General features: G+C 69.1%; 51 protein-coding genes and 1 pseudogene (1 of these 52 running past the window's edge). 28 read left to right on the top strand and 24 right to left on the bottom strand.

Annotated elements, in window-relative coordinates:
- The 7 genes from ABD978_RS07465 to ABD978_RS07435 form a co-directional block, all read right to left on the bottom strand.
- Nucleotides 1–1,181 carry the 5' portion of a hypothetical protein gene (locus tag ABD978_RS07465; protein ID WP_345350504.1) on the bottom strand. 1,105 nt of this gene lie to the left of the window's left edge, so only the first 1,181 of its 2,286 coding nucleotides appear in the window; the start codon lies at nucleotides 1,179–1,181; its stop codon lies off the left edge, out of view.
- A gap of 9 nt (nucleotides 1,182–1,190) precedes the next feature.
- Nucleotides 1,191–2,351 carry a dTDP-4-amino-4,6-dideoxygalactose transaminase gene (rffA, locus tag ABD978_RS07460; protein WP_345350501.1) on the bottom strand — a complete coding sequence of 387 codons (1,161 nt, stop codon included), beginning with the start codon at nucleotides 2,349–2,351 and terminating at the stop codon, nucleotides 1,191–1,193.
- 24 nt (nucleotides 2,352–2,375) lie between these two features.
- Nucleotides 2,376–3,731, bottom strand: coding sequence for an oligosaccharide repeat unit polymerase (locus ABD978_RS07455; RefSeq protein ID WP_345350498.1), 1,356 nt, complete (start codon nucleotides 3,729–3,731; stop codon nucleotides 2,376–2,378).
- Nucleotides 3,731–5,164: a tyrosine-protein kinase domain-containing protein gene (locus ABD978_RS07450; protein ID WP_345350495.1), complete on the bottom strand. Its 1,434-nt coding sequence runs from the start codon at nucleotides 5,162–5,164 to the stop codon at nucleotides 3,731–3,733. Before ABD978_RS07450 ends, ABD978_RS07455 begins: the two co-directional genes overlap by 1 nt.
- A gap of 88 nt (nucleotides 5,165–5,252) precedes the next feature.
- The gene (locus tag ABD978_RS07445; RefSeq protein ID WP_345350492.1) at nucleotides 5,253–6,347 is read right to left on the bottom strand and encodes a glycosyltransferase family 4 protein; all 1,095 of its coding nucleotides are present in this window, start codon (nucleotides 6,345–6,347) and stop codon (nucleotides 5,253–5,255) included.
- Complete coding sequence (locus ABD978_RS07440; protein WP_345350489.1) at nucleotides 6,344–7,552, bottom strand: glycosyltransferase; 1,209 nt, start codon at nucleotides 7,550–7,552, stop codon at nucleotides 6,344–6,346. Before ABD978_RS07440 ends, ABD978_RS07445 begins: the two co-directional genes overlap by 4 nt.
- 4 nt (nucleotides 7,553–7,556) lie before the next feature.
- On the bottom strand, nucleotides 7,557–8,294 hold the full coding sequence (locus ABD978_RS07435; protein ID WP_345350486.1) for a sugar transferase: 738 nt from the start codon (nucleotides 8,292–8,294) through the stop codon (nucleotides 7,557–7,559).
- Nucleotides 8,295–8,576: 282 nt separating this feature from the next.
- Here ABD978_RS07435 and asnB point away from each other — a divergent pair, with 282 nt between their 5' ends.
- Together asnB and ABD978_RS07425 are read left to right on the top strand one after the other, a co-directional pair.
- Entirely contained in the window at nucleotides 8,577–10,484 is a 1,908-nt protein-coding gene (gene asnB, locus ABD978_RS07430; protein ID WP_345350483.1) for an asparagine synthase (glutamine-hydrolyzing), read from the top strand.
- Between the two features lie 127 nt (nucleotides 10,485–10,611).
- A complete protein-coding gene (locus ABD978_RS07425; RefSeq protein ID WP_345350480.1) occupies nucleotides 10,612–11,907 on the top strand; it encodes a lipopolysaccharide biosynthesis protein in 1,296 nt (431 codons plus the stop codon).
- A gap of 70 nt (nucleotides 11,908–11,977) precedes the next feature.
- Here ABD978_RS07425 and ABD978_RS07420 read toward each other — a convergent pair whose 3' ends face one another.
- The 4 genes from ABD978_RS07420 to aceA all read right to left on the bottom strand — a co-directional run bounded on the left by ABD978_RS07420 (nucleotide 11,978) and on the right by aceA (nucleotide 17,309).
- Nucleotides 11,978–12,982, bottom strand: a complete 1,005-nt coding sequence (locus tag ABD978_RS07420) for an NAD-dependent epimerase/dehydratase family protein (RefSeq protein WP_345350477.1) — start codon at nucleotides 12,980–12,982, stop codon at nucleotides 11,978–11,980.
- Nucleotides 12,983–13,150: 168 nt separating this feature from the next.
- Complete coding sequence (locus ABD978_RS07415; protein WP_345350474.1) at nucleotides 13,151–14,245, bottom strand: hypothetical protein; 1,095 nt, start codon at nucleotides 14,243–14,245, stop codon at nucleotides 13,151–13,153.
- Between the two features lie 120 nt (nucleotides 14,246–14,365).
- Nucleotides 14,366–15,811, bottom strand: coding sequence for a M1 family metallopeptidase (locus tag ABD978_RS07410; protein ID WP_345350471.1), 1,446 nt, complete (start codon nucleotides 15,809–15,811; stop codon nucleotides 14,366–14,368).
- Between the two features lie 202 nt (nucleotides 15,812–16,013).
- Nucleotides 16,014–17,309 (bottom strand): isocitrate lyase, encoded by a 1,296-nt coding sequence (aceA, locus tag ABD978_RS07405; protein WP_345350468.1) that lies wholly within the window; start codon nucleotides 17,307–17,309, stop codon nucleotides 16,014–16,016.
- 151 nt (nucleotides 17,310–17,460) lie between these two features.
- Between aceA and ABD978_RS07400 the strand changes: the two genes are divergently transcribed.
- Nucleotides 17,461–18,897: a helix-turn-helix domain-containing protein gene (locus ABD978_RS07400; protein ID WP_345350465.1), complete on the top strand. Its 1,437-nt coding sequence runs from the start codon at nucleotides 17,461–17,463 to the stop codon at nucleotides 18,895–18,897.
- A gap of 111 nt (nucleotides 18,898–19,008) precedes the next feature.
- On the top strand, nucleotides 19,009–19,974 hold the full coding sequence (locus ABD978_RS07395; protein WP_345350462.1) for a glucosyl-3-phosphoglycerate synthase: 966 nt from the start codon (nucleotides 19,009–19,011) through the stop codon (nucleotides 19,972–19,974).
- Between the two features lie 172 nt (nucleotides 19,975–20,146).
- Here ABD978_RS07395 and lanKC read toward each other — a convergent pair whose 3' ends face one another.
- The gene (gene lanKC / locus ABD978_RS07390; RefSeq protein WP_345350459.1) at nucleotides 20,147–22,810 is read right to left on the bottom strand and encodes a class III lanthionine synthetase LanKC; all 2,664 of its coding nucleotides are present in this window, start codon (nucleotides 22,808–22,810) and stop codon (nucleotides 20,147–20,149) included.
- A 244-nt stretch (nucleotides 22,811–23,054) separates the two neighbouring features.
- Nucleotides 23,055–24,335, bottom strand: coding sequence for an MCE family protein (locus ABD978_RS07385; RefSeq protein WP_345350456.1), 1,281 nt, complete (start codon nucleotides 24,333–24,335; stop codon nucleotides 23,055–23,057).
- Between the two features lie 252 nt (nucleotides 24,336–24,587).
- Here ABD978_RS07385 and ABD978_RS07380 point away from each other — a divergent pair, with 252 nt between their 5' ends.
- From ABD978_RS07380 to ABD978_RS07325, 12 genes are all read left to right on the top strand, one after another.
- The gene (locus ABD978_RS07380; protein WP_345350454.1) at nucleotides 24,588–25,817 is read left to right on the top strand and encodes an acyl-CoA dehydrogenase family protein; all 1,230 of its coding nucleotides are present in this window, start codon (nucleotides 24,588–24,590) and stop codon (nucleotides 25,815–25,817) included.
- Nucleotides 25,818–26,209: 392 nt separating this feature from the next.
- Nucleotides 26,210–27,095, top strand: a protein-coding gene (locus ABD978_RS07375) for an IS5 family transposase (RefSeq protein ID WP_425550684.1) whose coding sequence is annotated in 2 segments (ribosomal slippage) — nucleotides 26,210–26,548 and nucleotides 26,550–27,095 — 885 coding nt in all. Because the reading frame shifts where the segments join, the coding sequence is not laid out codon by codon here.
- A gap of 252 nt (nucleotides 27,096–27,347) precedes the next feature.
- Nucleotides 27,348–29,495, top strand: a complete 2,148-nt coding sequence (locus ABD978_RS07370; RefSeq protein ID WP_345350452.1) for an MMPL family transporter — start codon at nucleotides 27,348–27,350, stop codon at nucleotides 29,493–29,495.
- A gap of 3 nt (nucleotides 29,496–29,498) precedes the next feature.
- Nucleotides 29,499–30,179 (top strand): response regulator transcription factor, encoded by a 681-nt coding sequence (locus ABD978_RS07365; protein WP_345350449.1) that lies wholly within the window; start codon nucleotides 29,499–29,501, stop codon nucleotides 30,177–30,179.
- Entirely contained in the window at nucleotides 30,169–31,575 is a 1,407-nt protein-coding gene (locus ABD978_RS07360; RefSeq protein ID WP_345350446.1) for a sensor histidine kinase, read from the top strand. The genes ABD978_RS07365 and ABD978_RS07360 overlap by 11 nt, the downstream gene beginning before the upstream one ends.
- Nucleotides 31,576–31,661: 86 nt before the next feature.
- Entirely contained in the window at nucleotides 31,662–32,372 is a 711-nt protein-coding gene (locus tag ABD978_RS07355; RefSeq protein ID WP_345350443.1) for a GntR family transcriptional regulator, read from the top strand.
- 88 nt (nucleotides 32,373–32,460) lie between these two features.
- Nucleotides 32,461–33,591, top strand: a complete 1,131-nt coding sequence (locus tag ABD978_RS07350) for an ABC transporter substrate-binding protein (protein WP_345350440.1) — start codon at nucleotides 32,461–32,463, stop codon at nucleotides 33,589–33,591.
- Between the two features lie 29 nt (nucleotides 33,592–33,620).
- Complete coding sequence (locus ABD978_RS07345; protein WP_345350437.1) at nucleotides 33,621–35,351, top strand: ABC transporter permease; 1,731 nt, start codon at nucleotides 33,621–33,623, stop codon at nucleotides 35,349–35,351.
- The gene (locus ABD978_RS07340) at nucleotides 35,344–36,405 is read left to right on the top strand and encodes an ABC transporter ATP-binding protein (RefSeq protein ID WP_345350434.1); all 1,062 of its coding nucleotides are present in this window, start codon (nucleotides 35,344–35,346) and stop codon (nucleotides 36,403–36,405) included. The genes ABD978_RS07345 and ABD978_RS07340 overlap by 8 nt, the downstream gene beginning before the upstream one ends.
- A 31-nt stretch (nucleotides 36,406–36,436) precedes the next feature.
- The gene (locus ABD978_RS07335; protein WP_345350431.1) at nucleotides 36,437–37,858 is read left to right on the top strand and encodes an acyclic terpene utilization AtuA family protein; all 1,422 of its coding nucleotides are present in this window, start codon (nucleotides 36,437–36,439) and stop codon (nucleotides 37,856–37,858) included.
- Entirely contained in the window at nucleotides 37,851–38,204 is a 354-nt protein-coding gene (locus ABD978_RS07330) for a DUF4387 domain-containing protein (protein WP_345350428.1), read from the top strand. The genes ABD978_RS07335 and ABD978_RS07330 overlap by 8 nt, the downstream gene beginning before the upstream one ends.
- A gap of 218 nt (nucleotides 38,205–38,422) precedes the next feature.
- Nucleotides 38,423–38,809: a hypothetical protein gene (locus ABD978_RS07325; protein WP_345350424.1), complete on the top strand. Its 387-nt coding sequence runs from the start codon at nucleotides 38,423–38,425 to the stop codon at nucleotides 38,807–38,809.
- A 243-nt stretch (nucleotides 38,810–39,052) separates the two neighbouring features.
- Here ABD978_RS07325 and ABD978_RS07320 read toward each other — a convergent pair whose 3' ends face one another.
- Both ABD978_RS07320 and ABD978_RS07315 read right to left on the bottom strand, forming a co-directional pair.
- Complete coding sequence (locus tag ABD978_RS07320; RefSeq protein ID WP_345350421.1) at nucleotides 39,053–39,253, bottom strand: hypothetical protein; 201 nt, start codon at nucleotides 39,251–39,253, stop codon at nucleotides 39,053–39,055.
- A gap of 91 nt (nucleotides 39,254–39,344) precedes the next feature.
- The gene (locus tag ABD978_RS07315; RefSeq protein ID WP_345350418.1) at nucleotides 39,345–39,989 is read right to left on the bottom strand and encodes a phosphatase PAP2 family protein; all 645 of its coding nucleotides are present in this window, start codon (nucleotides 39,987–39,989) and stop codon (nucleotides 39,345–39,347) included.
- Nucleotides 39,990–40,223: 234 nt separating this feature from the next.
- On the opposite strand from ABD978_RS07315, the gene ABD978_RS07310 reads away from it, so the two are divergent.
- Nucleotides 40,224–40,607, top strand: coding sequence for a BlaI/MecI/CopY family transcriptional regulator (locus ABD978_RS07310; RefSeq protein ID WP_345350415.1), 384 nt, complete (start codon nucleotides 40,224–40,226; stop codon nucleotides 40,605–40,607).
- Between the two features lie 119 nt (nucleotides 40,608–40,726).
- Here the strand turns inward: ABD978_RS07310 and ABD978_RS07305 are convergent, their stop codons facing one another.
- Complete coding sequence (locus ABD978_RS07305) at nucleotides 40,727–41,827, bottom strand: M56 family metallopeptidase (protein ID WP_345350412.1); 1,101 nt, start codon at nucleotides 41,825–41,827, stop codon at nucleotides 40,727–40,729.
- A gap of 85 nt (nucleotides 41,828–41,912) precedes the next feature.
- On the opposite strand from ABD978_RS07305, the gene ABD978_RS07300 reads away from it, so the two are divergent.
- The 6 genes and pseudogenes from ABD978_RS07300 (at nucleotide 41,913) to ABD978_RS07275 (ending at nucleotide 46,197) form a co-directional block, all read left to right on the top strand.
- Nucleotides 41,913–42,302 (top strand): BlaI/MecI/CopY family transcriptional regulator, encoded by a 390-nt coding sequence (locus ABD978_RS07300; RefSeq protein WP_345350409.1) that lies wholly within the window; start codon nucleotides 41,913–41,915, stop codon nucleotides 42,300–42,302.
- 112 nt (nucleotides 42,303–42,414) lie between these two features.
- A complete protein-coding gene (locus ABD978_RS07295) occupies nucleotides 42,415–43,251 on the top strand; it encodes a ZIP family metal transporter (RefSeq protein ID WP_345350406.1) in 837 nt (278 codons plus the stop codon).
- Nucleotides 43,252–43,296: 45 nt separating this feature from the next.
- A pseudogene (locus tag ABD978_RS07290) lies at nucleotides 43,297–43,653 on the top strand (alkaline phosphatase family protein); the annotation flags it as partial.
- A 1,007-nt stretch (nucleotides 43,654–44,660) separates the two neighbouring features.
- Entirely contained in the window at nucleotides 44,661–44,978 is a 318-nt protein-coding gene (locus tag ABD978_RS07285) for a hypothetical protein (protein ID WP_345350403.1), read from the top strand.
- Nucleotides 44,979–45,133: 155 nt separating this feature from the next.
- Entirely contained in the window at nucleotides 45,134–45,781 is a 648-nt protein-coding gene (locus tag ABD978_RS07280; protein ID WP_345350400.1) for a PDDEXK family nuclease, read from the top strand.
- A gap of 20 nt (nucleotides 45,782–45,801) precedes the next feature.
- On the top strand, nucleotides 45,802–46,197 hold the full coding sequence (locus ABD978_RS07275) for a hypothetical protein (RefSeq protein ID WP_345350397.1): 396 nt from the start codon (nucleotides 45,802–45,804) through the stop codon (nucleotides 46,195–46,197).
- A gap of 326 nt (nucleotides 46,198–46,523) precedes the next feature.
- Here the strand turns inward: ABD978_RS07275 and ABD978_RS07270 are convergent, their stop codons facing one another.
- The gene (locus ABD978_RS07270) at nucleotides 46,524–46,976 is read right to left on the bottom strand and encodes a VOC family protein (RefSeq protein WP_345350394.1); all 453 of its coding nucleotides are present in this window, start codon (nucleotides 46,974–46,976) and stop codon (nucleotides 46,524–46,526) included.
- A gap of 435 nt (nucleotides 46,977–47,411) precedes the next feature.
- On the opposite strand from ABD978_RS07270, the gene ABD978_RS07265 reads away from it, so the two are divergent.
- Entirely contained in the window at nucleotides 47,412–48,557 is a 1,146-nt protein-coding gene (locus tag ABD978_RS07265; protein WP_345350391.1) for an acyl-CoA dehydrogenase family protein, read from the top strand.
- Nucleotides 48,558–48,585: 28 nt separating this feature from the next.
- Nucleotides 48,586–49,350, top strand: coding sequence for an SDR family NAD(P)-dependent oxidoreductase (locus ABD978_RS07260; protein ID WP_345350388.1), 765 nt, complete (start codon nucleotides 48,586–48,588; stop codon nucleotides 49,348–49,350).
- 33 nt (nucleotides 49,351–49,383) lie between these two features.
- On the opposite strand, the gene ABD978_RS07255 is transcribed toward ABD978_RS07260, so the two are convergent.
- From ABD978_RS07255 to ABD978_RS07240, 5 genes are all read right to left on the bottom strand, one after another.
- Nucleotides 49,384–49,638 carry a SpoIIE family protein phosphatase gene (locus ABD978_RS07255; RefSeq protein WP_345350385.1) on the bottom strand — a complete coding sequence of 85 codons (255 nt, stop codon included), beginning with the start codon at nucleotides 49,636–49,638 and terminating at the stop codon, nucleotides 49,384–49,386.
- Nucleotides 49,639–49,663: 25 nt separating this feature from the next.
- Entirely contained in the window at nucleotides 49,664–50,263 is a 600-nt protein-coding gene (locus ABD978_RS07250; RefSeq protein ID WP_345350382.1) for a PP2C family protein-serine/threonine phosphatase, read from the bottom strand.
- Between the two features lie 136 nt (nucleotides 50,264–50,399).
- Nucleotides 50,400–50,813 (bottom strand): Imm1 family immunity protein, encoded by a 414-nt coding sequence (locus ABD978_RS07245; protein WP_345350379.1) that lies wholly within the window; start codon nucleotides 50,811–50,813, stop codon nucleotides 50,400–50,402.
- Nucleotides 50,813–50,986, bottom strand: a complete 174-nt coding sequence (locus ABD978_RS43790) for a DddA-like double-stranded DNA deaminase toxin (protein ID WP_425550683.1) — start codon at nucleotides 50,984–50,986, stop codon at nucleotides 50,813–50,815. The genes ABD978_RS07245 and ABD978_RS43790 overlap by 1 nt, the downstream gene beginning before the upstream one ends.
- Entirely contained in the window at nucleotides 50,917–51,579 is a 663-nt protein-coding gene (locus tag ABD978_RS07240; RefSeq protein ID WP_345350376.1) for a hypothetical protein, read from the bottom strand. Before ABD978_RS07240 ends, ABD978_RS43790 begins: the two co-directional genes overlap by 70 nt.
- Before the next feature lie 495 nt (nucleotides 51,580–52,074).
- Here ABD978_RS07240 and ABD978_RS07235 point away from each other — a divergent pair, with 495 nt between their 5' ends.
- The 3 genes from ABD978_RS07235 (at nucleotide 52,075) to ABD978_RS07225 (ending at nucleotide 55,369) form a co-directional block, all read left to right on the top strand.
- Nucleotides 52,075–52,623, top strand: coding sequence for an RNA polymerase sigma factor (locus ABD978_RS07235; RefSeq protein WP_345350373.1), 549 nt, complete (start codon nucleotides 52,075–52,077; stop codon nucleotides 52,621–52,623).
- Entirely contained in the window at nucleotides 52,620–53,588 is a 969-nt protein-coding gene (locus tag ABD978_RS07230) for a CU044_5270 family protein (RefSeq protein ID WP_345350370.1), read from the top strand. The genes ABD978_RS07235 and ABD978_RS07230 overlap by 4 nt, the downstream gene beginning before the upstream one ends.
- A 134-nt stretch (nucleotides 53,589–53,722) precedes the next feature.
- Nucleotides 53,723–55,369: a hypothetical protein gene (locus ABD978_RS07225; RefSeq protein WP_345350367.1), complete on the top strand. Its 1,647-nt coding sequence runs from the start codon at nucleotides 53,723–53,725 to the stop codon at nucleotides 55,367–55,369.
- A gap of 975 nt (nucleotides 55,370–56,344) precedes the next feature.
- Here the strand turns inward: ABD978_RS07225 and ABD978_RS07220 are convergent.
- Nucleotides 56,345–57,394 (bottom strand): CU044_5270 family protein, encoded by a 1,050-nt coding sequence (locus ABD978_RS07220; RefSeq protein WP_345350364.1) that lies wholly within the window; start codon nucleotides 57,392–57,394, stop codon nucleotides 56,345–56,347.
- Between the two features lie 11 nt (nucleotides 57,395–57,405).
- Nucleotides 57,406–57,671, bottom strand: a 266-nt coding sequence (locus ABD978_RS07215; RefSeq protein WP_345350361.1) for an RNA polymerase sigma factor, incomplete at its 5' end; no start/stop codon positions are given.

Raw genomic sequence — 57,671 nt, 5'->3', positions numbered from 1 at the left:
CCGTAGATCACGATCTGCGCGAAGACCAGGGCCGCCGTGACCATGAGGACGGCGATGACGGCGGGCCGGTGCACCCGCCGCCGTGCGAGCAGGGTCACGGCCGACACGACGATCAGGCCGGCGAAGAGCATCGGCAGGAAGATCGACTTCGCCCCCGAGGTCGCCGTGATCAGAATGGCGAACATCGTCCAAGGACCCTTCCCGGACCTCGGCTGCCGCAGGATCGTGACGAGGAGGAGGACCACGGAGGCGAACAGCATCACGCCGAAGGTCTGGGTGGGGCTGCACCAGGGGACGCTGTACCGCAGCACGAAGTCGGCCCCCAGACCCGGTGCCCACGCGCACGGGTTCGGGCACAGCGCGAACAGCGCGAGTCCAGGGGCCACGAGCGCCGGCCACCACCGGTCGGTGAGCCGGCGTGCGATCGCCGCGAACAGCAGGACCGTGGCCGCCAGGACCGGGAGCAGGAAGAGGCGGTACAACAGGGTCTCGGGCTCGATCCCCGTCACCCAACTCGTCGCCGCCATGTCGGCGTACACGAACCAGTGGTAGTGGAGCGGTTCGCCGAGCACGAACGGTGAGGTCGGCGGGACGTGGTGCTTGAGCTCGCCCACCACGCTGAGGTGGAAGAGCATGTCGACGTACGGTGTGGCGTGCCCGGACCAGGCCAGCCGGTGCGCCCGGAAGAAGGACGTGGCGCTCGCGACCACGGTCAGTGCGACGAATGTGGCGAGACCCCACGAGAACGCGATCGGGGCCCGGCCGGCACGGTCCGCCCCTCTCCAGTACGGACGAAGCGCCGGAACCATGACGAAGGCGACGATCGTCGCGACCGGCCAGGCGAGCACCAGCAGTGGCAGTCCGGCCCACCGGGCGGGGACGTAGGCGAGAACGGTCATCCCGTGCCCGAGGGCGGTGCCGAGCGCCACGTCCTCCCCGAGACCGGCCGAGTGACCGCGGAGGGCGCGGGCGAGGAGAGTCCCCGGCACTGCCACCCCGAGAACGACGGACATGCCGAACACGACCGTCTGCCGAGCCGCGACGCCATAGTGGTGCGACACCGCGACGGCGAGTGCGAGCGTGAGCGCGGCCGGGATCCAGCCTGATCGGAGAACCTCGCGAGGCTTCGAGGTCTCCTTCCCGGCCCGCCTCGACATCTGGACCGTTGTCACCGGTGCCACTGCCACTCCTTAAGCGGTCGGTCCGCTGAACGACGTGATGCTCTCGACGACCAGGTCCAGTTCGGCGTCGCTCATCTCCGCGAACAGGGGGAGCCGGATGATCCGGTCGGCGACGTCCTCGGTGACCGGGCAGCCTCCGGGGGCGACTCGCCCGTAACGGAGTCCACCTGGCGCGGTGTGCAGGGGCTGGTAGTGGAAGGCCGCGCGCACGCCTCGTTCCGCCAGGTGCCGGAGGAGGGACTGGCGGCTCGGCAGACCGGGCAGGAGCAGGTAGTACAGGTGCGCGGGGTGGGCGCAGCCGTCGGGGACGGTGGGCCGCCCGACGCCTCTGTCTCCGGCCCAGTCCGCGAGCCGTTCGTCGTAGGCGTCCCAGACGCGATGGCGTCGACGCTGGATGTCGTCGATCGCCTCCAACTGCGCGACCAGGAAGGCGGCCAGGATGTCCGAGGGCAGATAGCTGGAGCCGTTCTCCACCCACCGGTACTTGTCCGTCATGCCGCGGAAGAACTGACTCCGGTTCGTCCCCTTCTCGCGGATGATCTCGGCGCGTTCGATGAGTGCCGCGTCGTTGACGACCAGCGCTCCGCCCTCACCGCACTGGACGTTCTTCGTCGCGTGGAAACTCTGTGCGGCCAGGGTGCCGAACGACCCGAGGGGGCGGCCCTTGTAACGGCCGCCGAGCCCGTGGGCGTTGTCCTCGACCACCGCGAGGCCGTATCGGCCGGCGATCGCCGTGACGGCGTCCATCTCGCACGCCACGCCCGCGTAGTGCACGACGACGATCGCCCGGGTCCGCGGCGTGACCGCCGCCTCGACCCGGCGCTCGTCCAGGTTCAGGGTGTCCGGCCGGCAGTCGACGAAGACCGGGACCGCGCCGCGCAGGGCGATCGCCGTGGCCGTCGACACGAAGGTGAACGACGGCACGATGACCTCGTCGCCTGGAACGAGGTCGAGCAGCAACGCGCTCATCTCCAGGGCGTGGGTGCAGGAGGTCGTCAGCAACGCGGCGGGTGCCCCGATGATCTCGGCGACCAGGGCGTTGGCCCGCCTCGTGAACGGCCCGTCACCTTCCAGGAGCCCGTTCATGATGGCCGTCGTCATGTACTGCTGTTCCACGCCCGTGATGTAGGCGCGGTTGAAAGGGACGATCGGCGCTTCGGTCAGCGGCATGAGGATCCTCTCTCCATCGGCCGATCAGGTTCCCTCGCCCGCCGCACGCGGCCCCGCGCGACGCAGGAGGACCGCGAGGAGGATGCCGCCGGCGATGACCGGGAAGGCGCGACCGAGCCCCCAGTAGAAGATGCGCCCCATCTCGAGGAGCCCCACGTAGAGGACCGCGTACAGCACGAGGCCGTGTAGTTCGCCCGCCCGCAGAGCGCGGTAACAGACGCCCAGCAGCAGCCCGATGACGGCCCACCACACCAGCGCACCGACCGGGCCGTAGTCCGCGACCGCCGGCAGGATGGCCCCCTGGTTGTTGAACTCCGGATTCCCGTATTGCGCCAGCACCAGCATCCAGTGGTGCGGGCCCGCGTCGAGGGCGCCGTGGACGTTGAACAGCGACTTGAGTATCGGGAAGTTCCAGATCACCGGGATGGTGAAGCACGGCAGCTTCGCGTACGGCGCCAGGTGCGTGAGGAGCACCGCCGAGTTATTGGAGGCGGTCGCGTAGTACCCGCCGAGCCGGAGCATGACGAACTCGCCGACTCCGATGTGTTCGTGCTGGTAGCGGTCGCTCCAACTGCGCGTGTACTCGAAGAGCCCGAAGACGACCGCCAGGAGCAGCGGGGCGACCATCGGCAGCAGGGCCCACCAGAGCCGGTGCCGGGGCCGGGCGGAGCGCCCGGACCGCAGGGCCGCGGCCACCACGATGACGGGGACGACCGCCTCGAAGAGCGCCAGGCGTTCGGCGTTGATCAAAACCCTGGCCAGGACGAGGGCCGCGAGGAGCGCCAGGGCCCACCGATGGTGGTGGCCGCTGATGCGGCGGTCGAGCAGCAGGCACACGATGGCGAGGGGGCCGAACTGCGTCAGCGTCGTCACCCCGGGAGCCGTCGAGAAGTACTCCTCCTTCGCCCCGATCAGGGTGTCCCGGTTGAGAAGAAGCGCGCTGCCCAACTGGTCGCCGCCATAGCCGCGCGAAATGGCGAGGAGGGCCCAGACGGCGTATCCGATCAGGGTCAGTACGACGAAGACCCGACCGGCCTGCGCGAGGATCCGCTGCTGGTCCGCCGTGGGAGTCACCCGCGAACCCCGGACGATGCTGCGCCTGCGGGCCAGCGAGGGCGCGATGGCGCCGACGACGAAGGCACCGAGCAGGAGCAGCGTGGTCAGGCAGGCCGCCGAGTCGAAGTACTTCGGTGTGCGCCACCAGAGACGGTAGTCCTGGTCGGGGATGTACCAGGTGACGGCGAGACATGGGAGGGCGACGAGAACGCCCGTCCAGGCGGGGTGCAGCCACCAGGTGCCGTGGCGGATCCACAGGGACTTCCCGGTGGGGCCGTCCCGGCCGGGCGCGGCCGGGCGGCTCACCGTGCCGAGGGTTCTCATCACCGGGCGCTCGCGCTCGGCACCGGGTCCTCCTCGTCGCGGCGCCGAGGCGACGACGACGCCTCGGCGCCGCCGCTCGCCGAGGTTCTTCCCGAGTAGACGTAGTAGCGATCGTTGGCGGTGGACTTCGTCATGTTGACGACCACGCCCAGAGTCTCGGCGTTGACGGCGGCGAGGCTCTCGGCGGCTGAGCGCAACTCGTCCTGCTTGGTCCTTCCGGCCCGCGCCACGAGGATGACCCCGTCACAGCCTGGGGCGATCACCGCGGCGTCGGCGACGGGCAGGAGCGGCGGCGAGTCGATGATCACGTAGTCCGCGTTCTCGCTGAGCTCCTCCAGGATCTGCTGCATCCTCCGGGTGCCGAGCAGTTCGCTCGGGTTCGGCGGAACGGGACCGCTGGCGATCACGTCGATCGTCGATCGTCTCTTCGCCTGCTGCAGCACGTCGGCGATCGTGGCCTGGCCGGCCAGCACGCTCGTGAGACCGGCTCCCTCGACCAGGCCCAAGGCGGAGGCGATGGACGATCGCCGCAGGTCCGCGTCGACGAGGACAACCCGAGCGCCGTCGTCGGCGAGCGAGAAGGCCACGTTCATCGCGGTGCTCGACTTGCCGTCGCCGCGGTGCGGGCTCGACACGACGATCGTCCGGGGCGGCTGGTCGACGCCGATGAAGCGCAGATTGGTGCGGAGCTTGCGGTAGGCCTCCGCGCGCTGGCCGAACCGGTCGGTGTCGTCGACGAGGACGTGCTTGCGGGCGGCCGCATCATGCGGGACCTCGCCGAGCACCGGGAGACCACTGATCCGGGTCACGTCCGCGGCCCGGCCGATCCGGGTGTCGAGGGCGTCCTTGAGCGCCCCCGCCCCGATGCCGGCGATCGTTCCCAGGACGAGACCGATGGCGACGTTCAGCAGCGGTCGCGGGCTGCTCGGCTTGAGCGGGACGGTGCCCGGACGGACGACGTGGATCTGGATGGGCAAGGGCCGGCCCGCCTGCGGCGGCTCCAGATCGGAGACCGCTCGGGACAGATTGCGCGTCACGCTGTTGACGATCCCCGCGGCCATCCTCGGGTCGGAGTAGCGCACGCTGATGTTCAACAGGGTCGTGTCGAGGGGAACCTCGACGGTCAACCGCTTGGCGAGCGTCTCCGGTCGTATGCGCAGACCCAACTCACTGATGACGGGCTGGGTGACCTTCGGGGTGGTCACGATGTCGGCATAGGAGCGCACCTTCTGCTGGCTGAACAGAGTCCCCTGGTACGCCTGGTCCAGCTTGTCCGTCGTCTGGGAGAGCGAGAAGAAGACCGATGCCTTTGACTCGTAGGACCGGGGCTGCAGCATGGTGATGAGCTGAGCGACGGCGGCCCCCAGCAGCGGCGCGAGCGCCAGCAGCACCAAATGCCGGCGAAGCCCCCGTACGAATTCACTGATCGTCACGCGATCTCCTACTCTTTGTCTCCGTTGCTGATCAGGCTGCTGTTTCGAGGAGGCGCCGACGTGGTCCGGCGGGAACCTCCGCGGCCGATCAAGTCGCCGCTCCCGAGACGAGACCGGTGAAGATCTCCAGGTGCCGCCTGGCGCATTCCGCCCAGGTGAACCGCTGGGCGTTGGCCTGCCCCCGGGTACGCAGCCGCGTGGCCCGTCCGTCGTCGGTCAGGACGTCGCGCAACGCCGCGGCGATCGAGGCCGGACCGAGATCGGTGATGACGTGCGCCGCGTCGCCGGTCACCTCGGGCAGCGCGCCTCGGTCGGACGTGACGACCGGCGTGCCGCAGGCCATCGCCTCGACGACCGGCAGCCCGAATCCCTCATGGCTCGACGGCAGCGCGAAGACGCTCGCGGCTCGCAACAAGGGGGCGACGAGATCTCCCGGGACCTGGCCGAGGTACCGCACGTGCGGGACGGTTGCCAGCAGCCGCTCGATGGGCTCCGAACCCCGGAAGGAACCGCCGGCGACGACCAGGCGTACTCCCAGCCGGCTGATCTCCGGCCGGCCGACGGCCTCGACGAGCGCCGGAACGTTCTTGCGGGGATCGAGGTTGCCGAGGTACAGAACGAACCGCTCCGGCAGCCGAAGCGGCGCGAGCAGCGGGCCGTCCGCGGAACGGTCGGGATGGAAGCGCGCGGTGTCGATGCCGTGCGGGATGACGTGCAGGCGGTCCGCCGGCACGCCGAACGTGCGCTCGATCTCGCGCGCGGAGTTCGCCGAGACGGTGATGACGGCGGCCGCGACCTCGGTGAGGCGGGCCACGCGCAGCCGCCACGTTCGCTCCCAGACGGCGCGCCGGAGACCCGGGACACGGACCGACGGGACGCCGTGGACGGTCGCCACGATCGGCACGCGGGCGGGGAGCAGCGCGCCGGTGTCCCCGGGATAGTGCAGGAGATCGGCGTGCCGGTCGTCCACCGTACGCGGCCAGACGAGGCCCTCCGCGGCGGCGTAGGCCAGGGCGCGCGTGACGCCCGAACGCCCGTCCCCCGCCGGCAGGAGCACGTCGGCGGTCACCCCCAGGTCGGCCAAGTGGTGATAGAGCCGCTCCGTGTAGGTCGTGTTGCCGCCGACGTTGCGACTCAGGACCTTGCCGGTCAACGCGACGCGGAAGGGCCGTGAACCTCTCATGTCGTCGGAACCTCCGCCGACCTCCGGCGCAGCGCGGTGACGAAGGCCGTGATCTTCTCGATGAAGACCGCTTCGTCGAAGCGCGCGGCATGGTGCCGGAGGGCCTCCGGCTCGAATCGCATCCCGTCGAAGCGGCGCAGCGCGTCCTTGAGGGAGTCGACGGTCTGCCGGTCGAAGAACGTCCCCGTGCGTCCCTCGACCACGGTCTCCTGCAGGCCACCGCCGTTGAAGGCGATCACCGGCCGCCCGCTCGCCATGCTCTCGAGCGGTATCAGCCCGAAGTCCTCTTCGGCGCAGTGGATCAGCGCCCTGGCGCGGCGGTAGTAACCGGCCAGCTGCTCGTCGCTGACCCGGCCGGTGAACCGTGTCCTCGGACCGGCCATCGCCCGTAGCCGGGGCAGTTCGCTTCCCGTTCCCGCGACGACGAGCGGCAGATCCAGCTCCCGGCAGGCTCGGACGGCGAGGTCCACGTGCTTGTAGGGGACCAGTCGCCCGGCTATGAGGAAGAAATCGTCCGGTCCGTCCTCTTTGATGGAGAACTGATTCGTCTGTATGGGCGGATGGATCACCACGGCGTCCCGCCGGTAGTACTTCTCCACCCGCTGCGCGACGAATGCCGAATTGGCGATGAAGGCGTCGACTCGGGCCGTCGCCGCCAGGTCCCACATTCTCATGTGCCGGATGAAAGCGGGCATGGCCAATCGGATGACAGGGTTCAAGGGGCCGAAACCTGGATTCTTTGCATAGCGGTAGTGGTCGCTCCAATAGTAGCGAGTGGGCGTGTGCAGATAGCAGATGTGCGGCGTCTCAGGGCGTGTCACGATCCCTTTCGCCTCGGCGGAACAACTCGAGATGACGACGTCGTACGAGCTGAAATCAAATGATTCGAAGGCGAAAGTCCGGAGAACCGGATAAAGCTGGTGACGGGTGGCGGCGAAGGGCCACCTCTGCAGAAACGACGTCCGTACCTGGGCGCGCGCGAACTGCGGCAGCGCCCGCGGTGCGAAGACCGACGTATAGATCGGCGCCTCCGGGAACGCCTTGTGCAGGCTCCACAGGACACGCTCGGCCCCACCCTGGTTCGTGAGCCAGTCGTGGACGAGCGCGACCTTGAGGCCGCCGCCCTCGTTCGTCGGGCGGGGAACGGGGATGGCCCCGATGCCCGGCCGCCCGTCCGATGGGGCTTCCACTTCCACTCGTGTCATCGGTTCACCCCGCTCCGCGGCCGCCCAGCACCGCGCTGACGGTGCGAGCCAGGATCCGGACGTCGAGCAGGAGCGACCAGTTGTCCACGTAGTGGAGATCGAGGTGGATCGCCTCCTTCCAGGACAGCCGCGACCTGCCGCTGACCTGCCAGAGGCCGGTGATGCCCGGTCGCACGCTGAGCCTGCCGTAGTCGTTGGGGGTGTAGAGGAGCACTTCGGCGTCGATCTGCGGACGCGGGCCGACCAGCGACATCTCACCGATTGCCACGTTCCACAACTGGGGCAGTTCGTCGAGGGACCAGCGGCGCAACCACTTGCCGAGTCGTGTGATGCGCGGATCGTCGGGGATCTTGAACAGCGGCTCATCGCCCCGATTGTGAACGCGCAGCAGATCTGTGAGCTGTTCTGCGGCATTCGCTTTCATGGAACGGAACTTCCACATTCGGAATGGCTTGCCGTTGGCGCCGATACGCTCATGCCCGAAGAACACCGGGCCCGGACTGCTCAATAGGACGGCAATGGTGATGGTCAGCAGCAGCGGGGCAAGGACGAGGAGCAGTAGAACGGCCAGCACCCGGTCGGCGGCATGCTTGACGCGGCGTGCCCCGTGCCCGCCCATCAGGCGTTTTCCAGGTGGATGGCGAGTCGGAGGCGAAGGCGCGTCGAAATCCGCAACGTGATGGTTGAGCTGGTCTGTCGACGTGACCTGACCCGACTGTGTGCCCGGTGCAAAAATGGACATTATTGTTCCCCGGCGTCGAGTTGAAGAGATCCCCACTCCCTGGCCTCAGGTATATCACCGCCTTGTGAATGACCACCCCATCTTCAAGATCAACAGTTGGTCAGTCGCACGGAAATTATTCATCGAGGCGGCTTCGGCGACTTGCCGCCGTGGAGGTCGGACGGTGAAATGCTGGAAACCCGGCATCTCGCGGCGGACGGGTCTCGGTTGGCGGGGGAGTGTTAATGTGCTGCAGCACGCGTCGTGATTTAAAATCAGCCTTTTTAAAGGATGGGGGCGTATATGTGCGGCATAGCGGGCGTGGTGACGACGGGTCGTCCCGATCCGTCCCTCGTCCGCCGTATGTGCGATGTGCTCGCCCACCGGGGGCCGGACGGCGAGGGCTTCCACGATGACGCGCACGCCGCACTCGGCATGCGGCGGCTCGCCATCGTCGACGTGCCGGGTGGCGGTCAGCCGGTCTACAACGAGGACCGGACCGTGGTGGCGATCTTCAACGGGGAGATCTACAACTTCCCCGCGCTACGGCGCGAACTCCGCGACCGGGGCCACCGTCTCGCCACGAACGGCGACACGGAGTGCCTGGTCCACCTGTACGAGGACTTCGGGGACGATCTGGTCCACCGGCTCCGTGGCATGTTCGCGTTCGCGATCTGGGACGGCAGAAGGCGCCGGCTCCTCCTCGCCCGGGACCGGGTGGGCAAGAAGCCGCTGTACTGGCGGTCCGACGGCGGGACACTGTGGTTCGCCTCCGAGCTCAAGGCGCTCACGCGGGATCCCACGATCCGTCGCGAGGTCGACCTGGTGGCGCTGCACCACTACCTGACCTATCAGTACGTGCCGGCCCCCTGGTCGATCCTCCGGGGCGTGCACAAACTGGCGCCCGGCCACCTGCTCTCCTGGCAGGACGGCATCGCCGTGACACGACGCTACTGGCGCGTCGACTGCACCCCGCGCGCGGTCACGTCCGAGGAGGAGGCCGCCGAAGAGCTCCGCGGCCGGCTGCTCGACGCGACGCGCGTCCGCATGGTCGGTGAGCGGCCGCTCGGCGCCCTGCTGTCCGGCGGGATCGACTCCTCCGCGGTCGTCGCCGCGATGACCCGATACTCGACCGGCCCCGTCAAGACGTTCAGCATCGGCTTCGACGAAGAGAGCCTGGACGAACGTCGCTACGCGCGGATGCTGGCCCGGCACTACGCGACCGACCATCACGAGATGGTCGTCACCTCCTCGGCCCTCGAGGTGCTGCCCGCGCTGACCTGGCACTACAACGAGCCGTTCGCGGACTCATCGTCGATCCCCACCTTCTACGTCGCGCGGATGAGCGGTGCGCAGGTGACGGTCGTCCTCAACGGGGACGGCGGCGACGAACTGTTCGGCGGCTACCTGCGCTATCTGCTCATGGCGCGCGCCGGCCGGATCCCCGCCTTCCCGTTCCTGCGGGGGCCGCTCGACCGGGTCGGCTCGGCGCTCGCCGCGCGCGGCGCCCCGCGCTCGGGGCTGCAGCGGGCGGGGCGGGTGCTCGGTCTCCTGGGGCACCCGGCGTCGCGCCGCCACGCGCGGCTGATGTCGTACTTCACGTCCGCGGAGAAGACGGCGCTGTACTCCGACCCGCTGCGCGCGCGCCTGGCCGAGGTCGACAGCCACGATCTGCTCGACGACGCGTTCGCCGCCTCCCGCGCCGACTCCGTCCTGGGCCGCGTCATGGACGTCGACATCAACACGTACCTCCCCGGCGACCTCCTGGTGAAGATGGACACCGCCACGATGGCCAACTCGCTGGAGGCGCGTTCCCCCTTCCTGGACCATCACCTCATGGAGTGGGCCGCCGGACTCCCGCCGGAGCTGAAGATCCGCGGGGGAACGACGAAGTACCTGCTGAAGAAGGCGGTCGCGCCGTGGTTGCCGCCCGAGCTCCTGACCCGGCCGAAGATGGGCTTCGGCGTCCCGCTCGCGCGGTGGCTCCGCACCGAACTGGCCGACCTCTCGTGGGACGTTCTGACGGACCACACGGCGAGGTCCCGGGGGCTGTTCCGGCCCGAGGGGGTGCGGGAGCTGCTGCGGCGGCACGCGAACGGACACGACCACAGCGGCCGGATCTGGGCGCTGCTGCAGTTCGAACTGTGGTGCCGCGTCTTCCTCGACCCGCCGGTGCCGGGGCCCGACCGCGGCTCCACCGTCCGCCCGTGAACCCCTGCGGCGACCGCCATCCGGTCGTGCGCCCCCGCGGTGACCGCCACCCGGTCGTGCGCCCCCGTGGCCGCCGTCCGCCCGTGGACCCGCGCGCCGGCCGTCGCCCGGGCCGCCGGCCGGCGCGGTGAACGCGGCGGCCGGGCAGGCCGCCCGTACGCTGGGCGCCTACGCCGCCAGGTTCGTCCTCGGCGCGCTGATGAGCGTGGTCGTGAACCGGTCGCTGGGACCCGAGGGGCGAGGTGCCTACGCCGTGCTGATCGCCGTCGGGACGGTCGCGCTGCATCTCGGGCACCTGTCGGTGGAGGAGTCGCACGTCGCGCTCTGGTCCCGGCTCCGCGACACTGCTGTCGTCACCGCCAACAGCGTGCTGTTCGGCGCGGCGCTCGGAGGCGTCTGCGCGATCGCCGCCGCCGTGGTCGTGGTGGGGCTGGGGCCCGGCGTCGTCCCGGTGACGGATCCCGGTCTGCTGGCCGTGGCGCTGGTCTGGATCCCCTGCGCGATGACCGAGAAACTGCTCGCCCGCCTCATGGTCCTGAGGGCGCGCATCGACGTCAACAACCGCAGCGGCCTGCTCAGTGTGGGCGTGCACTGCGCGTCGCTGGTCCTGCTCGCCGCGCTGGGCAAGGTGACACTGTGGTGGGTGGTCGCGCTGTGGACCATGTCCGCCGCGCTGCCCCTGGTGGTCCTCCTGCCCGCCGCGCGTCCGAGGCTGCGACACTGCGACCTCGGGATGGCGCGCCGGACGCTTCGCCTGGGGCTGCGCTATCACACCGGTCTCGTCTCGATGTTCCTGCTGCTGCGGGTGGACGTCTTGATCCTGGGCGCGATGACGACGACGGCCGAGGTGGGGCTGTACGCCGTGGCGGTGACGCTGATGGAGCTGGGCCGGGTCCCTTCCGACGTCGTCGCGAACCTCGCCATGCCCCGGCAGCTCGAGGACGACGAGCGGGCGGCGACCGTGTGCACCGTGCGGTCCACGAGGATCGCCGCGCTGGTCGCCGCCGGCTCCGTGGGGTTCCTCTGCGCCACCGCGCCGTTCGTGGTCCCGGCGGTGTACGGGCCGGCGTTCACCGGGGCCGTCGGCCCGCTCCTCGCATTGGCGCCGGGCCTGTGGGCGATCGGCGCGAGCAGACCGGTGGGCGCCTTCCTGCTCCGGCTCGACCGCCCGCTGCGGAACTCGGTGACGGCGGTCGCGGCCCTCACGGCCAACGTCGCCCTGAACCTCGCGCTGATCCCGTCGTACGGTGCCGGGGGCGCCGCGTTCGCCTCCAGCGTCGGTTACAGCGTGTTCGCGGCACTCCAGGTCCAGTGGTTCCTGCGGGTCACCCGGCACTCGTGGAGTGACCTGCTCCCTCGGGGCTCCGACCTCCGCTACCTGTGGGGGACGGTGCGCCGCACCCCGTCCTGGAGTGCCGACTGACGCGCCGCCGGTACGCACCGCGCACGTCCGTACCGCCACCGCGCGCGGCGACGGCGGCGCGGTCCCGCGCTCACGTCCGTATCGGGATGGCGCGCGGTGCAGGACATCCCGCCCGTTCCCGTCTCGCGTGGGCGATGGCGTCGCTGAGGATGTCATCGAGGGAACGGCGTGGCAGCCAGCCGGTGAGCACCCGCAGTTTCGTGGTGTCGGGGACCTTTCGCTGCATGTCCTCGAACCCTGACTCGTACGCCTGGTCGTACGGGATGACCTGGATCCCGGACGCGCTGCCGGTGCGCGCGATGATCGTCTCGGCGAGCTCCCGGATGCTGATCTCACGGGAGGAACCGACGTTGTAGGTCTGCCCGATGGCGGCGGGCTCGTCCAGGAGCCGGAGCAGCGCGTCGACGACGTCGCTGACGTGGGTGAAGCAGCGGGTCTGCCGCCCGTCCCCGTACACGGTCAGCGGCTCGCCCCGTACGGCCTGCCGGACCAGCCGCGGAACGACCATGCCGTACGCCGGGCTCTGCCGAGGGCCGACCGTGTTGAAGAGCCGGGCCACGATCGTCGCCAGGTCGCGTTCCCGGTGATAGCAGTTGGCGAGGATCTCGTCGACGGCCTTCGCCGTGCTGTACGCCCAGCGCACGATGGACGGAGGCCCGAGGATCCGGTCCGCGCTCTCCCGCAGGGGCCCCGCGGAGTTCTTCCCGTAGATGTCCGACGTGCTGGTCATCAGAACCTTGCGGCGGTAACGGTGCGCCGCCTCGATCACGATCTGCGAGCCGCGGATATTGGTGATCAACGACTTCAAGGGCTCGTCGACCACCAGCCGTACGCCGACGGCCGCCGCCATGTGGACCACGGCGTCGCACTGGCGCATGAGCTCGTCGACCATCAGGTCGTCGAGCACGGAGCCGTGGACGAACCGGAAGCCCGCGTTCTTCGCCGCCTCGCTCAGATTGGCGGGGCTGCCCGTCGAGAGGTTGTCGAGGGCGATGACGGAGTCGCCGCGGGCCAGCAGCGCCTCGACGAGGTGCGACCCGATGAACCCCGCCCCGCCCGTCACCAGGTATGTCATCCTGCCGCCTTCCGGCATGCCGCGCCTCCCGGGCTCCGTGATCGTCGCTGCGGATCGGATCAGCCGACCCGCGAACGGCATGGGGTGGCGGGAAGTCCGTTCCCGCCACCCCATGCCGGCCGATCGTCGTGTGCTGTCACCGCTGCGGAAGACGGTCGAGCACTCGCATCAGGAGCAGCCCGGCACGCTGCCGACCGGCCTGCAGTTGTTGGGAGCGTTCGCGATGACCAGGCTGTCGTTGAGCGTGACCGGGCCGGAGTCGGGGACGCGGAAGATCCCGCCACCGTCGCTCGCGCTGTTGGCCTTGACGAGGGTGAGCACCAGCCTGGCCCGTCCGCCGACGCCGTTCAGCAGCCCGCCGCCACGGATCTTGGCGGTGTTCTTGTCGAGCGTGGACCGGAAGAAGAAGGCGGTCCCGCCCAGCTCGTTGTAGACGCCGCCGCCGCTGCTGTTGGCGCTGTTGAAGCTGAGCTGGCTGAACTTCACTTCGAGCCGGCCGTCGTTGTAGATGCCCGCGCCGCCGCCGCCGGCTCCACTGGGATGAATGGTCGTATTGTCGGTGACCAGGGTGTATGAAAGCACCGCCGTGCCGCTGTCGTTGCTGAGGCCTGCGCCGTTGTCCGCCGTGTTGTTCCGCAGGGTGACCTTGTGCAGGACCAGGGTGCCGCGCGCGCTGAGAATGCCGCCGCCGGTCCAGACCCCGGAGTCGCCGCCCTCGATGAAGATTCCCTTGATCGTAAGCCGGGCGCCCGTGAACACTTCGAACAGGCGGAACTGCGGGCCGCCGACACGCCTGATATGCGTAGACGGCCCCCCGATGATGGTGATGTCCCCGCTGATGATGGGCAGCGCGTCCCCGCCGCGTGTGCCCGACGTGTCCGTCGGGGCGGTGAAGTCGTAGTTGCAGTTCGCGGCCAGCCGAATCGTGCCGTGACCGGCCGCGTTGGCGTTTTTGATCGCCGTGACCAGGCCGGCCGCCCCGCCCGCAGGTCCGCTGCACGGCACCGTCACGACGGGCTGTGCGTAGGCCGAGGGCGGCGATGCCGCCGCTACTCCCGCCCCCATCAGCGCGGCAGCCGCTACGCTGCCCGCCGTTCTAGCGAATGAACCCATGAGGCTCCCCCCGAACAGAGTGGACATTTCCCTTTGTCGGTGATGAATTGTTTTCGCGGCACCGCCGACATCGGATAGAGAAACATCGCGCAGGCCACCGCACCGCATCCGTGCGTCGCGGATTTCCGGTTCTTTGCCGCCGTTGACCACTTCTTGAGCGGCCTGCTGTTCGGCTTCCCGGAGTATGGGCTGCGGAATATGCGTGCGGTGGCCGGGGGGAGACCCGGTGGTGTTCCGCCGGGGATCCCGGAGGATCCCCGGCGGAAAGGGTCAGCCCTGCGGGAGGGCGGGCTTGCCGGGGGACCAGAGCCAGGTCTTGAAGAACCCGCTCAGGTCCTGCTTGGAGATCTTCTGGGCGAGCGCGGTGAACTGCTCGGTGGTGGCGTTGGCGTGCCGGTGCTGGGCCGCCCAGGTGCGCAGCAGGGTGAAGAAGGCGTCGTCACCGATCTTCTCCCGGAGGAACTCCAGCACCATGCCGCCGCCGCTGTAGACCCGGTCGTGGAACATGGTGTCCCGCTTCGGGTCGGCGATCACGACGTTCCACCAGCTGTCGGTCGGCGCGTGGCCGTTGTAGACCGCCAGGGCCTGGTCGTGCACCGTCCGGCCGCCGTGCTTCTCGGCCCAGTACCACTGCGAGAACGTCGCGAAGCTCTCGTTCAGCCAGATGTTGTTCCAGGTCTTCACCGAGACGCTGTCGCCGAACCACTGGTGCGCCAGCTCGTGCGCGATCGTGTTCGTGCTGCGCACGTCGGAGTACAGCGGCCGGGTCTGGGTCTCCAGGGAGAAGCCGATCGCCTGCCCGTTGTACGTCGCCAGGTCGGCGATCGCGCCGGTCGAGTCGAACGGGAACTTCCCGTACAGCTTGTCCCACAGGTCCGTGGCCTCGGCGGTGGTGTCCCAGAAGAACGCCGTCGGGTCCGGGTGGTTCGGGTCGCGGCCCACCAGCTTCGGGTCGACGGCGACCGTCTCGGGGATGCCCGAGGGCGTCTTACCGTTCTTGAAAGTCCACTGGCCGATGTCGGCGGTGGCGAGGTAGGTCGCCATCGGGTTCTTCTCGTCCCAGACGAAGGTGCTCTGGTCGCCCTTCGTGCGCTGGGACACGAGCCGCCCGTTCGCGATCACGCCGAGGTTCTTGGGCACCGTCACCTTGAAGGTGAAGGCGGCCTTGTCGCCCGGGTGGTCGTTGCTCGGGAACCACGTCGACGCGGCGTTCGGCTCGTCGCCCATGAACGCGCCGTCGTCGGTGTGGACGAAGCCGTACGGCGAGCCGAACACGATCGGCGAGCCCACGATCGTCTGCGGAACGCCACCGTACGTCACGGTGACGGTGAAGGTCCGGTTCTTCCGCAGGCCGCTCCTGGGCGTGATGATCAGTTCTTGGCCGTCGCGGGTGAACTCCGCCTCGTGCTTGTTCACCGTGACCTTGGAGACCGTCAGCTGCTGCAGGTCCAGGTCGAACCGGGACAGGTCCTGGGTGGCCCGCGCGGTCATGGTGACGACGCCGTCGAGGCGCTTGGTCGAGGGGTCGTACTTCAGGTCGAGCCCGTAGTGCAGGGCGTTGTACCCGCCGTTGCCCTCCAGCGGGAAGTACGGGTCGCCGATGCCCGGGGCGCCGGGGGTGAAGTGAGTTCGCGCCGCTGCCGACGCGGCGGGGGAGATGGCCGCGACGGAGGCGAGGGTCGCGCCGATGGCCACCAGACGGGATGTTCTGCGCATGTGGGGGGTCTCCGTGCAGAAGATCAAGTGGGACCTTGCGACTCTGGCGTACGCGTCTGGGGATTGTCCAGACTTTTCAGCACCGAAAGTGGCATACGGTCGTGATCCCGAGAAGCCGGGATATGACACCGCGCGCCGTGCGAACGACAGAGCGGTGGCCCCCGGCGACGCCGGGGGCCACCGCGCCGACCTGGCGCAGTTCTCAGTGGGCGCTGACGAACTGCTCCTCTTCGGTGGATCCCTTCAGTGCCACCGTGGAGGAGTCCGGCGAGATCGCCGTGCTGACCAGGTCGAAGTAACCGGTGCCGACCTCGCGCTGGTGCTTCGTGGCCGTGTAGCCGTCCCGCTCCGCCCCGAACTCCGCCTCCTGCAGCTCGACGTAGGACGTCATGCCGTCCTGCGCGTAGCCCTTGGCGAGGTGGAACATCGAGTAGTTGAGCGAGTGGAAGCCGGCCAGGGTGATGAACTGGAACGTGTATCCCATGTGCCCGAGCTCGCGCTGGAACTTGGCGATCGTGGAGTCGTCCAGGTGCTTCTTCCAGTTGAACGACGGCGAGCAGTTGTAGGCCAGCATCTGGTCGGGGTACTCCGCCTTGATCGCCTCGGCGAAGCGCCGCGCCACGTCCAGGTCCGGCGTGCCGGTCTCCATCCACAGCAGGTCGGAGTGCGGCGAGTAGGCCAGGCCGCGGGCGATGCACGCCTCCAGGCCGTTGCGCACCCGGTAGAACCCCTCGGCGGTGCGCTCACCGGTGACGAACCGCTGGTCACGCTCGTCCACGTCGCTCGTCAGCAGCGTCGCGGCCTGGGCGTCGGTCCGCGCGATGATCAGGGACGGGACGCCGGCGACGTCGGCGGCGAGGCGGGCGGCGTTCAGCGTCTTGATGTGCTGGCCGGTCGGGATGAGGACCTTCCCGCCGAGGTGACCGCACTTCTTCTCCGAGGCGAGCTGGTCCTCCCAGTGCACCCCGGCGGCGCCGGCGGCGATCATGGCCTTCATCAGCTCGTAGGCGTTCAGCACCCCGCCGAAGCCGGCCTCGGCGTCGGCGACGATCGGCGCCAGCCAGTGCGGGGCGGCCTCGTCGCCCTCGGCCCAGGTGATCTGGTCGGCGCGCAGCAGGGCGTTGTTGATGCGGCGCACGACGGAGGGAACGGAGTTGGCCGGGTAGAGGCTCTGGTCGGGGTAGGTGTGCCCGCTGAGGTTCGCGTCCGCCGCCACCTGCCAGCCGGACAGGTAGATCGCCTTGAGGCCCGCCCGCACCTGCTGGACGGCCTGGTTCCCGGTCAGCGCGCCGAGCGCGTTGATGTACTCCTGCTCGTGGAGCAGCTTCCACAGGCGTTCCGCGCCGAGGCGGGCGAGCGTGTGCTCCTCCTGCACCGAGCCGCGCAGGCGGATGACGTCCTCGGCGGTGTAGGTCCGCTCGAGGCCGGCCCACCGCGGGTCGGTCTTCCACTGACGCTGCAGCTCTTCGGCTGCTCCCTTGAGGCGACGGTCGCTCATGGATACTGCCCTCCTCTGTCGTCCCCTGGGTGCTTGTGTCCTACTCTCCGGCCTCAGGCGCCGGTAGTGAACCGGTCAGTAACAAGAAGAACCGCATAATTTTCGCTACTATGAACCTGTGACGGCCTTTCAAAAAGAAGAAGCGCTGAACTTGACGAATGGTCTAGACCTCGTGACGTTCGGCCAGCGGCTTCGCCACCTCCGGCGCGCACGTGGCTACACCCTCTCTGAGCTGGGAGAACGCGTCGGACGCGCCCCGTCCCAGCTCTCCCTCCTGGAGAACGGCCGGCGCGAACCCAAGCTGTCCCTGCTGCAGGCGCTCGCCTCGGCGCTCGAGGTCCCCATCGAGGAACTGCTCCGCAAACAGCCGCCGAACCGGCGCGCCCAGCTGGAGATCGCGCTCGAGGAGGCCCAGCGCGACCCCGTCTACCGCGCCCTCGGCCTGCCGCACCTGAAGGCCGGCAAGCGGGTGCCCAACGACGTTCTCGAACACCTGCTCGCGCTGTACGAAGAGGTGAAGCGGGGCCGTACGAAACCGACCGCCAGCCCGGAGGACGCCCGCAAGGCCAACGCTGAACTGCGCCGCCAGATGCACGAGCGCGGCAACTACTTCGGCGAGATCGAGCAGGTCGCGGCCAAGTCTCTGGAGGCCGCCGGCTACCGGGGCGGCGCGCTGTCCCAGGGCATGCTGCTGTCCCTCGTCACCCACTTCGGCTTCACCCTGCGCTACGTCCAGGACCTGCCGCGCTCGGTCCGGTCCGTCACCGATCTGCGCAACCACCGCATCTACCTGGAGCGCGAGCAGCTCGGCATGCACACGCCGCGCACGATCCTGCTGCAGACGCTCGGCCACATCGCGCTCGAGCACGCGGTGCCCAGGGACTTCGCCGACTTCCTCCGGCAGCGGGTGGAGGCCAACTACTACGCCGCCGCCACCCTGCTGCCCGAGCGGACGGTCGTGCCGTACCTGAAAGAGGCCAAGGCCGACCGGGAGCTGTCGATCGAGGACCTGTGCGACGTGTTCTCCGTCTCGTACGAGATGGCCGCGCACCGGTTCACCAATCTGGCGACCCACCACCTCGACCTGCCGGTGCACTTCACGAAGAACGACGAGAGCGGCACGATCTACAAGGCGTACGCCAACGACGGCCTGATCTTCCCCGCCGACGAGCACGGCGCGATCGAGGGCCAGCGGATGTGCCGCCAGTGGGCCGGGCGGCGGGTGTTCGGCGCCGACGACCGGTTCTCCGTCTACTACCAATACACCGACACCCCGACCGGCACGTACTGGTGCCTGTCGCACATCGACCCGAGCCACGAGCGGGACTTCGCCATCACGCTCGGCGTGCCGTTCGAGCATTCTCGATGGTTCCGCGGCCGGGACACCAACCGCCGTGTCAGGTCGGCCTGCCCGGACGGCGACTGCTGCCAGCGGCCCCCGGCCGAGCTGGCCCGCCGCTGGCAGGGGCACGCCTGGCCGTCGGCGCGCGCCCATTCGCACGTCCTCGCCGTGCTGCCGCCCGGCGCGTTCCCCGGAGTGGACGAGGCGGACGTCTACGCGTTCCTGGAGCAGCACGCCGAGAGCTGAGCCAGCCTGAGCCGCCAGGGTTCCCCTCGCTGTGATGCCGGCGAAACGAGGGTGAAACGCTGGCGGGAGTCAATGGGCCCGGAGTGCTGACGCAGGAGAGGGGACGATCAGGTGCTGCCCCAGGTACAGGCGTGGCTGCGCAACCGCATGAGCTCCGCGGCGGACTGGCCGGTGGACCGGCTCCTGGCCGCCAAGGGCGAGACCACGGTGAGCGTCGTGCTGCCCGCCCGGAACGAACGCGCGACGGTCGGCGAGATCGTCACGACGATACGACGGGATCTCGTCGAGCGCGCCCCGCTCGTCGACGAGATCCTCGTCATCGACTCCCGGTCCGTCGATGACACCGCCGAGGTCGCGGCGGCCGCGGGCGCGCGCGTCGTCGCCCAGGACGCCGTGCTGCCCGACCTGCCGCCGCTGTCCGGCAAGGGCGAGGCGCTGTGGAAGTCACTGCACGCGGCCCGCGGCGACGTCCTGGTGTTCGTCGACGCCGACCTGCGGAACTTCTCGTCCTCTTTCGTCACCGGACTGCTCGGCCCGCTGCTCACGGACCCGTCCGTGGCGTACGTCAAGGCCTGCTACGACCGCCCGCTGAACACCGGCGGGGTCTCCGTCCCCAGCGGCGGCGGCCGGGTGACCGAGCTGGTCGCCCGCCCACTGATCAACATGCACTGGCCGCTGCTCGCCGGGTTCGTCCAGCCGCTGGGCGGCGAGTACGCCGGGCGGCGGACCCTCCTCGAACGGATCCCGTTCGTCACCGGCTACGGCGTGGAGCTCGGCCTGCTCATCGACGTGCTGGAGGCCGCCGGCCTGGACGCGATGGCCCAGGTCGACCTCGGCACCCGCGAGCACAGCCACCAGTCGTCCGAGGCGCTCGGCGGCATGGCGGGCCAGATCATGCAGACCGCGTGGTCCCGGCTCGACCGGCAGGGCCGGATCGTGCCGCTCGAACCGCCGTCGACCGTGCTGACGCAGTTCCGCCGGGACGGCGACGGCCACCAGGTGCGGATCCGGGACGTCTCGGTCGGCGAGCGCCCGCCGATGGCCGAGGCCCGTGCCTACAGCAACTCGGCCGCCTGAGGCCCGCTCGGACGGGTGAGAGAGCCTGCCGGGTACGCCGCCTGAGGCCCCGCTCTGAGGGCCTGCCGGGCACGGACGCGCCGTGTCCGGCAGGTCACGGGGTCACAGGCAGATGCTGCCCTTACTGCTCATGGTGAGCACGTTGCAGGCCAGTTCCTCCTGGACCGCCGTCTCAGCCTGCAACCGCAGAACTTCTTCCATGCCGACCACTCCTTTCCATCGATGCGGGCGCTACGGCATCCCTCGACTCGGCCGGATGCCCGTCGAGGGCGTCAAGGGGGGCAGGCGCGGAATCCGTCAGGCGCCGGAGGGCGAGCAGGATTCCGGCCGAGCCGGACCACAGATCGGCGGACAGCCGCTGTCCCGGCTCGCCGAGCCAGCCGACCCCGTCCTCACGTGGGATCGCGTACCGGAACAGGCCGCGGGCGCCGGCGAGCGCGGCGTCGATGAGTTCGGGCCGGCCCAGCCGCTCACCCGCGCCGGCCAGCGTCACGGCGAGACCGGCCAGGCCCGGGAACAGCCCCGGGAACACGGCGAAGCGCACCGAGCAGGCGCGCAGGCAGCGCTCCAGCGCGTCGGCCGCGCCGAGGTCGTCGCCGGTGGTCACGTCGAACTCCGCGTCCGGGCGGCACGCGAGGTAGCGGGACAGCACCGCGGCGTATCCCGCGCTGCCGCCGAACAGGTAGGGATAGACGCGACGGTCGGTGCGGGAGAGCTTGAAACCCAGGCCGTCCACCGGCAGCGGCTCGGCGTAGGCCAGTTCGTCCTGGAGCAGCCGCATGCCCCGGGCGAAGAGCCGAGGATCCTCCGTACGCCGGTACAGGCCGTAAAGCGCCAGCGCCACGCCGGTCCGGCCGCCGACCAGCCCGGACCGGTTGACCGGGCTCAACCGGGCGGTGAGCTCGTCCCCGTCCGGGACCTGGTCGAGCAGCCGCTGAGCCAGGTCCAGCCAACGCTGCTCGCCGGTGCGGCGGTGATGGATCAGCAGGCCGAGGGCGGTGCCGGCCGCGCCGCCGCCGAGGGTCGCGGACGTGGCGTTCAGCGGATGAGCCGCCGCGGCGGCGAGCAGGGTGCCGGCCGCGTCGGACTCCCCGAGTTCCGCCAGCACGCAGGCGATGCCGGCGCTGCCGTACAGCAGGCCGGGAGCGCTGATGTCCGCCGCGGCCAGCGCGTCGTCCCGCAGCCGGCGGACCACGGCCGGGTCGCAGCCGCGCCCGGCGCGGCGCAGCGCGTACAGCACACCGGCGGTGCCGGCGGCGACCGCGCGGGTGTCGGTCCGGTACCCCAGCGGGCTGGTCGGATAGACCGACTCCGGGTGGTCCGGCCGGGCCATCGCCTCCAGCGCGTCCGCGGTCCGGTCGGCCAGCCGGCGCAACGCGGCGACGGTGTCCTCGCGGACGGCCTGCGGCGTGGGCAGGCGGGAGTCCGGGGTTCGGTCCTGGCAGTGGGTGGCCCACCGCCACAGCCTCGGGGCGACCGGCGCGAGCTCGGACAGGTCGGCGTGCAGGTGGTCGAGGAGCGGCGGATGCCGTTCGACCGCCTCGTGGACGGGGAACAGGAGCAGCAGCGCCAGCGCGGACAGCCCGAAGCGGTCGAGCTCGAGAGGATCGCGCTCGACCGCGGAGCGCGGGTCCGGGTGCAGGTAGCCGGGAGTCCCCATGATCCGCCGTACGTCCTCGAGGGGTTGCACCGCCTCGAAGTCGATCAGGCGGGCCTGATCGTCGTCGTCGACGAGCACATTGGTCGGGCTGAGGTCGACGAAGACGTAGCCCAGCTCGTGCAGGCGGCGCAACTGCGCGTCGAGCCGGTCGATGATGGCCACGCAGCGGCGGTGATACTCGGCGAACTCCGCGGGGTCCGGCCCGATGCGCACCGCGGGGTTGTTCAGCACCATCCAGCGGTACAACGGCATGCCGGGCACGAACTCGGAGACGAGATAGCTGTGCTCCCAGTGCTGGAACAGCTCCACCGGTCGCGGGCACAGGCCCGGCTCGCGACCGTGTATCGCCCGGAGGACCAGGTACTCGGCGGTCAACCGCGCCTTCGCGTCGGCGCCGTCGGGGGTGTAGCCGTTGTGCGCCCTCGCCTCTTTCAGGAAGACCTGGCCGCCGTCCGCGGCGCGGAAGCGGTAGGCGCCGCCCGCGTTGCCGTGCCGTACGACGGCCTCGAAGGTGTAGCCGTGCAGGGTGACCGGTCCGGTCGCGACGTCCGGAGCGGCCTGCCGGAACGGGTCGACGACGCCGGGCGGCAGGCGGAACGCCGGCCCGCGCTCGTCATCGATCTCCCGGCCGTCCGGTCCGAGCATGACGGGTACCTGTTCGCCCTCCGCGTCGACCCGTACGCGACCGCGGAACGCCCCGTACCGGTACGAGACGCACTCGCTCGCGCCGAAACGGCGATCGGAGAGCACGAAGGGCCCGCTGATCCCGGACAGGTCCTCCGCCAGCCGTCGTAAGATCCGCAGCGCGCGGTCCTCGGTGGGCGGGTACAGGGTGCAGAACTTCCCGCTCTGCACCCGGTTCGCGTGCTTGCCGTGCGCGTGCAGGAACATCTCGCGCCCGGCCAGGTGCTTGAAAGGGACACCCGACTCGGCGCACGCCGTCGCCACCACTCCCAGCACGAACTGCGCGTTGGGCAGGGAGCTGGCCACATGCACCTTCCACCCCTGATCGGGGAGAAGGAGATCCGCCGGCCCCCAGTGAGTCCACGCGCCGGAGTCCCGCCGTGTCCATCCGGCCGGCAGGGGACCCGCGGCGTAGCGCGGACCGGGATCGGCGGCGTCCCAGGGCGCGTAGTGATCCGGGTCGGCGATCAGGAAGGACATGTCCAGTGCCACTCAGCCGCTCCTGACCGGTCGAGTCCGAGTTCACGCGGGAACCCACGACGACGGGCACAGGTTCCCCGTCACGGCCGAGGCGACGAGAGATGATCTACGCGCGTCTGTCCGAGTATCACCCACGGACAGCCGGAATCGACGTGTCTGTCCGCCTCCGGCCGCGCGGCCGGAATGAGGTCGACGAGGCGCGTGCGCCTGAGACGGGACCCGTCGGAGGCCGGGTGTCGCGCACCCGAGACCGGGCTCAGCCGGGGGACGGGGGCGCCAGGATCCCGCCGAAGGTCGGGTCCGGATTCGCGCTCGCCGACGGGCCGGCCTGCTTGGTCTTCGCCGTGGTGCGGGCGGAGCCGCTGCCGTACGCGTCCGCCGGCGGGGGCACGACGTCGAAGTGCGTCGTGGCCTGGGTCAGCCCGGACAGGTCCAGCCCGATCTTGCTGAGCGGGGCGCCCAGCGCGTTCAGCGGCTTGAGCAGCGTCTCGCACTGCTTGGGCGGGGCGCCGAGAGAGTAGGCCAGCGAGCACAACCACATCGCGATGTTCTGCGACTGCATGAGGTTCAGCCGCGAGTGCAGTGTGCCGTCCTGGTAGTCATAGACCGACATGGCGTTGGTGGCCGCCACCGGAGCCTTGTCCAGGAAGGTCTGCAGGGCCTGCTTCTCCTTGACGAGGATGCCGGTCACCTGGGCGAGGCCCTGGACGTTCGCGGCGATCTGCGACTTGTTCTCCTTGACGAACGCCGAGACCTCCTGCAGCGCGACCGTCAGGCTCTTCAGCGCCGCCGTGAGCTCGGCTCGTTCCCCGTTGAGCGTGCCGGAGACGGTCGCGAGGTTCTCGGAGAACGCCCGGATCTGCCGGTCGCTCGCGGCCATCGCCTGCGTGATCTTCGCGAGGTTGCGTACGGTCTGGCTGGTGTCACCGCGGTTGTCGGCGAGGATCCGGCTGACCTCGGACAGGTCCTGAAGGGTCTGCTTGAAGTTCTCGCCCTGCCCGTCGAGGGTCTGCGCGCTGGACTTCAGCAGCCGGGACAGCGCGCCCTGGGCGTTGGCGCCCTGCGGCCCGAGGGCCTTGGCCAGATCGTTGACCGACTGGTTCGCGTCGTCCAGCTCGACCGGGACCGCGGTGCTGGACAGGGACAGGGTGGCCCCGTTCCTGAGCGCGGCCCCGCCGCGGTACACCGGCGTGAACTGGATGTAGCGGTCGGCGACCAGCGAGGGGACGATGATGACCGCCTGGGCGTTGGCCGGGACCTTGTGCTTGGCGTCGAACGCCATGCCGACCTCGACCATGTTGCCCTTGGGGGTCACGCGGGTGACCTTGCCGACCTTCACGCCGAGGATGCGGACCTCGGTGCCGGGGTAGACACCGGTCGCGCGTTCGAAGTACGCGGTGACGTGCGTCTGCTCGCCACTGGGCCAGAAGACGGCGGCGAGCGCGGCGACCAGGACGACGGCCAGGACGGCCGCGCCGTACGCCAGCACGCGGGTGGGGCGGGAATCCCGACGGCGGGGGGAACCGGGCGAACCCACACGAACTCCCGTTCTTCCGAGCGACCAGGGACACGGGCGCGGATTGCGTAATAAGTTACCTCTTACCTCGCGGGGGGCGCACCGCTCGTTACAGCCTCGTGACTCCCATCGTATCAAGTCAACTCTCTTCCGGCCGTATTGTGACACTCGCCACCCTGTTACCGGCGGTAGCACCCCGCCCGCTAGGGTGAAAGTCGACAACGGGTCCAATAGCGTGCCCGCCGCCCGTGGCCGGCCGTGAACGGAGGAAACATGTCGGAGGACGGCGCCCCGGGCTTCTCGCTCGAGCTCAACGAGGACGTTCGTGCGGTCCAGGAGTGGGTCCACGAGTTCGCCAAGGACGTCATTCGCCCCGCCGGTCACGAGTGGGACGAGCGGGAGGAGACGCCGTGGCCGATCCTCCAGGAGGCCGCCAAGATCGGGCTGTACTCCCTCGACTTCTTCGCGGGTCAGTGGATGGAGCCGTCCGGGCTCGGCATCCCGGTGGCGTTCGAGGAGCTGTTCTGGGGTGACGCCGGCATCGGTCTGTCGCTCGTCGGCTCGGGCCTGGCGGCCGTCTCCGTGGCCGCGACCGGCACCCACGAGCAGATCGGCGAGTGGGTGCCGCAGATGTTCGGCACCGCCGACGACATCAAGCTCGGCGCCTTCTGCGCCTCCGAGCCCGACGCCGGGTCCGACGTCGGCTCGATCCGCACTCGCGCGGAGTACGACGAGGCCAAGGACGAGTGGGTGATCAACGGCACCAAGACCTGGGCGACGAACGGCGGCATCGCCAACGTCCACGTGGTCGTGGCCTCCGTCGACCCCGAGCTCGGCACCCGCGGCCAGGCCAGCTTCATCGTGCCGCCCGGCACTCCCGGCCTGTCCCAGGGCCAGAAGTTCAAGAAGCACGGCATCCGCGCCTCCCACACCGCCGAGGTCGTCCTCGACGACGTCCGTGTCCCCGGCTCCTGCCTCGTCGGCGGCAAGGAGAAACTCGACGAGCGGCTCGCCCGCGTCCGGGAGGGCAAGCGCACCGCAGGCCAGGCCGCCCTGCGCACGTTCGAGGCGTCCCGCCCCACGGTCGGCGCCATGGCCGTCGGCATCGCCCGGGCCGCGTACGAATACGCCCTCGAGTACGCCCGCGAGCGCGAGCAGTTCGGCAAGAAGATCGGTGACTTCCAGGCCATCGCCTTCAAGTTGGCCGACATGAAGACCCAGGTCGACGCCTCCCGCCTCCTGGTCTGGCGCGCCGCCTGGATGGCCCGCAACGGCAAGGATTTCTCCAGCGCCGAGGGCTCGATGGCCAAGCTGCACGCCGGCGAGACCGCGGTACGCGTCACCGAGGACGCCATCCAGATCCTGGGCGGCAACGGCTACACCCGTGACTACCCGGTCGAGCGCTGGCACCGCGACAGCAAGATCTTCACCATCTTCGAGGGCACGTCGGAGATCCAGCGCCTCGTCATCGGCCGCACGATCACGGGCTTGCCGGTCCGCTAGCATTTCCGCAGGTCAGGCACGCTATCCGTGTTCGTCTGTGCCGGATTTGATCACGCTGCACGCCGATCAGCGATTGCTCGTCAGACCCCATCGTTTCCCGTCGGTTCCCAACGCGGTGCTGACTTGGTGCTGACCCCTAACCGCTAGCCATATCGCGGCGGGATGGGGCCAGCGCGTCCGGAGTGGCTCGCCGTTTGGGGTTCAGCGGTGGTCGGGCGCGCCAGAATCAGGCGAGGGAATGGCAACCGCTGCTGACCACAACCCACGGATGTTGACCACAACTCACGGACGGGTAGTGGTCGGCCGATGCAGGGATGTCACGAGCGGTGTAATGACTGCTAGAGCCTGTCCTCAAAGTGGGTGTGGGTGATCTGGTTTGATCTTGCCTCGTGGTGCGCAGGCATGAGCTGACCGATGAGCAGTGGCAGGCGATCGAGCCGTTGCTGCCACCTTCGGGGGCCAGTGGGCGGCCCCGGGTGGATGACCGGCGTGTGATCAACGGGATGTTGTTCAAGGCCAAGCCCGGGGTGGCCTGGCGGGATCTGCCCGAGCGGTACGGGCCGTGGAAGACGGTCTATAACCGGTTCTGGCGCTGGTCCCGTAACGGCACGCTGACCATGCTGGTCTCCCGGGTGCGGGTGATCGCCGAGGCGATCGATGAGCTGGACCGGGAGGTGTCGGTGGACTCCAGCATTGTGCGTGCCCACCAGCACGCCGCCGGAGCCCGTCGCCGACCTGCCGGCCACACAGGGGGCCCGTCCCCGCGCCGGGCACACAGAACCAGTTGATCATGCTATCGGCCGCTCTCGAGGCGGGCCCACCACCAAGATCCACCTGGCCTGTGACGGGCATGGCCGGCCGCTGTCGGTCGTGCTGACCGGCGGAAACGTCAACGACTGCACCATGTTCGAGCAGGTGATGGCCGGGATCTGCGTTCCCCGTCATCCCCGCACCCGCCCCGGGCGGCCCTGGCGGCGCCCGGTCCGGGTGATCGCCGACAAGGGTTACAGCTCCCGCGCGATCCGCGCCTGGCTGCGCCGGCGTGGCATCGCCGCGACCATTCCCGAACGGCGTGACCAACGGGCCGGCCGTCTGCGCCGCGGCTCGGCGGGCGGCCGGCCACCCGCCTTCGACCCGCGAATCTACCGGCGGCGCAACGTGGTCGAACGCTGCTTCGCCCGTCTCAAGCAATACCGTGCCATCGCCACCCGCTATGACAAGACCGCCCTGTCCTACCAGGGCATGATCGACCTGGCCACCCTGCTCATGTGGCTTTGAGGACAGGCTCTAGCGCCGATATATAGCCATTTCCGGGCCGGCCGAGCGGCGGACCGCCCGGCGCGGTGGCCTTCGTCACGGTGCTGATCGAGCGCTGCGCCTGCCTGGCCGACCTCCTCGCCGCAGGCCTTCCAGCCGCCCGGTAGGAGAACCCACTACCCGGAGCGATGGTAAGGGAACTGAAAGCCGGTGCTTCTTAGAGTCCGGGGCTGACACAGCGGGACTCTGTTCGGGAGGCATCTTTTGGGCTCGTTGAGTAGATGGGTGGTCCGGCACCGATTGGTGGTCGGGCTCGTGTGGTTGGCGATCACCGGGGTGGGGTTGTTGCTGGCCCCGTCGGTATCGGGCCGGCTGAAGAGCGGAATCCACCTGAACACTGCCGCGTACACGGCGAATGAGCAGATCGCCAGGCAGTATGGCGGCAGCGCGTCGGACACGGGCGTGGTTGTGATCGATCTGCCGAACGGCACGACGGTCACGTCTAAAGGGATGGCGGCGAAGCTGCGTGGCCTCGACGCACAGATCGCGAAGGCGATGCCCGCGCTACGGGAGATCTCTTACGCTTCGACCGGTAACCAGGCCCTGGTGGGTAACGGGGGTCGGAGCACGATTCTGCTCGTCTATCCGCCCGTGGCCGGGAGCGACATACCGGGGCCAGTGCTGGATCGGCTGGCCGCGGCGGCCAGAGTCGCCGTGCCGGGGGCCACGGCGCACGGCACCGGAATCAACGCGCTCGCGTCCGGTAACGCTTCCAGCGGCAAGTCCAGTGTGGTGACGGAGCTGTTGGTCGGCGCGCTGGCCGCGTTGATCGTGCTCGCCTGGGTGTTCGGGTCTTTCCTCGCGCTCCTGCCGTTGATCATGGCGCTGATCTCGGTGCTGACGATGCAACTGTTCATCTACGCCCTGACGTTCGTGGTGCCGTCCGGAACACCGTTCAACCCGGCCGTGCAGTACATCGTCGCGCTGCTCGGGCTCGGCCTGTCGATCGACTACTCGCTGCTCATCGTCAACCGGTGGCGTGAGGAACGCGCTGTGGGCAGGCCGAACGCCGAGGCGGTGCGGGCCGCCATGCAGCGGGCCGGGCACGCGGTCATGTTCAGCGGTATCACCGCGTCGCTGGGCCTGTTCGCACTGATCGTGGTCCCGGTGTCGCTGGTGCGCGGTATCGGCATCTCCGGACTGTTCATCCCCTCGACCGCGACGCTGGTGGCGTTGACACTGCTGCCGGCGGTGCTGTCGAAGATGGGCCCCCGGCTGGACTGGCCGCGACGCGGGGCCAGCGGAAAGGCGAGCCGGTTCTGGACGTGGTGGTCGGGCCAGGTCATCCGCCACCGGGTCGTGGCCGCCGTGTGCGGCCTGGCCATCCTGTTCGGGCTGACCGGGGCCGCGGCCACGATGAACGTCGCCCAGCCGACCGGATCCGCGCTGGCCAGTAGCGGACCCTACGCCGATGGCCTGCACGCCCTCGAAGCCGATGGATTCCCCAGCGGCACGCTCACCACCATCCCGATTTGGGTGCCTTCCGCTGGGCAGGCGGGGGCGGTGGCGACGTCGCTCAGTGGCCTGTCCAGCGTGCGTGGTGCGATCGCCCCGACCGGCCCGTCCTGGCAGCGAGGAGGCAACGGCCTGGTGGTCGTGCTGCCCAACCATCAGATCGGTACCTCGCACGCGGGGACCTCGCTGAGCGACGTACGGCGCACAGTGCCGCAGGGTGTGCTGGTCGGCGGTCATGCCGCGCAGCAGATCGATGAGGTCAACTCCACATACGGCGCGTTTCCGCTGATGTTCGGTCTGGTGGCCCTCGTGACATTCCTGCTGCTGGCGCGCGGGCTGAGGTCGATCCTGCTCCCGGCGAAGGCGGTGCTCCTCAACGCGGTGTCTGTGGCGGCGACGTACGGTGTCGTGGTCCTGGTGTGGCAGCACGGGATCGGCACCCAGTCGCTGTGGGGCGTGTCGGGCACCGGATCGGTGGACACCTTCGTGCCGATGCTGATGTTCGGGTTCCTGTTCGGCATCTCCATGGACTACGAGGTATTCATTCTGGCCCGGGTGCGGGAGGGCTATGACCGTACCGGTTCCACCCATGAAGGGATCGTGGAGGGAGTCTCACGGACGGGGCGGCTGGTGACCAGCGCGGCGCTGATCCTCTTCTTCTCCCTCGCGTCCCTGGCCAGCGCCAACGACATCACGGTCCGTGAGCTCGCCTCGGGGATGGCCGCCGGTGTCCTGCTCGACGCCGTCGTCGTACGGATGCTGTTGCTGCCGGCCCTGGTGTCGCTGTTCGGCAAGGCCAACTGGTGGATGCCCGGCTGGGCCGCCCGGCTGCTGCGGCTGCCTCGGGCCGGCACCTCGGAGCCGACCCCGCGAGAGCGGATCCCGGTGAACGTGGGAGATGCTTGAGCCATGAAAGTGCTGGTAGTCGAGGATGAGCCGGACATGGCCGAGTCCCTCAGATGGGGGCTGGAGGCGGAAGGGTACGTCGTGGACGTCGCCGAGAACGGTGAAGAGGGTCTGTGGAAGGCCCAGGAAACCGGTCACGATGTGATCATCCTCGACGTCATGCTGCCCGGGCTGGACGGCTTCCAGATCTGCAGCCGGCTGCGAGCCCAGGATCTGTGGACGCCGATCTTGATGCTGACGGCGATGGACGACGACCTGGATCTGGCCGAAGGGCTCGACCTCGGCGCGGACGACTACCTGCCCAAGCCGTTCTCGTACACGGTCCTGCTGGCCCGATTGCGGGCGCTCACCCGGCGCGGACTCGGGGCGAGGCCGACGGTGATCACCGCCGCCGGCCTCACCCTCGATCCGGCCAGCCGCAAGGCATGGCGCGATGGGGTGGAACTGGAGCTGTCCAGCCGGGAAGTGTCGGTGCTGGAACACCTGATGCGGCGTCAAGGCCGCGTCGTGTCCAAGACCGAGTTGCTCGACCACTGCTGGGACGCCGCGTACGACGGTGGCCCGGCGGTGGTCGAGGTCCACATCCACCGGCTGCGCCGCAAGATCGATCCGCCGACGGGCTCGCCGATCATCATTACCGTACGGGGCGAGGGCTACCTGATCGAGGACGACCATGATGGCTGAAGCCGGACTGCGGGCCCGGTTGCGCCGCAGGCGGTCGTTGCGTACGCGTGTCACCATCGTTGCCAGCCTGATCACTGCTGCCGCCATCGCGGGCGGGATCGTCCTGCTCTACCTGCTGCAGATGCATTCGGTGCGGCGGTCTGTCGACACCCAGCTAAAGACCTATATCGCTCAGATCGCCCAGGCGTCGCCGACCGGGAACTGGCCCCATCCGCTGCCTGGCTCGTCGCTGGATCCGGCCGCGCAGGCCCAGGTGATCGCCGCCGACGGCACCGTGCTGGCGGCGACCCGGGGACTGGCCGGGGTCCCGGCCGCCTTCACGCTTCCCGCTGGATCGAGCCGGCCGGTCCGCCTCAAGGGCGCCGATGGGGTGATACCCGACGATGTGGGAGTCGCGGCGATTCGCCAGACCGTCAACGGGAGGCCGGTCACCATCGTCGCCGGCACCCCCACCGGCATCCTCAGCGCGATCGACTCGGAGTTCACCGTCCATCTGATCATGGGGTTCCCGGTCATCCTGGCTCTCGCAGCCGCGGCCGTGTGGATCGTGGTCGGGCGCGCGCTCGGGCCGGTGGAGCAGATTCGGCACGCCGTTACCGACATCACCTCCGCCGATCTGTCCCGCCGTGTGCCCGAACCGGGCACGGCCGATGAGATCGGGCACCTGGCCGAAACGATGAACCAGATGCTTGCCCGGTTGGAGGACTCCGTACTGCGCCAGCGGCGTTTCGTCGCCGACGCCTCCCACGAACTACGCAGCCCGCTGGCGGCGCTACGCACCACCCTCGACGTGGCACTGGCCCACTCCGACCGGGCGCCGTGGCCGACCGTGGCGAGCCGCGCCGCCGACCAGACCGCGCGCCTTGAGCGGCTCATCCAGGACCTTCTGCGCCTGGCCAAGGCCGATGAGCACACCCTGGTCGGCCACCGGCAGGCCGTGCACGTCGGTGACCTCGTACGTGATGTCGTCAGCGCCGCCCCGGTGCGCGCACTCACCATCGACATCGACATAGACCTCGCCGAGGACGTGTGTCTCTACGGCAATCGCGCCGACCTCGGCCGGCTGGTCCGCAACGTGCTGGACAACGCCGTCCGCTATGCCAGGGCCAAGGTCACGGTGACGGTCGTCGCGACGCCTGACACCGTCCGCATCCACGTCCTCGACGATGGACCGGGCATCCCGGCGGGGGATCGAGAACGGGTCTTCGACCGCTTCGTCCGGCTCGATGCCAGCCGTGATCGCGCCAGCGGCAACAGTGGTCTGGGCCTGGCGATCGCCCGCGAAATCGCCTCAGCGCACGAGGGCCGGATCTGGGCCGCCGATACTCCAGAACCGGGCGCACACGTGGCCATCGAACTGCCACGCCTCTCCCGTTCGTTGACAGTGGATGGCTGAAGATGATGAAGTTCGCTATAGCAAATAGCCTGGTGCCTTTCGGAGGCGCCCCTCTCGGAGATCGGGTGGGATGCATGAGTGGTTCGATGCGTCCGCTGACGACCGGTCCATCGCTGGCGGACCAGGCCTACGGTGCGCTGCGCCAAAGCATCACCGACGGCACGTTCGTCCCCGGACAACGGCTCACCGAGCGGGGGCTCGCCACGCAGTTCCAGGTGAGCCCGACACCCATCCGGGAGGCGATATCGCGGCTGGAGCACGAACGCCTCCTCGTGCGTGAGGGGCGGACGCTCACGGTCGCGGCACCGACGATCGCCCAACTCCGCGAGCTCGTCCATATCGAGGCGGCACTTCGCGGGGTCGCGGCGCGGCTCGCGGCGACCCGCGCGTCGGCTCGGCAGCTCGGCCAGATCGCCGAGACGCACGCGGCGGCTCAGCGGGTCACGCGCGATGGACGGCCGGTGGAAGAGGTGGCGCGGGAGATCCTCACCCTCACGCGGCGTTTCCACTCCCAGATCGATGAGGCCTCCGGCAATCCGATGCTCGTCGACATGATCGCCACCGCGACCGCGTTCGACTGGACGGCGCGACTGCATGCGGCCACCACCCTGGGCACTGACTACCCGGCCCACGAAGGTCATCAGGATCACCAAGAGATCCTCGAGGCGTTGCGCTCACGCGACCCCGATCGGGCCGAAGAGCTCACGCGCACCCACACCCTCCATGCCGGCGAACGGTTCCTGACCCTCGCCGAACGTGAGCGGACAGCAGTGCCGGCCGACGATCGCGGCCGGTAACCGACCACACCACACACCCTTCCACTTCGCGCTGACTCAAGTGTCGACACGGTTGCTATAGCAAATATGCTATGGAGGAGACGAGATCATGAAGCCTGATGGGTTTCGCTGGAACAAGCCGGTAGCCGCGGCGGTCATCGCCGTGATGTGCGCGGGGCTGGGGGCGTGTTCGTCCTCCGGTGGCTCGACGTCGGCGGGTGGTGCGTCGCCGGCCAGTGCGCCGACGCCGGTGGCTCGCCTCGTGAACGCGGCGAAGTCGGAGAAGGGCCTGGTCATCTACGGCAACGCGCCCACGCAGTACCTGCAGCCGGTGATGAACGCGTTCGGCAAGCAGTACCCCGGCATCAAGGTGACCGAGACCGACCTCAGCGACAACCAGGTGTTCTCCAAGTACGAGGCCGAGGCCGCCCAGGGAGCGCGGACCGCGGATCTGGTCTTCGCCAGCGCCCCGGCCTCGTGGCTACAGGCCGAGCAGAACGGTGTCCCCGCCAACGTCACCCCGACCGGGTTGGAGAACTTCCCCGCCGACACCAACCAGGGTCACGGCGTGTTCGTCATGTCACCGGAGCCGATCCTGCAGACCCATAACTCCAAGCTGCTCACCTCGGCGCAGGTGCCCACCACGTACGCGCAACTGGCCGCGGACAGCAAAGCCGACCCGGCCAAGTACAAGCTCGTGTCGTATCCGATCGACAACCCGCTGGCCTACGCCGCGGTGTACGGCATGATCCACGTGCTCGGCGCGGACAAGGTGTGGAGCTACTTCGACGCGATCGCGCCCAACACCAAGACCTACAACGAGGGCCTGGACGGCCTGCAGCAGATAATCCAAGGAGGGGCGTCGGTCGGTTACATCACGTCCGGGCTGGCGCAGGGCGTCCTCCCGAAGTACAAGGGACTGGCGGGTTACACGTTCATGAAGGACGTCACCCCGCTGATTCCGCGGGCCATCGCGGTGACGGCCAAGGCGAGCAGCCCTGCTTCGGCGCAGTTGTTCCTCGACTTCCTCTACAGCAAGGCCGGGCAGGACGCGCTGTGTGCGGGCGGGTTCGAGGCATCGATGAACAACTACGAGCCGGCGGGTGGCTGCACGGCTTCGTTGACCAATCTGAAGAGCCAGGTTCCCGCCGGCACGGTGTACACGGTCCCCATCGACCAGCAGGTGCTCAACGCGCAAGCAGGGATCACCAGGCGCTGGAACCAGTCCTTCCACCGATGATCCGCACCGGATACGGGAGGGGTAGGAGCGTGACCACCACAGCCGCACCGGTGGCTCGGCCACGCCTCCACCGAGGTCGCCTGAGCGTCGGCTGGTCGCAGGGCATCGTGTGGGGCGCCGTCGTCGTGCTGGTCATCGGCCCGCTCGTGCCGTTGCTCTATGCCTCGTTCCGCAGCAAGCCCTACTACCTGCCCGGTGGGGTCCTCACCGTGCAGGGCTACCGGACCCTGTTCGCCGACCCGGCGTTCTGGCGCGCCGTCCAGAACACCCTGCTGTTCGCGGTCGGAACCACCGTGCTCGCGGTCGCAGCGGGATCGGCATTCGCCATCCTGTGCGGACGCACGAACATGCCAGGGCGGAAGGCCTACTCGACGCTGTTGCTGGCGCCCATCGTGATCCCTCCGCTGGGTTTGATCGTCGGCTGGGTCTCGATCTATGGCCAGAGCGGCTACCTGACCGGCCTGGTCGGCCGTAATCTCCACCTGCCGGTCTGGAACCTGTCCTCCCTCCCCGGCATGGCCCTGCTGGGCGCGGCGGTGACCATCCCGATCGCGTTCTTGACCTGCCAGGCGGCGCTGGCGGGGACCGACTCCTCACTGGAGGACGCGGCGCGCAGCGCCGGGGCAAGTCCCGTACAGGTCATCCGATCCATCACCTTGCCGCTGCTGCGCCCGGCCCTGCTCGACTGCACGGTGCTCATCTTCGCCTTGTCGCTGGAGGTGCTGGGCATCCCGTTGTTCCTCGGGCCGCCGGCCCACATCGACTTCTACGCCAGCTACCTCTACAGCGCCTGGAGCGGCAGCATCACCCCGGACCCGTCCTACGTCAGCGCGGGAGCGGTGCTGCTCCTGCTCGTCGTCTCGGTTCTGCTGCTCCTGCGGAGCCGCCTGCTGGGAGCGGAGCAACGCTTCGTCGCCGCCGGGGCACGGGGCGGAGGCGCCTACCAGCCGCTCGACCTACGCGGCTGGCGGCGTCCGCTGTCGCTGCTGGTCGGGGCGTTCATCGCGGTGACCAGCGCGATCCCGCTGCTCGGCCTGGTGATGATGTCCGGCGTCACGGCGCTGACGACCTTGGTGCCGCCGTGGCACCTGCTCACCGGCCACAGCTGGCATCAGGTGCTCACCGACGTGGCCTTCCGGCGTTCGATCACGAACTCGCTGCTGATCGCGTTGCTGGGCAGCGCGATCAGCGTGGGGTTCGTCGCCGTCGCGACTCTGGTCGCCCACCGGTCCCGGTTCCCGCTACGCCGCACGATCTCCCCGCTGCTGGTCTATCCCCGGGCGGTGCCCGGGATCATCTCCGGCATCGGCTTCTTCTGGTCCTACCTCATGGTCAGCCCGCCGGGTGCGCAGGTCCGCAACAACCTCTGGGGTGAGCTGATCGCGTTGTCGGTCCGCAACATCACTCTGGCCTATGTCGTCATCTACCCGAGCCTGGCCCGGATCAACGATGAGTTCGACCGGGCCGCCCGAGCCGGCGGCGCCGGATGGTGGACCATCGCGCGGCGCATCCTGCTGCCGATCCTGCGCCCGTCACTGCTGGCCGCGTTCCTGCTGATGTTCATCACCCTCCTGAACGACTACGACCCGGTGGTCTTCCTGCAGAAACCCGGCACCGAGGTCATCGGCGTCACGATGCTGCAGTACTGGCAGCAGGGCGTCGTCGGGCCGGTCGCCGCGCTCGCGGTCGTTCAAGTTCTCATCGTCGCCGTCGTGCTCGCGATCGGGGCACGCGCAATCAGGAGAGTCCGTCATGCCTGAAATCCACGTCGAGCACCTGGTGAAGTCATTCGGCACGAACCGGGTCCTCGACGATGTCAGCTTCACCGTACGGGACAAGGAGTTCCTCACCCTGCTCGGCCCGTCCGGATGTGGCAAGACCACCACCTTGATGTCGATCGCCGGATTCCAGTCACCGGAGCGGGGAGCGATCCGCTGCGGCGATGACACCTTCTTCGACGCCGACGCCCGCATCGACAGCCCGGCCGAGCACCGCAACCTCGGCGTCGTGTTCCAGTCCTACGCGATCTGGCCGCACCTGACCGTCGCCGGCAACGTCGCTTTCCCGCTCAAGGTCCGCAGGCAGGGCAAACAGGCGATCAGGTCCCGGGTGGCCGAGGTCCTGGAGTTCGTGGAGATGGGCGCCTACGCCGACCGCTACCCATACCAGCTTTCCGGCGGGCAGCAGCAGCGTGTCGCTCTCGCCCGGGCCCTGGCCTACTCACCGGGCGTACTCCTGCTCGACGAACCGTTCTCCAACCTCGACGCGAAACTCCGCGAGCGGTCCCGGACCTGGCTCAAGCAGCTGCAGCACAGCCTCGGCCTGACCACCGTGTTCGTCACCCATGACCAGAACGAGGCGATGGCGATGAGCGACCGCATCGTGGTCATGGACCAGGGTCGCATCCTGCGCAGCGGCACCCCCGAGAAGGTCTACGGCGAACCGGCGGACCGCCGCGTGGCCGAATTCGTCGGGCAGTGCAACTTCCTCACCGGCATCGTCCGCACCGGGCCCGGGGGTAAGCATCTGCTGCTCACCCCCGAGTTCCCGGACGGAATCGTCGTTCGAGGGCGCCGCGACGGAGCCGATGGCTCGCCGGCGACGGTGGCCGTACGGCCCGAGGACATCGTCTTCACCGATACCGCGGGGGACGGGCCCGAGCCGACCATCCTCGACACCTCCTACCTAGGCGATCACTACCAATCCCGCGTGAGCGTCGGCGGCCTGGAGCTCATCGTCCACAGCCGGACTCGTCCCGGCGGCGACACATCTCACGTACGAATCCCCCCTGCGGTCGCCACCTTTGTCGACTGACCGATCCTCACCTGTGATGGAGCCAGCTCAAGTGACCCATATCTTGTCCGACCCCTATGACGCCGACGGCCCTGCGGCAGGCACCCCCGATTCGGTCGGTGTCGTCTTTCCCGTGGGGATGCTCGGCGGCGGATTCCCGCCCGACACGATCAGGCGCGGTATCGAGCTGGGCGCCGACGCCATCGCCGTCGACGGCGGCTCCACCGACTCCGGTCCGTACTACCTCGGCACGGCGACGGCCAAGACCACCGGCTCGGCGGTCGAACGGGACCTTCGCCTGCTGCTGACGGCCGCGAGCACAGCCGGGATACCGCTGATCGTGACCTCGTGCGGCACATCCGGAACCGACTCCGGTGTCGACTGGATCGCCGACATGGTCAGCACCATCGCCGAGCAGGGTGGATGGTCGTTCCGTGTCGCCAAAATCTACAGCGAGCAGCAGGCAAGCACGCTGCTGCCGGCTCTGCACGCGGGGCGTATCCGGCCACTGCCCCCGCTCGGCCCTCTCCAGCCCGACACGCTGCACTCCTGCACGCACATCGTCGGATTGATGGGTTACGAGCCCATCGCCCAGGCCCTCGACACGGGCGCCCAGGTGATCCTCACCGGACGTGCCACCGACACGTCCTCGGTGGCCGCACTCGCCCTCCGCCATGGCCTGCCGGCCGGGCCGGCCTGGCACGCCGCCAAGACCGTCGAATGCGGCGGGCTGTGCACGACCAGCCCCCGCAGTGGCGGCGTCCACGTACGCATCGACCGTGGTGGCTTCACCGTCGAACCCCTCGACGAGCACGCCGCGTGCACGCCGACCTCGGTCGCGGCACACATGATCTATGAGAACGTCGACCCGTTCCGGATGCGGGAACCCTCCGGCACCATCGATACCTCCGATGCCACCTATGTGGCCTTGGACGACCGGCGCGTGCGCGTCGAGGGTTCCCGATTCGAGCCGGCCCAGCAGTACACGGTGAAACTGGAGGGCAGCTCGCTCGCCGGCTATGAGACGGTCATTCTCGTCGGCATCCGCGACCCACAGATACTGGGTCACCTCGCCACATGGCAAAGCACCCTGCGCATGATGGTCACCGACCAGGTGCGTACGCTGCTCGGCCTCAGGGATGGCGACTATGAGATCCAGATCCGCTGCTACGGCGCCAACGCCGTACTGGGCCCGCTGGAACCCGAGACCGCGGCGCCACGCGAGGTAGGGGTGCTGTTCCAGGCGCGCGCCGCCGACCAGGCCGCCGCGACGGCCATCGCAAAGATCGCCAATCCCCTCCTGTTGCATCTACCGCTGCCGGGCAGCGAACATCTGCCGAGTTTCGCGTTCGCGACGTCCCCGGCCGAGATGGAGCGCGGTGCGGTCTATAAGTTCGTGCTCAACCACGCGGTCGACGTCGAGGCGCCATACCAGCTGTTCCGCACCGTGTACAGCGAGGTCGGGCATGGCTGAGACCTCCCGCACGCTAGCCGCCATCGCCGAGCTGGTCCGTTCCAAAAACGCCGGCCCGTTCTGGATCACGCTCGACGTGTTCTTCGCATCCGCCGCCGATTACCAATGGGTCGAGGCATCCGGCGTGCTCACCCGAGACACGATCGGCGTCCTCTACCGAGTAGACCCCGCGGTCGTCCAGCTGTACCACCTGCCCGCCATCCGGGTGATAAAGGCATCCTTCCCGCGCCCGGCCATCCAAGGCAGCTTGGCCGACCGAGACATTCACGCCGGCCAGCAGCACATCCCACTCGCGGATCTGACCGTCCCTGGACCTGACACCGGGCATGCGGCTGCGCACAGCTGAACGACGGCGGGCCCTCCGGTCGGCCGAGCATACGCACCGTATGAACGTGCGCGATGCGGAGGCCGACCTCACCCGGTGGGAAGAGGAGATGGCCGTAGTCGAGGCCGGCATCGCCAAACGCAGCGAAGCGCGAAACCTGCTGGGCAACGCCGACGCCTCCTGGCGAGCTCGACGCGCTGGACGTCCGTGTCGGGGAACTGCGGTCTCAGCTGGACACGGTGGAGGGCGACCTGTCCAGGCTGACCGATGACGAGGAATTCAACCGTCAGTTCCGTGAGGCGGTAGACCGGTGGAAGGAGCTCAGCGGGCGCGATCAGCAATTGGACACCGAACATCAGGTGACGGCGCGGACCCTGGAGACCTTGGCCGCGAGACATCGGGAACTGTCCGACAAGGCACGCGGTGCCGACGGGCGCACCGTCGCGCAAGCGAAGGAGGAGGAAGCCGACGCTCGCGCGGCCTTGGAGCAGGCGCTCACGGACAAGGGCGCCGCTGAAGCAGTCGAGAAACAGGCGCGCGATCAACTCGAATCGATCGGGACGGCCGCGCAGCGACCGTGTTTCAGCAAACCACGCGCCGCCGACAGTGCTGGCTCGGCGCAGTGAGCCCGAAGGTCTGGGCGTCGCGGGTGAACGAACCGCTTGGCGGCTCTGGACGGGGTAGTCGCGGTAGCCGGCTAACCGATCCGTATTTCCGGTCGGAATGCTGCCTGGCCGATCTCACCAATCCAGTCGCCTGTCATGAGGACCTGTGGAGTGTTGATATCCGAATCGGCCAGTTGCGGGCCCACGCGGTCCCCGAACGGTCTGATCTGCAAGGCCGGAGTGGGTAGGACGACGTGGCCACCTTCACGCATCCGACGTCGGGGTGACGGCGGCCGGATCGGTCTCCAGGTCGCCGTTTTCGGCCAGCCTCATCGCCGCTATCGCCTGACGTAGCTGGTAGGAGCCGGGGTGCCACGACAGCACCCAGCGGCCGTCGGAGATCCCCATCGCCGTCTGCGGGCACCGGTTACTGCGGATCCACTCGTCGTCGACCATCAGCGCCACAACTTCAGCGTATGTTCGCCCCCAGCAGCCACGGAGCTGGAGAACCGCGCATCGCAGCGGTGGCTGGCGTTATCTCCTCGCCCCGCGTGTTTCAGCGGGTGGTGTGGGCGCCGGCGGGCGCGGCGGTCAGCACAGGTGCCAGGGCTCCGGTGCGCAGGCGGGCGACGAGGGGGACGGCGACGTGGCCCAGGGTCCGGCTGAGGAGGTAGGCGACCGGCAGTGCCAGGAGGGCGGCGCCGATGACGTCGTGGGGATAGTGGTCGCCGAGGTAGACGCGGGTGAAGCCCTCGAGGACCGCGAAGGCTGCGGCGATGATGGAGAGGCGGCGATCGAGCAGCCACAGCGCGGTCACCGTGGCGGCGGCGACGGTGGCATGGCCGCTGGGGAAGGCGTAGTCGGTGCGGTCGGGGCAGGCGGACACGAAGTAGTCGTGTGGCAGTGAGTAGCACGGCCGTACCTCGGTGATCAGCTTCTTGGCCACTTCCGCGATGGTGAAGGCCACTGCTACGGCGACCGGCGCCGCCAGGGCGACGGTCATGGCGGGAGTGTCACGGCGCCGGGCGTTCCACCAGCCGACCAGCATGAGCACAGCGAACACCCCGAGGCCGGCGTTGGTCCACATCTCGAGTGGCGTGTTGAGCCACCGGGTGTCGCGGGCGATGTCGGTGATCGCGGTGAACAGCGAGCCGTCGATGCCGGAGCCGTCGAAGGCGAGCTGCACGGGGTGGACTGTCATCGAAGACGATCTCCAAAAGCCGAGAGAAGGCCGCAGGTCGGCCGGACCGGGGCCGCCAAGCCAGGATTCACAGCGTTGTAAAGGTTCCGGGGGTGGCGCCGGGTTCCGGCGGCGCGCCGACCGGGGCGTGCCTGCCACGCCCGGCCGGCGTGACAGACTCGTCGGCGCACCGACTTCTACATGTTCGTAGAAGTTTTACAGGACTGTAGATGATGAACGGAGGGGAGCCAACTCGTGAACGCCGGACACGCTCCAGGGGAGCGCAGACCGGGCGGCGCGCTGGAGGCCGAGGTCCTCGGTATCCTGCAGTCCACCCCGCAGGCGCTGACCCCCGGCGAGGTGCTCCAACGTCTGAGTGACGATCTGTCCTACAGCACTGTGGTCACGGTGCTGTCCCGGATGTTCGACAAAGGTCTGTTGAAGCGTGGCAAGCAGGGCCGGGCGTACGCGTACGCGCCGGTCGCCGACACCCACGGGCTGACCGCGCGGCGGATGCGGCAGGTGCTGGATTCCGGCTCGGACCGGGAGTCGGTGCTCGCCCGCTTCGTGGAAGACTTGTCCCTCCAGGATGAGCAGTTGCTGCGGCAGCTCCTCGGCGGCCTGCCGGATCAGGAGTGAACGACGTGGCGATGCACCTGTTGGTCTGCCTGCCGCTACCGTTCCCCCGTGTCCGCCGGGCCGGCCGCCCGACCGCCACGCCCGATCAAGGCCGCATTCCGGGTCGTGCCAGGCCGGGTTCACGTCCGCGTTCGGCGCCCGGCGTCGCGGCCGACCTGGGTCGATTCACCACCGGTCACCACTGAGCGACCGACCGGGCGGGCCTTGCCGTGGTGATCACGAGTAAGCCTGCCGGCCTCGCTCCTGGCGTGCCGATGGCCGCTGAAGGTCCGGTGAGGGCCGCCGACCTCAGGGTGATGGCGTTCCTCCATGGCCTCCATGTTCCCGTGCAGATCGGTGGCGGCGTCCAGCGCTCCGGCTCCGGACATCGCCAGGCAGGCGGCCAGGGCGGTCGCTATGCCGGGCAGCAACCGGGAGCGTCGCGGCGTAGGTGGGGTCAGGAGCGCCGCGACGCGGCGGGGGATGGGACCGGCGGTGGCGGACAGGACCGGGCCGGGTGTGGATCCGGGCACTCCCGCCCGGCTCCGCGCGAGCGCGGCCCGTGCGATCGCACGGGCGACGAGACGCCGGTCTCCGACGGCGTCCGCCGCCGACTCGTCGGCCCAGCGCTCGAGGTGATAGCGCAAGGGGGCGCGAAGCGTGGTCAGTGCGGGATGGACGACGGTCGCCATGTCCATCGCCAGGGTGAACCAGTGGTGGCGGCCGGCGAGATGCGCATGCTCGTGGGCGAGCAGCACATCGTGTTCGCGGGCGTCCAGCGCCCGCAGCATGCCGGTCGTGACCACGACCGTGCCGGGGCGGCCGGGGACGGCATAGGCGTCGGGCAGGTCGTCCGGTAGCACGGCCAGGCCGCCTGGCCGGGACCGGACGGCGTTCCGGGCCAGTGCCAGCGCGGCCAGCCGTCGGCGAAGCCTCCGGGCCGCGAGGACGAGCGTCGCGGCCAGCGCCGTGCAGGCCGCGCAAGCCACCGGTACGGGGACCGGCGACATTCGCCGCAGTAGGAAGGGGGACAGGTGCTCGATGGCCGCGACGAACGGAATCTGAAGAAGTCCGGTGCCGGTCAATGAGAGGAGGGCGAGCGTGGTGCAGCCGGCCAGGAGGGCGCCGGTGGCGGCCAGCAGCCACGAAGCCGACCGCGGTGACAGCCGGTCCGTCAGGAGACGGATGAGCGGCACCGCGAGCAAGGGCATCAGCAGCGGCATCCATACGGCGAGGACCATGCCCTTCATTATGGGCGTACGCGCCGTGGTCGCTCGGACGCCCTCTCGCGCCGGGTGATCTACTATCGAAGTAATACCAACGTGCATGGAGATCGGCGTGACCAAGGAGCGCGAGCAGGGGCGACGGCCCGCCGGTATGCTCGAGGACGCCGTGCTGGCCGCGCTGTGGCAGGGCGGCCGGCCGATGAGCCCCGCCGACGTGCAGGCGGTCCTTCCCGGCGCCCCGGCCTACACCACGGTGACGACCACGCTCGCACGGCTGCATCGCAAAGGCCTGGCCGCCCGCACGCGGGTCGGGCGTGGATTCGTCTACTCGCCCAACGTCGACGAGGCGGCGCACACGGCCACCGCCATGCATGACCTGCTCCAGCGGCGTCATGACCGCGCGGCCGTACTCGCCCGCTTCGTGTCCGACCTGGCCCCCGAGGACGAACGCCTGTTGCAGCAACTTGTGCGCCACGACAACGCCGGCTGAGCACAGGCGGTCACTACTATTCCAGTAGTATTAAGTGAGCCTTGCCTAATCTAGCGTGCGCGGACGGTGTGGCAAGGGCGCGCGTCACCTTTCGACCCCTCGGAGTGTGCTCATGGGATCCGCTCAGATCGCCGTGCTGGGAGCAATAGCCGGCTTCACCATCTACCTCGGCCTGCCGATCGGTCGGTTGCGCGCGCCTCTGCCGAAGGTTCGATCCCTGCTGAACGCGACCGCAACCGGTATCTTGATCTTCCTTTTGTGGGACGTGCTCGCACACGCATGGGAGCCGATCGACACCGCCCTCGGCCATCACGGGTACGGCGCGGCGACCGGCAATGGGGCGGTGTTCGCGGTCTGCTTCGGTATCGGTCTGCTGGGCCTCGTTCATTTCGACCGCGCGGTCGCCCGCCGCGCCAGGCCGGCGGCCCCGGCACGATCCGGTCCCGGCGCCGCGTCGGCCACCGAATTCCGGGCCGATCCCACCGGTCTGTCGCGTCTGGGCGACCTGCCCATGATGATCGCGATCGGTATCGGGCTGCACAACTTCGCCGAGGGACTGGCGATCGGTAACTCCGCCGCCCACGGCGAGTTGCAACTCGCCGTCCTGCTCATCATCGGATTCGGCCTGCACAACGCCACCGAAGGATTCGGAATCGTCGCCCCGATGGCCGCCGAAGACCGCCGCCCGTCATGGGGCTACCTGGCACTACTCGGCCTCATCGGTGGCGGCCCGACGTTCCTGGGCACTCTCATCGGCCAGCGTGTCGTCAATGACACGGTGTCCATTGGATTCCTCACCTTGGCCGCCGGGTCCATCCTGTACGTGGTGATCGAACTGCTGGCCGTGGCCCGCAAACTGGGGCTGAAGACGCTGACCACCTGGGGCATCCTGCTGGGCGTGCTGGCCGGATTCGCCACCGATGCCATCGTGACCGCCGCAGGAGCCTGAGCCCCGGCCGGGACCTAGTCTAGATACTATCCGGATAGTAGTCGCATCATATACACGGCTCCGAACCTCGCCTCGGAACTGTCCGCTGCGGGGCTGACCTTCGCCGCGTTCGCCGAGGGACTCCCGGCGTTCGACCGGGCCTCCTGTGTGAGCGGGCGCTTCGCGCGCAAGCACGTCCCGTGGGCGAACTTCCCGGACCTGTCGGACGCGGTGAGCCGGTCCTTCGCCGACTTCCCGTCCGACTACTCCGCGCTGCCCGCGGTGTCGTTCGTGATCCCGGACATGTGCGACGACATGCACAACTGCCCGGTGAAGACCGGCGATTCCTGGCTTCGGAGCAACCTCGACGGCTATGTCCGGTGGGCGGGTATGCACGACAGCCTGCTCATCGTCACCTTCGACGAGAACGACGGCTCTCCCGGCAACAAGATCGCCACCATCTTCGAGGGAACATCGGAGATCCAGCGCCTCGTCATCGGCCGCACGATCACAGGATTGCCGGTCCGTTAGCATTTTCGCAGGTCAGGCGTATCACGCGTGATCGTCCGCGCTGGGTTTGATCACGCTGTACGTCGATCAGTGATTGCTCGTCAGACCCCCTCGTTTCCCATCGGTTCCCAACGCGGTGCTGACTTGGTACTGACCCCTAACCGCTAGGTATGTCGTGACCGGATGGGGCCGGCATATCCGGAGCGGCTCGCCGTCTGGGCTCCAGCGGTGGGCGGCGCACCAGATTCAGGCGAGGGAATGGCGACCGCTGCTGACCACAACTCACGGATGTTGACCACAATTCACGGACGGGTAGTGGTCGGCCGATACAGGCACGTCATGAGCGGTGTAATGACTGCTTCAGCCTGGCGTGGAGGCCACTAATCTGCACGATTTGGTCGCTTACGGGCGGTCGTCGGGGTCGGTGACCTCTACCGTGTCAATGTCGTCCCGATCAATCGCTGACCTGCAGCTTCTCGAGAAACAGCAGGTCAGTGGGTATCAATGACAGTCCTCGACGTCGGTTCAGGACAGTTCAGCGACTATGCCTGCTCCCGATGCTCCCCGCTCCTAGAGGGAGCACGGGAGCATGGATGGGGGAGCGTTCCGGGAGCACTGTCGGCCATACCCGGGCTAGTCGATGCTCGGGGGAGCCGCCGGTTCCTGCATTGAGTGCCGAGGCTCGGTGGTGAGGGAAGGTGGGCATGCGATCGGCATAAGGTGCCGTCGCATGCCTATGAAGTGCCTAAGCGGTGTGCTGCGTGGTACCGCCGTCGGCGGTTATCTTCGATGTGAAGCGGGTTTGGCCGAGCGCTTGGCTGTCTGCGCGGAGTTGGTTTCTGATGGCGATGTCCAACCTTTGGGGGCTGGAAAGCCTCTAGCGGGTGAGAGATAGTCGACCGTGAGGGGGGTAACCCTAAATGAGCGGTGATACTCAGGTGATCAGCATATCCACCGCGCTCGCCTGGCAGGGGATGGCGTTGCTTCGCCAGGTCCTGCGTGCACGCGCCGCGCTGGTACTGGAGCAGGCCAGGCAGGCGACCATTCGCTCAGCACTCGCTTCTCTGCCGCTCGGCACGGACCTCATCCACCACCCAGGCGATGGCGGCAGCTGGGGAATTCGTACTTGCGACACCCGCTGGCCGTGCCAGAGGACCGGCGTGGAGACGGTGGCGCCACAGCGTTACCACCCAGGTTCCCGCGCCGAGCGCATCCGGCAGGTGCCTCACGCAAGCTGAGGTCGCCCGCCGCGCCCGATACCCCGACGACACCATCGCCGTCTACGAGACCGGCCACAACAGCCCCAGCATGTACTGGGCCCCCGCGCTGGGCGGTTGCCCTCGGCTACGGACTCGTCTCTACGAGCCGCCTCCGCCGGCGGAGCCGGATTCCGGTGGAACTGTCGCTGGAAACGTGGATCCTGTTGGGAGAAGCCATCTACCTGATCGCCCGGCATGTCGTGTCGGAAAGGAGTCCGCTGATGACACTCTCTCGTGAACCCGTCCCGCGTCGATACAACTGGACGGATTTCCGCTCCACACTCGAGTCTGACTGGGCAGCGACCCTCGACAGTCTTGGGATTGAGTGGGAGTACGAGCCGACCAAGTTCACCCTTCCATCCGGCGCCTGGTACCTGCCCGACTTCCATCTGCCGAAGATCGGTACCTGGCTCGAAGTCAAAGGTACCGGCGTCCCTGGAGAGGAAAAGGCCCGCGAACTCGCAGAGGCGCTCGTCTGCCACTGTGAAGCGACCTGCAAATGCGCATGGCCAGGAGGAGAGATCGTTCTGCTCGGCCACGCTTCCCTTCGTAGCCCGGGCAAGCGCTTCGGCGTCATGCACTGGTACGACGCCCTTGGCGGGAACGCCTTGCTCGGCCAGTGCAGCCACTGCGGCAAACGCTCGTGGGTTAGGCCGCGGCACTCCCTCACCTGTCGTTACTGCAAGGTCAACGACCCTGGCGGCCGTCACTTCGGCAACCTGCTCAATACCGGTGACGTCGACTTCCGGCGCTCCGACCGCATTGAAGAGTTCGACTTCTAGCTAGGCCGGCTGGTGATGGCGTGGAGCCGAAGCTGGACGGGTTGGCGATCTCGGCCCGGTACCGGGACGGATGCCTTGTTCAGCTGGTGACGCGCGGAGACGGCGCGGCGGGGGAGGACGTCTCGCACGGGATAGGGGTCATCGCCGGGCTTCCCGAGCGGCTGGCCGAGCCGGTGACGATCGAGGTGCGCGGTGAGGTGCTGATGACTCAGGCGCAGTTCGAGGCGGCCAATGCCGCACGGACCGGCGCGGGTAGCAGCGCCTTCGCCAACCCTCGCAGTGCCGCGGCCGGGTCGCTGCGCGCACGGGACCGGTCGTACAGGGTCGAGATGACGTTCTTCGGCTACGGCGCGCTTCCGCTGCCGGCCGACGCCGGCTTCGGCGCGGGTTGTAGCGTTTCAATTTTGGTGTCTTAATCTCAAAGATCTTGTCATCTGGATGTCGGTACTGTCCCAGGCGATGTCATGGGTCTTTGTTCAGCCGCGCCAGATTTGGTCCCGCTGCGAATGTGCTCGTTGTCAGGCTGGGCTCGAGGCTCACCCGCGCGCTGGCTGAGTGTTGCGCCGCACAGACGTCGTTTATCTGGACACTTTTGACCGCTCGAGGCTGGAGAACTGCTCGGAAACGTTGACTTCTGGATGTCGCTCGGGCGTGTCGCGTCAGATGCTGGTGGCCATCAGCCGTTTGCGAGAACCACCGGCCCTGCGCACGAAGAGGCGCAGGGCCGGTGTCGGTGTCCCGGTCAGGCGTTCGTGGGCGGAGCGGCCAGGATGCCCTTGAGCAGGCCGGTGGACTGGCCCACCTCGATGAGGTAGCCGTCGGGGTCACGCAGGTAGCAGCGCACTTCCGACGCGCGGTCGAGTGGCTCGGTGAGGAAGCGGGCGCCCTTCGCGACGGCGTGCGCGTAGAAGGCGTCCATGTCGGCCACGCGCACGTTCAGGAAGCCGGACACCCGCTCGCCGCTCCGGGGCGCCTCCAAGGTGACATCCGGCTTGTCGGGAGTGGGCCCGCCGCCGGGATTCATGATGATCCAACTGTTGGCGACCTTCACGATCGCCGGGTTCTCCTCCATCACGACCTCGCCGCGGAAGACGTCGGCGTAGAAGCGCCTCGAGACCGCGACGTCGCGAACGGTCAGGAAGTGCGTGAGGAGGAGGCCCTGCTCAGGTACGGGCAGGTCACCGTGAGACGTCATCGTTCGTCATCCCTTCTTCGATGGGGGCAGGCCGCGGCCGGGGGCCCGGGGATCGGTGCCGCGGCCTGCCCAGGGGTGGCGCGCACGGGGGAGCCGCGCGCCTGGCAGATCGCGGCCGGGGGCTCCGCGCGACCTGCCCGGGGTGGCGCGTACCGGGGGGGGCACGCGCCTGGCTTCGTGAACCTGAATGGAACCGGCATCAGCTATGACCGGACGGCGAGCGTGTATGTGACAGCACTCGGCTCGAGCCGGCGGCCGACCGGTGGCGCCAGGGGCCGCTGTCACAGATGACAGGGCTGTCCGGTCCTTGTTGGTGACCGGCCGGCCGATGACGCGCCGGCGTGGAGAACGCAGGTCACGCGGTCAGATCCGCGATCGTGACCGGCCCGGCCGCGTCCCTCACCGGTAACCAGCGAGTCCTCGGAGGTACGTCTCATGTCCGCACAACCCGCGGCCGACCCCCTGCGCCTTCCAGCGCAGGTGGAAGCCTCGATCAGGGCGGCCGCCGACGAGATGGACGCCATACGCGACATCCCGGAGGAACTGCTCGCCGAGCTTCGTGACGCGGGAGCGTTCCGCCTGTTCACACCTCGTGAACTCGGGGGCTTCGAGGCTCCCCTGACGACCGCGCTGGAGGTGTACGAACGGTTCGGCCGTATCGATGCCTCGGTGGCGTGGATCGTATGGAACGCCAACTGGGGCTTCATCGGCGCGCTGCTGGGGGAGGCCGGCACCGCACGCCTCTGGGAGCCGGGGCCCGAGCCGGTCTTCGCTAACTCGGGCACGCCCGGGGTCGCGGTCGCCGTTCGCGGCGGCTACCGGGTCTCCGGCAACTGGAGGCTCGTCAGCGGGATTCACGGCGCCGACCGGCTCATCGTGGCGGCCGTCATCACCGAGGGAGACGTTCCGCGTCTCACGCAGGCCGGTACGCCGGATGTGCGGCTGTTCATCCTGGAACGGGGCCGGCTGTCGGTGAAGGACACCTGGCACGCCACTGGCTTGCGCGGCTCCGGCAGTAACGATGTCCTCGTCCAGGACGCCCTGGTCCCGGACGAGCTGGTGGCGCGCGTCGACGTACCGGCCCGCGTCCAACGGCCGCCGTACCAGGGTTTCATCCCCGGTCTGGTGTTCCCGGGGTGTACGGCGGTCGTCCTCGGCGTCGCGCAGGCCGCCATCGACGCGACCGTCGAGCTGGCGAGGTCCAAGAAGACGCTAAGCGGTGGGACCCTCGCCGAGAGCTCACAGGCCGTCATCGCCCGGTCGGAGGCGGCTCTTCAGGCCGCCCGGCTCCTCCTCCACGCCGCCGCGGAAGCCATGGCGGGGGCGGCGACCGGCGATGTCATGCTCGAACGGCGAGCCGCCCTGCGCGCCGCCATGAGCCATGGCGCCCAGGTGAGCCGCGAGGTGCTCGTCGCCATGTACGAGCTGGGCGGCTCGTCCTCGGTCTACCGGGGCCGTCCGGTCGAGCGGCTGTTCCGCGACGGCATGGTGGCCCTTCAGCACGCCAACCACTCCGCCGCCTTCTTCGAGGTGGCAGGGCGCGTCCGCTTCGGCATGGACCCCGGTGTGGCGCTCTTCTAACAGGATCCGTTCGCAGAGAGGAAAGTGTGTGACCGTCCAGCTCCATGAGGACTTCAGCGGCAAGGTCGTCATCGTCACCGGCGCCGGCTCGGGCATCGGCCGCGCCGCCGCCCGGGCCTTCGCCCGTGCCGGCGCGCGCGTACTGGGGGTCGGCCGGCGCGACGACGCCCTGGCCGAGACCGCCGTCGGGCACCCGGAGATCGTCGCGTGTTCCGCCGACGTCCGCGCCCCGGATACGCCGGGCAGACTGATCGACGAGGCCACTGACCGGTGGGGCCGCCTGGACGTGCTGGTCAACGGCGCCGGCGCCACGAAGGTGATGCCGCTGGCCGAGACCACCGCCGGCGGCATCGCCGACCTGTTCGACCTCAACGTCACCGCGCCGAGCATGCTCGCCCACGCCGCCCTGCCGCACCTCCGGCGGGCCAAAGGGTCGATCGTCAACGTCTCCAGCACGTACGGCCACCGGCCGCTCCCCGGCATGGCGCACTACGCCGCGTCTAAGGCTGCGCTGGAACAGCTCACTCGGAGCTGGGCCCTGGAGCTGGCCGCTGACGGTGTCCGCGTCAACGCCGTGGCTCCCGGGCCGACCGAGAGCGAGGCCCTGGCCGCGGCCGGGCTGTCCGAGACGACCGTCGAAGAGATCAAACGGGACGAGGCCGCCCGCATACCGCTCGGCCGCCGGGGCGAACCCCACGAGGTCGCGTCGTGGATCCTGCGTCTGGCCGACCCGGCCACGACCTGGCTCACCGGCCATGTCCTCACCATCGACGGCGGCCTGGAACTCATCTGAGACGGCGGGAGACGCGCGAAGCGCTCACATTCGCTATCGCGCTGGATGCTGGAGGGGGAGCGTCTGGGAGGTCAGCTGGATGGAGCCGCCCGGGGTGGTGGGCCGCCACTCGGCCAGCAGCACGGTCGCGTCGTCGGCCAGCGGCGAGCCGTGCTCGGCCAGGAGGCCGTGGATGAGACGCCGCAGCGCCTCCGGCGCGGACATGCCGGCCGCCATGGTCCGGAGGATGGTGTCGGCCAGGCGGTCCACCCCGAACAGGTCGCCGCCGCGAGTGCGCGCCTCGACCACGCCGTCGGTGTAGCACAGCAGACGGTCACCCGGGCTGCAGGGTCTCGTGATGAGTGTGCGGCCGCGTGCCCTCCAGGAGGCCCATGGGCGGGTCGGGGGTACGGGCGAGTTCCTTGATGACCTTATCCTTGCGGATGAGCAGCGGCGGCGGATGGCCGCAGTTGACCCACTCCAACTGCCCGGTCTCCGTCTCCAGGTTGAGCAGCAGACCGGTCATGAACCGCCACTCCGGACTGTGCTCGCGGATCGCGCTGTCGGTGACGGTCGCGATCTCGGCCAGGTCCCCACCGGCCCGGCGGGTGCTGCGGCAGGACGCCAGGCCCACGGACGCGACCAGCCGGGCCATCAGGTCGTGCCCGGCGGCGTCCAGCACCGTCATGTGGACGGCGGAGCCGAACGCGGCGAAGTCGTAGGCGTCTTCGCCGAGCCGATAGGCGGGCTCGGCCGCCGCACAGATCACGACGTCCTTCGTGGCCAGGGTGTGGCCCGGTATGAACGCCCAGACCAACTCGGCCGACAACTCCATGCGTTCGCGTCGGCGCAGCCGCGCGAAGCCGTCGCTGTACAGGCCGTGGCTGGCGACGAGGAGCGCCACCACGCCGGCGAGCAGATGACATCGGTGCACCGCCTGCTCGTCCAGATGCTCGATGGCCTAGGAGAAGCTGGGCGACGGGGACGAATTCGTCCGGGAGACTGCTCGACAGACCCTATACGAGGAGCTGGGGCTCCTATGCGCGAGAGCCGTCGAGTCCGGTCCGGACTCATTCCCCGGCTTGCCACGTGACGCACTGGGGGCGTGCGCCGCCGGTGGCCAGGAACTCCCGTACCGCCTGCCGCACCTGGTCGATCTCGATCTCGGCGTCCGGCGGGAACGGGGAGTCGTCGTACCACAGCTCGTCGCCGGTTTCGGAGGGCTCGCCGGTGCTGTAGACCCCGTCGCGCCATTCGCGGCCGCTGTAGCGCAGCACACCGACATGACCGGCTTCCGGGTCAGCGCGAATGCCCACGTCCAGGCCCTGAGACAGGGGGTCTCCGGTCAGGTGGACGTCCATGATGATGCGCCGGCCCGTCGGCAGGTCGGCCCGGACGCGCTCGATCAGCGCGTCGACGTCTTCGGCGCACGTCACCGTGACCGGCTCGTTCTGTCCGCGGTACCACACGTCGAGTGAGGTCATCAGGTGGCTGCACCTCCCTGGTAGGAGCGTACGAGACCGTCGGCACCGTGCACCGTCATTGTCGAGCCCGCCGGCAGGATTTGTGGGATGAGCCGGTCACAGCTCAATGGCCCGTCGTCGCACGGGATGTGGTTGACCACCAGGGTCGTGGAACGGATGCCGTTCTCTCGCATGTAGGCCGCGAGCTTGATCTCGACGTGCGTCTCGGTTCGGGGCCGGCGCGGCATGCGGCTGAAGACCGGTTCGCCGCCTCCCAGGCCGGGCCGTGCTTGCCGCTGATCTCTGCGTGCACGATGCCGTCGGGGCCGGCCCACCGGCCGTGGGTGCGGGCACCGCTGCCCGGATCGACCGGCGGCGGCAGCTCGGCGCGTAGCCGCTCGATGTGCTCGGGCGAAAGGTCCACCTGCGGACGGCTTGTGCGTTCGGGCGAGGGCGATGAGGCGGGGGAGCCTAGGGAGGCGGGGCGCCCGGCGGGGCCGCGATATGCGGCGTTGCTGTGAGTGCCGAGGCGGTGCAGGAACTCCAGCAGGTCGCTTTCGCCGACGTCGAGCGTGTTGATGATCTCGCCGGTGGCCTCCCAAGCGCGGACTAACCCGTCGAGCGCCTGGGCGGTGGTGGGATGGCTGCCTCCGTCGAGTGCTGCGGTGATCATCGCGACCGCGTTCTCTGTGGATGCGGCCGAGTCGCGCAGTGCGGCTCGCGCCTGGTCAAGGTGCTCGATGGCGGCATGGATCTGACCGATGATTTCGCCTGCCGATACCGCCACGCACCGGAGAATGCCCGCGGCGATCTGAAGGCACGCGGCCGGTATCGGTCAGGCTGGCTGCTCCGGGAGGCTCGAGACGATGCTCGAGCCGGCGGGGGACGGCCCGTCGGGAACAACGGAACGGCCATTGGCGATAGCGGGACGCCGGTCGGGGAGGTAACGCCGTCAACCGTTCCGAATCGCCTGACGCACCCACCACTGCGCACGCCCCCGCCCGGCTCGTCCGGGGCCGGGGGCGTCGCCCGTGTTCCGAGGCTGCGCAACTGCGCATCTGCCGGACTGCGGAGTGCGCAGCCTCCCCGCACGTCGTCGGCCTCGGCGGCTACCGGGTTGAGCGAGCAGGGCGCGGCGTGCGAGGGCCAGCCCAGACGCTGCCCGCGGGCCCTTGCGGCCGCCAGGCCCTTCATGGTGGGCCAGGAAAATCGATCAAGGTGTAGGCGGAGCGGCCCTGCCGGACATCTCTGAGCGACACCGACCCGAGAGAAAGGAGCCGGCGTGCCGGATCCAGACGGGGAATTCACCCGGTTGTGGGACACGCACTACGACGATGTGCTCAGGTACGCAGCGCGTCGGGTCGACCACGAAACGGCAAGGGACATCGCCGCGGAAACGTTCGTGGTCGTCTGGCGGCGGCGCGGTGACATCCCGCCCGACCGCCCGTTTCCCTGGCTGTTGAACGTCGCCCGCAACGTCCTTGCCAACGAGATGCGAAGCCATCGGAGGCGTGCCCGGCTGTGGGATCGGCTGCGCGGCGACAGCGCGCGCGCCCCTGCCGCCGATGTGGCATCGGGCCTGGCCGAAGGCAGCCGCGTGGCCGCCGGGCTCAGCCGCCTGTCCGCCCGCGACCGTGAGGTCCTCCAGCTCATCGGCTGGGACGGCCTGGACGCGCGGGACGCGGCGACCGCGGTGGGCTGCTCGGTCAAGACGTTCTCCGTGCGCCTGCACCGTGCCCGGCGCCGCTTGAGCGCAGCCCTCGCGGAGATCGACGCCGCCGACCGCCCCGCACCCGCCGCACCACCACTGCAAAGGAGCCGCCAGGTATGAACGACATCTACGAAGTCCGCCGCATCATGGCCCCGGCCGACCCCTGCCCCCTCGGCACCTTCGACGGCGCCGCCCACGACCCGGCCGGACGCGCCGCCTACGAGCGGATCACGACATCCGCGGCCGGCCGGACCAGCCCGTCCCGCCGGGCGGCGTTCCGTCTCGTCGCCGCGGGCGGCGTCGCCGGGGCGCTCATCGCCGGCGTCGCCGTCGTCGTCACCAGCGGCGACGGGTCGCGCGATCGGGTGGCCGCGCCGGTGACGGAGACGCAGCAGGTGCTGAACGTTGCCGCGACGTTCGCGCTGAAGCAGCCGTTCACCGCGCCGCGTCTGGGTCAGTGGGTCTACACCGAGACCCGTTACCGGCGCAGCGGCATCCCCGACCGGGGCCAGGTCATCAGGCCGGGGTCACCGCTGAGGACGAAGGTCGACCGGACATGGATCCGGGCGGACGGGACGCGCAGGGCGACGTACGACCCCCACGGCAAGCTCCTCACCTCCGCCACCGGCGGGGGGACGCCGCCGACCGGCTACGCCACCGTCGCCAAGCTGCCCACCGACCCGGACGCAATGCTGGCCTGGGCCCGTAAGGAGCCGACGCCGGGCGACCGGAACGAGGGCGCGTTCCAGTTGTTCGAGGGGCTACTGCTGAACAACGGCGCGCTGCCGCCGGCACAGACCGCCGCCGCGTACCGCGCGATGGCGAAGATCCCCGGCGTCACTGTGGACCGGGCCGCCAGGGACGGGGCGGGGCACAAGGCGGTCTCGGTCTCGTTCCTCATTGAGGGCTACATGAAGGAGGAGATCCTCCTGGACCCGTCCACCTACGCCTACCGGGGCCACCGCGACACCGTCGTCCGGGACCACACGATGCCGGACGGCGGGCGCTTCCTGAAGGGCGCCGTCGAGAGCTATTCCGTCCGCTTGGCAGCGGGCGTCGTGGACCGTCCCGGCCAACGTCCCTGATCGCATCAGCACTCATCTTTCAAAGATCATCCCAATACGGATTTCGAGGCTTTTCGGGCTGGACCCGAAGCATGGGAGGACGTTGAACGACGTCCCTTCCCGGCGCCCATGGCGCCTGCTGACGAGGAGAGAGAATGGTCAAGAGAACCCTGGTCGGGCTGGGAGCCCTGGCTCTGGTCGCGGCGGGACCCGTGCCGTACGCGCTGGCGACGGCACCAGCCTCGCCGGTCAAGGCGGAACCGGCGCAAGGCGGGCACGGGACGTTCCACCGCGAGATGGAGATCAAACGCAAGAAGAAGGCGCCGTCATTCCGGCGGCTGTCGCGGACCGTGGCGGCGGGTGAGCACCGGCTGCAGGCCGCGGTGCTCGACCGCAAGGGTGCGGCCGCCACGTCGGACGAGGCGAGCCGGCTCAGCATCTGGCCGCTCGACGGTAGCGACCCGTTCGCTGCCGACGTGGTCAATGGGCAGGCCGAGGGGTCGCTGCCCCCTGGTGACTACGCCATCGATGTGGTCGTGAAGACGCCGGAGGCGGACGGGACGACCTCCACGTCGCTCATCTATCTGCCGAAGGTGAGCGTGACCGGCGATCTGTCGCTCACGCTGGACGCCCGGAAGGCCAATCCCGTCCACGTGGAGGTGGACAAGGAAGGGGCGAAACCGGCGTTGACCGTCATTTGGATCTCACAGCGGATCGGCGGCAAGTTCCGGGACGTCGGCGAGATCGACGGGGGCGACCTCTATGTCACCCCGGCCGCCGCGGAGGGCGGTGTCGAGTACGAGTTGCAGGCGCTGCTGACTCAGGGCGGCAAGGAAGAGGGCAGCCCGTACGCGTACAACGTCGCCCGGAAGGCGCCGGGCATCCCCACGGACCCGAATCTGAGCGCCCGAACGAAGGACCTGGCGGCCGTGCGGGTCGAGTACGCCGGCGAGGGCAGACCCGCCTGCGCCCAGCAGTACGCGGGTGTCGACTTCGGAAACAGCGCCATCGCCCTCTCCCGCACGGTCACGAGAGATCTGCCGGCGACGCGGACCGAGTACTACACCCCGGGGTTCGACTGGGATTTCACCGGGGAGATCGGCACTCCGGACTGCGCGTTCGAGCAATACGACGTTCTGTTCCGCACCGAACGGTTCCCGGCGGCGGGCACGTACACCCGGAGCTGGAACAAGGGCCCGCTCGGCCCGGCGGACGGCGAGCTCGTCCTCGACACGGGCGATGGGACGGGGTATTCGGTGGCGATGCTGTCCGGGCCCGACGGGCTGAGCAACGTCGAGAGCTATGCCTTCATGAAGGGCGACTCGACGCTGCGGAGCCTGAACGGCGAGGTCATCGGTGCGAGCCTCGTCCCGGGTTACGGCCACATCTGGGCGCGGCCGGAGCCGGGCCGCTACACCCTCACCACGAACGCCACGCGGTCGGCGCCCTGGTCGGACCTGGCGACGAGCCAGCACGTCGTCTGGGACGTCACGGTGGGCAAGGACAACGTCATCAAGCTGCCGACCGTGCAGTACCGGACCGCCCTCGACGATGAGAACCGGGCACCCGCGAACACCACGCAGACGCTGACGCTGGCGCCGCAGCAGGCGAAGGCGGGCGCGAAGCCGTCGCTGTGGACGTCCTTCGACGACGGAAAGACATGGACGCCGGTCCCCGTGCGCGCCGACGCCACCCGATGGGTGGCGTCCTTCCGCAACCCCGCCCAGGGCTTCGTCTCGCTGCGGACCAAGATCGACGGAGCGGTCGACCAGACGGTGATCCGCGCCTACGGCATCCGCTGACACCCGAATCCTCTCGGATCGATCGCCGAGGGTCCTGGGGCACCGGCCCCGGACCCTCGGCGATCACTCGTCCGCCGCCTGGGACCGGCGCGTTCCTCCCGGTCGCCGAGGCCTTCGTCGAAGAGCGCGTCCATGACGTAGTCGCCGATCTGCTCGCCGGGGATGCCGGCGGCTTGGGCCTGGCGGACCTTCGCCAGTCGACCCGGTGGTGCCAGCAGCAGTCACGGGGCTTTTGCGCTGGCACCAGCCAGGGGACGCGGCGGCGCAGGCGGCGGCGTACCCACACCCACCGGCCGGTCATGCAGGCCGGGTCGGCGAGCTCGTTGGGGGTAGCCGTAGCGAACGCGGAAGATCCAACGGACCCGTGTCTGAGCTGGGGCTATTCGAAGACGCGTTCGACGACGGCAGCGGTCTCGGCGGCTCCGGCTCTGAAGTACCGCGCCGAGGTGTCCAGAGACGAGTGACCGAGCAAGGCTTGGACCTGGGTACAGACGTTGGGCGAGCGTGGCTGGTCCTCGGTGAGCTTGGGGCCCGCCGACCCGGCCGGCGGGCACGCGCGGACGCGAGCCCGCCGTTCGTGTTCGCCACGATCAGCTCCCATTGGAGCTCCGCCAGGGACGGACAGCATCTCGAACATGGCTCGCCTTCCATGGTGGCGGTGTTGATGCCCTGCTCGATGACGTGCAGCCCGATACTCCGCTCGCGCAGCTCGGCGCCGAGGGGTCACCAGGTGCAGGACGGGGCGGGTGAGCCGGTCGAGCCTGGTCAGCTTCAACGTGTCACCCTCGGCAGTAGCTGCATGACGAGGTCGAGCTTCGGGCGGGACGCCTTTGCACCGCTGGTGACATCGATGTGGATGTTGTCGCGGTCGACGCCGTGGCGGAGGAGTGGGTCGAATCTGAGCTCAGGGAGCAGTGGGCAAACGCCGTGCCGAGGAAGCTTTCGCTGGACGACGGACAGGTTGTCGGTCTTTGCTCAGGGTTTCGGGCGTATGCCAGCGTGGTCGACGATTCCCGCGGCGAGTTGGAGGGTCTCGGTGTACTCGTGTCGGGCCTGGGCGTTCGTGGGTGAGGTGAGCGGCGACGAGGGGGGCGTGCGTCCGGGAGCGGGCCGCGCCTCGTTCGGATCCACTGTCCAGACGAGCCGTTCGCCTCGGTACTTGTACGTGTGCGGGTCGAGGAGGATCTGCTCGCTCTGGAAGTCTCGGGGATAGGCTTCGGCCACTGCGAGGTCGTGCCGTCCGGCCAGGTCGACCACGTCACGCTTGACGATGACGTGGGGAAGCCTAGCCAGCACCCGGTAGAACGTGGCCTGCAGTCTCGGCGGTAGCGCCACGTTGCGCAGGAGCTTGTCGGCGAGCGTGAAGACGCACTCGGTGGGATCCGCCGTGGGCGGGGTACGCGGGCAGAGTTTTTTCACGAGCTTGTCGGGATCGGTGGGCAGCGCGGCGAGGCGGGCGTAGTCCTCGATCGGTGTCGTCTCGTCCGCGTCGTGATCGAGTTTGCTGACGTACAGCCGGTGGGTGTCGCGGCTGATGACGTTGTCGCCTCGGTACGCCTCACGGGTGCCGTCGAACCGTGTCCAGACCTCCGTTACCATCGCCCCGCCGGGTCCCGTCCCCCTCAAGCTGCCGTTCTGGCTCGAGTAGCTCATCTTCTTGACGTAGGCCCACTGTTGGGGGTGGGGATGCACGGCGGCCCGCGCATCGACGGTGTCGGCCGCGAGAGACAGAACCTGGGCGGCGTTGACGAGCGTCCCGTCTGTGCTCCGGCCCGGCCGTGGCACGGGACCGTTCTTATCGGGCGCGACGGCTTGCTGGACGACGGTGGCCGCGGCGACTGCGACGACCAGGCCGGCCGCGGTGCCCGCCAGACCCCACCGAAGCCGGGTGGACGGCGCTGCCCGGCGCCTCGGGCCCGGGCCGTCAGCGGCGGCGATCAGCGCAGCGCGCGCCTTCTCCTGTGCCGTGGCCGGATATGACGGCACGTCGGGGCGTGCCGTACGCAGCAGCTCGAGTTCGTTCATGTCCTGCCTCCTCATGCCGGTGTTTCTTCGGTGATGGTCAACGGATCGGTGTCACCGAGGACTTTGCGCGCCTTCTGGCGGGCGCGGTGCAGCCGTGAGCGCACCGTGCCGACCGGCACACCCAGCGCCTCGGCCGCCTCCTCATATGTCAGGTCCGCCCAGGCGATCAGAAGCAGCAGGTCACGTTCTCCGGCGGACAGCCGTTTGAGCATCCCGCCTAGGGCCTGTCCGGTAGATCTTGGCGTTCGGCTGAGGTCGATCTTGTGTCGGGCTTTGA

The sequence above is a fragment of the Actinoallomurus liliacearum genome, from assembly GCF_039542035.1.
In the GTDB taxonomy this organism is placed as follows: domain Bacteria; phylum Actinomycetota; class Actinomycetes; order Streptosporangiales; family Streptosporangiaceae; genus Actinoallomurus; species Actinoallomurus liliacearum.
The sequence above is the reverse complement of the archived record's forward strand: the minus strand, read 5'-3'. Positions and strand labels throughout refer to the sequence as shown.

Excerpts from the sequence above, each read along its gene's own strand:
- rffA (WP_345350501.1), bottom strand. The coding sequence starts at position 2,351 with ATGCCGCTGACCGAAGCGCCGATCGTCCCTTTCAACCGCGCCTACATC.
- ABD978_RS07410 (WP_345350471.1), bottom strand. The coding sequence starts at position 15,811 with ATGCGCAGAACATCCCGTCTGGTGGCCATCGGCGCGACCCTCGCCTCC.
- ABD978_RS07245 (WP_345350379.1), bottom strand. The coding sequence starts at position 50,813 with ATGACCTCACTCGACGTGTGGTACCGCGGACAGAACGAGCCGGTCACG.
- ABD978_RS07315 (WP_345350418.1), bottom strand. The coding sequence starts at position 39,989 with ATGACAGTCCACCCCGTGCAGCTCGCCTTCGACGGCTCCGGCATCGAC.
- ABD978_RS07455 (WP_345350498.1), bottom strand. The coding sequence starts at position 3,731 with ATGAGAACCCTCGGCACGGTGAGCCGCCCGGCCGCGCCCGGCCGGGAC.
- ABD978_RS07355 (WP_345350443.1), top strand. The coding sequence starts at position 31,662 with ATGCGTCCGCTGACGACCGGTCCATCGCTGGCGGACCAGGCCTACGGT.
- ABD978_RS07380 (WP_345350454.1), top strand. The coding sequence starts at position 24,588 with ATGTCGGAGGACGGCGCCCCGGGCTTCTCGCTCGAGCTCAACGAGGAC.
- ABD978_RS07230 (WP_345350370.1), top strand. The coding sequence starts at position 52,620 with ATGAACGACATCTACGAAGTCCGCCGCATCATGGCCCCGGCCGACCCC.
- ABD978_RS07220 (WP_345350364.1), bottom strand. The coding sequence starts at position 57,394 with ATGAACGAACTCGAGCTGCTGCGTACGGCACGCCCCGACGTGCCGTCA.
- aceA (WP_345350468.1), bottom strand. The coding sequence starts at position 17,309 with ATGAGCGACCGTCGCCTCAAGGGAGCAGCCGAAGAGCTGCAGCGTCAG.
- ABD978_RS07440 (WP_345350489.1), bottom strand. The coding sequence starts at position 7,552 with ATGACACGAGTGGAAGTGGAAGCCCCATCGGACGGGCGGCCGGGCATC.
- ABD978_RS07225 (WP_345350367.1), top strand. The coding sequence starts at position 53,723 with ATGGTCAAGAGAACCCTGGTCGGGCTGGGAGCCCTGGCTCTGGTCGCG.
- ABD978_RS07285 (WP_345350403.1), top strand. The coding sequence starts at position 44,661 with ATGAGCGGTGATACTCAGGTGATCAGCATATCCACCGCGCTCGCCTGG.
- ABD978_RS07300 (WP_345350409.1), top strand. The coding sequence starts at position 41,913 with ATGGAGATCGGCGTGACCAAGGAGCGCGAGCAGGGGCGACGGCCCGCC.
- ABD978_RS07340 (WP_345350434.1), top strand. The coding sequence starts at position 35,344 with ATGCCTGAAATCCACGTCGAGCACCTGGTGAAGTCATTCGGCACGAAC.
- ABD978_RS07295 (WP_345350406.1), top strand. The coding sequence starts at position 42,415 with ATGGGATCCGCTCAGATCGCCGTGCTGGGAGCAATAGCCGGCTTCACC.
- ABD978_RS07435 (WP_345350486.1), bottom strand. The coding sequence starts at position 8,294 with ATGTCCATTTTTGCACCGGGCACACAGTCGGGTCAGGTCACGTCGACA.
- ABD978_RS07305 (WP_345350412.1), bottom strand. The coding sequence starts at position 41,827 with ATGGTCCTCGCCGTATGGATGCCGCTGCTGATGCCCTTGCTCGCGGTG.
- ABD978_RS07350 (WP_345350440.1), top strand. The coding sequence starts at position 32,461 with ATGAAGCCTGATGGGTTTCGCTGGAACAAGCCGGTAGCCGCGGCGGTC.
- ABD978_RS07360 (WP_345350446.1), top strand. The coding sequence starts at position 30,169 with ATGATGGCTGAAGCCGGACTGCGGGCCCGGTTGCGCCGCAGGCGGTCG.
- ABD978_RS07270 (WP_345350394.1), bottom strand. The coding sequence starts at position 46,976 with ATGACGTCTCACGGTGACCTGCCCGTACCTGAGCAGGGCCTCCTCCTC.
- ABD978_RS07265 (WP_345350391.1), top strand. The coding sequence starts at position 47,412 with ATGTCCGCACAACCCGCGGCCGACCCCCTGCGCCTTCCAGCGCAGGTG.
- ABD978_RS07365 (WP_345350449.1), top strand. The coding sequence starts at position 29,499 with ATGAAAGTGCTGGTAGTCGAGGATGAGCCGGACATGGCCGAGTCCCTC.
- asnB (WP_345350483.1), top strand. The coding sequence starts at position 8,577 with ATGTGCGGCATAGCGGGCGTGGTGACGACGGGTCGTCCCGATCCGTCC.
- ABD978_RS07445 (WP_345350492.1), bottom strand. The coding sequence starts at position 6,347 with ATGAGAGGTTCACGGCCCTTCCGCGTCGCGTTGACCGGCAAGGTCCTG.
- ABD978_RS07330 (WP_345350428.1), top strand. The coding sequence starts at position 37,851 with ATGGCTGAGACCTCCCGCACGCTAGCCGCCATCGCCGAGCTGGTCCGT.
- ABD978_RS43790 (WP_425550683.1), bottom strand. The coding sequence starts at position 50,986 with ATGCGAGAGAACGGCATCCGTTCCACGACCCTGGTGGTCAACCACATC.
- ABD978_RS07420 (WP_345350477.1), bottom strand. The coding sequence starts at position 12,982 with ATGACATACCTGGTGACGGGCGGGGCGGGGTTCATCGGGTCGCACCTC.